The sequence below is a fragment of the Candidatus Methylomirabilota bacterium genome (assembly GCA_035315345.1).
In the GTDB taxonomy this organism is placed as follows: Bacteria; Methylomirabilota; Methylomirabilia; order Rokubacteriales; family CSP1-6; genus CAMLFJ01.
The window spans coordinates 1-46,375 of record DATFYA010000023.1 but is presented as its reverse complement, the minus strand read 5'-3'; the positions used below and the strand labels follow the sequence as shown (position 1 = coordinate 46,375).

General features: G+C 69.3%; 46 protein-coding genes and 3 tRNA genes. 12 read left to right on the top strand and 37 right to left on the bottom strand.

Annotated elements, in window-relative coordinates:
• Positions 1-464: 464 nt before the first annotated feature.
• Positions 465-800, bottom strand: a complete 336-nt coding sequence (locus tag VKN16_04135) for a hypothetical protein (protein ID HME93393.1) — start codon at positions 798-800, stop codon at positions 465-467.
• A 303-nt stretch (positions 801-1,103) separates the two neighbouring features.
• On the opposite strand from VKN16_04135, the gene VKN16_04130 reads away from it, so the two are divergent.
• The gene (locus VKN16_04130; protein HME93392.1) at positions 1,104-2,177 is read left to right on the top strand and encodes a trypsin-like peptidase domain-containing protein; all 1,074 of its coding nucleotides are present in this window, start codon (positions 1,104-1,106) and stop codon (positions 2,175-2,177) included.
• Between the two features lie 358 nt (positions 2,178-2,535).
• Here VKN16_04130 and VKN16_04125 read toward each other — a convergent pair whose 3' ends face one another.
• Positions 2,536-3,450 (bottom strand): hypothetical protein, encoded by a 915-nt coding sequence (locus tag VKN16_04125; protein ID HME93391.1) that lies wholly within the window; start codon positions 3,448-3,450, stop codon positions 2,536-2,538.
• Between the two features lie 1,090 nt (positions 3,451-4,540).
• Between VKN16_04125 and VKN16_04120 the strand changes: the two genes are divergently transcribed.
• Both VKN16_04120 and VKN16_04115 read left to right on the top strand, forming a co-directional pair.
• Complete coding sequence (locus VKN16_04120) at positions 4,541-5,143, top strand: DUF4239 domain-containing protein (protein ID HME93390.1); 603 nt, start codon at positions 4,541-4,543, stop codon at positions 5,141-5,143.
• A 725-nt stretch (positions 5,144-5,868) separates the two neighbouring features.
• A complete protein-coding gene (locus VKN16_04115; GenBank protein HME93389.1) occupies positions 5,869-6,468 on the top strand; it encodes a hypothetical protein in 600 nt (199 codons plus the stop codon).
• 509 nt (positions 6,469-6,977) lie between these two features.
• Here VKN16_04115 and VKN16_04110 read toward each other — a convergent pair.
• From VKN16_04110 to VKN16_04020, 19 genes are all read right to left on the bottom strand, one after another.
• Positions 6,978-7,053, bottom strand: a tRNA-Phe gene (locus VKN16_04110).
• Positions 7,054-7,129: 76 nt separating this feature from the next.
• The gene (locus tag VKN16_04105) at positions 7,130-7,456 is read right to left on the bottom strand and encodes a hypothetical protein (GenBank protein ID HME93388.1); all 327 of its coding nucleotides are present in this window, start codon (positions 7,454-7,456) and stop codon (positions 7,130-7,132) included.
• 4 nt (positions 7,457-7,460) lie between these two features.
• Entirely contained in the window at positions 7,461-8,795 is a 1,335-nt protein-coding gene (locus VKN16_04100) for an aminotransferase class III-fold pyridoxal phosphate-dependent enzyme (protein HME93387.1), read from the bottom strand.
• Positions 8,792-9,655, bottom strand: a complete 864-nt coding sequence (locus VKN16_04095; GenBank protein ID HME93386.1) for a DUF4392 domain-containing protein — start codon at positions 9,653-9,655, stop codon at positions 8,792-8,794. The genes VKN16_04100 and VKN16_04095 overlap by 4 nt, the downstream gene beginning before the upstream one ends.
• 35 nt (positions 9,656-9,690) lie before the next feature.
• The gene (locus tag VKN16_04090) at positions 9,691-10,194 is read right to left on the bottom strand and encodes a hypothetical protein (GenBank protein ID HME93385.1); all 504 of its coding nucleotides are present in this window, start codon (positions 10,192-10,194) and stop codon (positions 9,691-9,693) included.
• The gene (ggt, locus tag VKN16_04085; protein ID HME93384.1) at positions 10,194-11,789 is read right to left on the bottom strand and encodes a gamma-glutamyltransferase; all 1,596 of its coding nucleotides are present in this window, start codon (positions 11,787-11,789) and stop codon (positions 10,194-10,196) included. Before ggt ends, VKN16_04090 begins: the two co-directional genes overlap by 1 nt.
• Before the next feature lies 1 nt (position 11,790).
• Positions 11,791-12,729 carry an AIR synthase family protein gene (locus VKN16_04080; GenBank protein ID HME93383.1) on the bottom strand — a complete coding sequence of 313 codons (939 nt, stop codon included), beginning with the start codon at positions 12,727-12,729 and terminating at the stop codon, positions 11,791-11,793.
• 175 nt (positions 12,730-12,904) lie between these two features.
• A complete protein-coding gene (locus tag VKN16_04075) occupies positions 12,905-14,317 on the bottom strand; it encodes an NADH-quinone oxidoreductase subunit N (GenBank protein HME93382.1) in 1,413 nt (470 codons plus the stop codon).
• 11 nt (positions 14,318-14,328) lie between these two features.
• A complete protein-coding gene (locus VKN16_04070) occupies positions 14,329-15,879 on the bottom strand; it encodes an NADH-quinone oxidoreductase subunit M (protein HME93381.1) in 1,551 nt (516 codons plus the stop codon).
• 8 nt (positions 15,880-15,887) lie between these two features.
• Positions 15,888-17,723 carry an NADH-quinone oxidoreductase subunit L gene (gene nuoL, locus VKN16_04065; GenBank protein ID HME93380.1) on the bottom strand — a complete coding sequence of 612 codons (1,836 nt, stop codon included), beginning with the start codon at positions 17,721-17,723 and terminating at the stop codon, positions 15,888-15,890.
• A 6-nt stretch (positions 17,724-17,729) separates the two neighbouring features.
• Positions 17,730-18,029: an NADH-quinone oxidoreductase subunit NuoK gene (gene nuoK, locus VKN16_04060; GenBank protein HME93379.1), complete on the bottom strand. Its 300-nt coding sequence runs from the start codon at positions 18,027-18,029 to the stop codon at positions 17,730-17,732.
• 1 nt (position 18,030) lies between these two features.
• The gene (locus VKN16_04055) at positions 18,031-18,525 is read right to left on the bottom strand and encodes an NADH-quinone oxidoreductase subunit J (protein ID HME93378.1); all 495 of its coding nucleotides are present in this window, start codon (positions 18,523-18,525) and stop codon (positions 18,031-18,033) included.
• Positions 18,522-19,130 (bottom strand): NADH-quinone oxidoreductase subunit I, encoded by a 609-nt coding sequence (locus VKN16_04050; GenBank protein HME93377.1) that lies wholly within the window; start codon positions 19,128-19,130, stop codon positions 18,522-18,524. Before VKN16_04050 ends, VKN16_04055 begins: the two co-directional genes overlap by 4 nt.
• Positions 19,123-20,112, bottom strand: coding sequence for an NADH-quinone oxidoreductase subunit NuoH (nuoH, locus tag VKN16_04045; protein HME93376.1), 990 nt, complete (start codon positions 20,110-20,112; stop codon positions 19,123-19,125). Before nuoH ends, VKN16_04050 begins: the two co-directional genes overlap by 8 nt.
• Positions 20,113-20,214: 102 nt before the next feature.
• The gene (locus tag VKN16_04040; protein HME93375.1) at positions 20,215-21,375 is read right to left on the bottom strand and encodes an NADH-quinone oxidoreductase subunit D; all 1,161 of its coding nucleotides are present in this window, start codon (positions 21,373-21,375) and stop codon (positions 20,215-20,217) included.
• 166 nt (positions 21,376-21,541) lie between these two features.
• Entirely contained in the window at positions 21,542-22,177 is a 636-nt protein-coding gene (locus VKN16_04035; GenBank protein ID HME93374.1) for an NIPSNAP family protein, read from the bottom strand.
• A gap of 10 nt (positions 22,178-22,187) precedes the next feature.
• Entirely contained in the window at positions 22,188-22,640 is a 453-nt protein-coding gene (locus VKN16_04030; protein ID HME93373.1) for an NADH-quinone oxidoreductase subunit C, read from the bottom strand.
• Positions 22,641-22,644: 4 nt separating this feature from the next.
• Positions 22,645-23,283: an NADH-quinone oxidoreductase subunit B family protein gene (locus VKN16_04025; GenBank protein HME93372.1), complete on the bottom strand. Its 639-nt coding sequence runs from the start codon at positions 23,281-23,283 to the stop codon at positions 22,645-22,647.
• Positions 23,274-23,627, bottom strand: a complete 354-nt coding sequence (locus VKN16_04020; GenBank protein ID HME93371.1) for an NADH-quinone oxidoreductase subunit A — start codon at positions 23,625-23,627, stop codon at positions 23,274-23,276. Before VKN16_04020 ends, VKN16_04025 begins: the two co-directional genes overlap by 10 nt.
• Positions 23,628-23,958: 331 nt before the next feature.
• Here VKN16_04020 and VKN16_04015 point away from each other — a divergent pair, with 331 nt between their 5' ends.
• Positions 23,959-25,731 carry an EAL domain-containing protein gene (locus VKN16_04015; GenBank protein HME93370.1) on the top strand — a complete coding sequence of 591 codons (1,773 nt, stop codon included), beginning with the start codon at positions 23,959-23,961 and terminating at the stop codon, positions 25,729-25,731.
• A gap of 57 nt (positions 25,732-25,788) precedes the next feature.
• Here VKN16_04015 and VKN16_04010 read toward each other — a convergent pair whose 3' ends face one another.
• The gene (locus VKN16_04010) at positions 25,789-26,328 is read right to left on the bottom strand and encodes a thioesterase family protein (GenBank protein HME93369.1); all 540 of its coding nucleotides are present in this window, start codon (positions 26,326-26,328) and stop codon (positions 25,789-25,791) included.
• Between the two features lie 94 nt (positions 26,329-26,422).
• On the opposite strand from VKN16_04010, the gene VKN16_04005 reads away from it, so the two are divergent.
• Positions 26,423-27,424 carry a ParB N-terminal domain-containing protein gene (locus VKN16_04005; GenBank protein HME93368.1) on the top strand — a complete coding sequence of 334 codons (1,002 nt, stop codon included), beginning with the start codon at positions 26,423-26,425 and terminating at the stop codon, positions 27,422-27,424.
• Between the two features lie 46 nt (positions 27,425-27,470).
• Here the strand turns inward: VKN16_04005 and VKN16_04000 are convergent, their stop codons facing one another.
• The 10 genes from VKN16_04000 to VKN16_03955 all read right to left on the bottom strand — a co-directional run bounded on the left by VKN16_04000 (position 27,471) and on the right by VKN16_03955 (position 37,715).
• Positions 27,471-28,139, bottom strand: coding sequence for a dienelactone hydrolase family protein (locus VKN16_04000; GenBank protein ID HME93367.1), 669 nt, complete (start codon positions 28,137-28,139; stop codon positions 27,471-27,473).
• A gap of 40 nt (positions 28,140-28,179) precedes the next feature.
• Positions 28,180-29,037: a phosphoribosyltransferase family protein gene (locus VKN16_03995; protein ID HME93366.1), complete on the bottom strand. Its 858-nt coding sequence runs from the start codon at positions 29,035-29,037 to the stop codon at positions 28,180-28,182.
• A gap of 8 nt (positions 29,038-29,045) precedes the next feature.
• Positions 29,046-29,342: a peroxiredoxin gene (locus VKN16_03990; GenBank protein ID HME93365.1), complete on the bottom strand. Its 297-nt coding sequence runs from the start codon at positions 29,340-29,342 to the stop codon at positions 29,046-29,048.
• Between the two features lie 96 nt (positions 29,343-29,438).
• On the bottom strand, positions 29,439-30,341 hold the full coding sequence (locus VKN16_03985) for an NAD(P)-dependent oxidoreductase (GenBank protein ID HME93364.1): 903 nt from the start codon (positions 30,339-30,341) through the stop codon (positions 29,439-29,441).
• 26 nt (positions 30,342-30,367) lie between these two features.
• Positions 30,368-32,119: a hypothetical protein gene (locus VKN16_03980; GenBank protein ID HME93363.1), complete on the bottom strand. Its 1,752-nt coding sequence runs from the start codon at positions 32,117-32,119 to the stop codon at positions 30,368-30,370.
• Entirely contained in the window at positions 32,116-32,586 is a 471-nt protein-coding gene (locus tag VKN16_03975) for a hypothetical protein (GenBank protein HME93362.1), read from the bottom strand. The genes VKN16_03980 and VKN16_03975 overlap by 4 nt, the downstream gene beginning before the upstream one ends.
• On the bottom strand, positions 32,586-33,878 hold the full coding sequence (locus VKN16_03970; protein ID HME93361.1) for a tetratricopeptide repeat protein: 1,293 nt from the start codon (positions 33,876-33,878) through the stop codon (positions 32,586-32,588). The genes VKN16_03975 and VKN16_03970 overlap by 1 nt, the downstream gene beginning before the upstream one ends.
• A gap of 7 nt (positions 33,879-33,885) precedes the next feature.
• The gene (locus VKN16_03965) at positions 33,886-35,553 is read right to left on the bottom strand and encodes a hypothetical protein (protein HME93360.1); all 1,668 of its coding nucleotides are present in this window, start codon (positions 35,551-35,553) and stop codon (positions 33,886-33,888) included.
• Positions 35,554-35,628: 75 nt separating this feature from the next.
• Positions 35,629-36,657 (bottom strand): rod shape-determining protein, encoded by a 1,029-nt coding sequence (locus VKN16_03960; GenBank protein ID HME93359.1) that lies wholly within the window; start codon positions 36,655-36,657, stop codon positions 35,629-35,631.
• Positions 36,658-36,782: 125 nt separating this feature from the next.
• A complete protein-coding gene (locus tag VKN16_03955; GenBank protein ID HME93358.1) occupies positions 36,783-37,715 on the bottom strand; it encodes a mechanosensitive ion channel family protein in 933 nt (310 codons plus the stop codon).
• A 193-nt stretch (positions 37,716-37,908) separates the two neighbouring features.
• Here VKN16_03955 and trxA point away from each other — a divergent pair, with 193 nt between their 5' ends.
• Positions 37,909-38,253 carry a thioredoxin gene (gene trxA / locus VKN16_03950; GenBank protein ID HME93357.1) on the top strand — a complete coding sequence of 115 codons (345 nt, stop codon included), beginning with the start codon at positions 37,909-37,911 and terminating at the stop codon, positions 38,251-38,253.
• A gap of 34 nt (positions 38,254-38,287) precedes the next feature.
• The gene (locus tag VKN16_03945; protein ID HME93356.1) at positions 38,288-38,749 is read left to right on the top strand and encodes a MaoC family dehydratase; all 462 of its coding nucleotides are present in this window, start codon (positions 38,288-38,290) and stop codon (positions 38,747-38,749) included.
• On the opposite strand, the gene VKN16_03940 is transcribed toward VKN16_03945, so the two are convergent.
• The gene (locus VKN16_03940; protein ID HME93355.1) at positions 38,746-39,462 is read right to left on the bottom strand and encodes a hypothetical protein; all 717 of its coding nucleotides are present in this window, start codon (positions 39,460-39,462) and stop codon (positions 38,746-38,748) included. The two genes, VKN16_03945 and VKN16_03940, sit on opposite strands and share 4 nt — an antisense overlap.
• A gap of 129 nt (positions 39,463-39,591) precedes the next feature.
• On the opposite strand from VKN16_03940, the gene VKN16_03935 reads away from it, so the two are divergent.
• The 3 genes from VKN16_03935 to VKN16_03925 all read left to right on the top strand — a co-directional run bounded on the left by VKN16_03935 (position 39,592) and on the right by VKN16_03925 (position 42,203).
• Positions 39,592-40,992, top strand: coding sequence for a Mur ligase domain-containing protein (locus tag VKN16_03935; protein ID HME93354.1), 1,401 nt, complete (start codon positions 39,592-39,594; stop codon positions 40,990-40,992).
• 112 nt (positions 40,993-41,104) lie between these two features.
• On the top strand, positions 41,105-41,644 hold the full coding sequence (locus VKN16_03930) for a peroxiredoxin (protein ID HME93353.1): 540 nt from the start codon (positions 41,105-41,107) through the stop codon (positions 41,642-41,644).
• A gap of 1 nt (position 41,645) precedes the next feature.
• On the top strand, positions 41,646-42,203 hold the full coding sequence (locus VKN16_03925; protein ID HME93352.1) for a carboxymuconolactone decarboxylase family protein: 558 nt from the start codon (positions 41,646-41,648) through the stop codon (positions 42,201-42,203).
• Between the two features lie 22 nt (positions 42,204-42,225).
• Here the strand turns inward: VKN16_03925 and shc are convergent, their stop codons facing one another.
• From shc to VKN16_03910, 3 genes are all read right to left on the bottom strand, one after another.
• Positions 42,226-44,238, bottom strand: a complete 2,013-nt coding sequence (shc, locus tag VKN16_03920; protein HME93351.1) for a squalene--hopene cyclase — start codon at positions 44,236-44,238, stop codon at positions 42,226-42,228.
• A 40-nt stretch (positions 44,239-44,278) separates the two neighbouring features.
• The gene (locus VKN16_03915; protein ID HME93350.1) at positions 44,279-45,082 is read right to left on the bottom strand and encodes an SDR family oxidoreductase; all 804 of its coding nucleotides are present in this window, start codon (positions 45,080-45,082) and stop codon (positions 44,279-44,281) included.
• Positions 45,083-45,145: 63 nt separating this feature from the next.
• Positions 45,146-45,232 (bottom strand) — tRNA-Leu (locus VKN16_03910).
• A gap of 161 nt (positions 45,233-45,393) precedes the next feature.
• On the opposite strand from VKN16_03910, the gene tpx reads away from it, so the two are divergent.
• A complete protein-coding gene (gene tpx, locus VKN16_03905; protein HME93349.1) occupies positions 45,394-45,924 on the top strand; it encodes a thiol peroxidase in 531 nt (176 codons plus the stop codon).
• Between the two features lie 64 nt (positions 45,925-45,988).
• A tRNA-Ala gene (locus VKN16_03900) sits at positions 45,989-46,064 on the top strand.
• Between the two features lie 62 nt (positions 46,065-46,126).
• Here VKN16_03900 and VKN16_03895 read toward each other — a convergent pair.
• The coding region (locus VKN16_03895; protein ID HME93348.1) for a MoaD/ThiS family protein at positions 46,127-46,375 on the bottom strand (249 nt) is incomplete at its 5' end.

The following is a 46,375-nucleotide window of genomic DNA, read 5'->3' as shown; positions in this document are numbered from 1 at the left end:
CTTCGCGTGGTGTTTCTGGGTCGCATAAAGACGGGCGACGCCCAAAGCCACTGCTTCGTGATTGTTAACCTTTAGTCCCGATTCGCCCCATCTCCAAGGCCCTCGGCCTCACTATCCCGCCGTCGCTCCTGCAGTGGGCGGATCAGGTGATCGATCCATGAGAACGGCCGGTGAGTCAACGCAGTCTTCGGCCGTGGTCTCGGTCCCCAGATCGAGACGTGGTCGGGTTCAGTCGCGGCTACGGCCATCAGCCATCCATTCGGGTACACCGGAGCGGTGCATGATGTGGTGTTCGAACGTCGGCGGTCGTCTTGATCGCCGAGGGTGGGCGCCCCAATCAGTAAGTCGGTCATGGTAGACCATCAATCACCCCGAGAACGCCCGCACTGGAACGTAGGCCCCGGACGGGACCCGGAACAGGAGGCGTCCGATGTCTTACGCCGGGCTGCGGACACCCTCCTGTGTCACACGCACGGCCCGACCGCGTCGGCAGAACTTGTCATAGTCGATCTCATCGCGAAGCATGATGAGAGCAGCGTCCGCGGACGATCATGGCGCGGATCTTGATGCAGCGCCTGGGCCACACCCTGGTCGTGGGCGAGGCCGTCAAAGGCGTGGAACCAGAGCGCGTAGCCAGTGCTTTCGATGCCCACCGTGACGGGGCGGGGCAGCGCGACGTAGAACCACTCGACAGCATCGCCGGCGTGCGCGAGCTCTGCCTTGAGCATTTCTCCCGTTGCCGTGTCGAGGACCGCGACTTGTTGCTTCCGCGTGTGCAGGTCGCATCCCACCGATGTCATGAGCGTGGCCTCCTCTTGGCGGACGTTGTCATCATCGGGTCCGTTGACCCTACCAGCAACGCCAGGCCGTTCTCATGACATCAGTGAGCGAGCGGGAGCGAGCGAATCGGGAGGAGAAGGCAGGCTGAGTTGAACAGATCGGAACAGGATGAATCGTCCAAATTGGACTAAGGTCCAATGGCACGGCGTCGGGTCATGGGCCACACTTCGCCGAAGTCCGACCGGGAGGCTAGGCGTCGGGCTGGCAGGAACCTCGGCATCTCTACTCCAGTGCACGAACCAAGGGTCCACCCAGGGGGCGCCGTGAAGAAGGTGCACGCTGTGATACTCGCCGCCGCCATGTTGCCGGCCGTCGGCCAGGCGGTCGAGGCTCAGGCCCCGGGCCGGACCCAGGTGCCAGGCCAATCCCAGAGCCAAAGCCTGGACGACCTCTTCACCCGGGTCAGCCCGACCGTCGTCGTGGTGCGGGCCAAGGGGCGGGACGTTGGCGCTGAGGGGATCACCCACTTCAACGAGACAGGCTCCGGTGTCCTGATCTCCAACGACGGTGTACACGGCAGGGTGATGACGGCGGCCCACGTCGTCAACGGCATGGACGAGATCACCGTCGAGGGCATCGGCGGCGAGGTCGTGGGGGCGACCATCATCTCGGCCAATGCGGCTGCTGATGTCTCGCTCCTGCAGCTCGAGCGCGTGACCAAGGCCATGCGGGTGGCCCGGACGGGTGACTCCGACACCATGCGGGTCGGCCAGCAGGTCATGATCGTCGGCGCCCCCTACGGGCTCGCCTATTCGATGAGCGTGGGCTGGATCAGCGCCCGCTGGCCTCCCAACACCATCTTTCCGGACATGCCCCTGGCGGAGTTCCTTCAGACCACAGCCACGATCAACACGGGGAACTCCGGAGGCCCGGTGTTCAACATGGCGGGCGAGGTCATCGGCATCGTCAGCCAGAACATTTCAAAGTCCGGCGGCAGCGAGGGTCTGGGCTTCATCGTGACGATCAAGAGCGCGCAGAACCTCTTGGTCCCCCGGAAGGTGTTCTGGGGCGCCCTCCAAGGGGTGCTCCTGACGGGTCGCCTCGCGACGGTCTTCAACGTCCCGGCGCCCGCCGGGTTCCTGGTCAAGACGGTTGCCCAGGGCTCGGTGGCGTGGAACACGGGCCTGCAGGGGAGCGACGGGATCGTCACCATCGGGGGGAAGGAGGTCCCCGTCGGTGGCGATATCATCCTCTCGGTGGAGGACATCCCCGTGGTGTCCGAGGAGAACATCGAGAAGATCCGCAACACGTTGGCCGCCGTGACGCCGGGCGCCCCGTTCAAGATGAACGTGCTCCGCGCCGGCAAGGTGATCGAACTCACGGGCACGAGCCAGTAACGCACGTGACCTTCCCCGTCGACCCGCGTCGGCCGAAGGGGAAGAGACGGATGAGCGCCGCTGTCTACGCACCCGGGGAGCGCCAATCGTCACGGCGTGGGACTTCTCGCGATCGGTGGCGATGTGCTCCCTGACCAGCCGGTCCGCCTCCTCCCGGGTGTCGTCAAAGCCCAGTCATCGGGACGGCGGCACTCGACACGTCACGCGAACGCCATTGCGCGCCGAAGAGCTCGAAGAGCGCGATCCGGCCAGGCACCTCAGACCGCCGGCGCCGAGCACGGCTGCGACGCGCGGTCGACGGGGCTCCGCATCGGGCGACGTCCCGCCGCGACGATAGCACGCCACGCCGGAGGTGACGCTACGCGGAGAGCGCTTCCGCGGCCGCCTCGAGGCGGCGCTGTCCCTGCTCGGTCAGCTCGCCGACGATCTTGACGAAGGTCGGATGCCGCAGACCCGAGACGAGGAACGTCCATCGGTAAGCGCGCTGGATGTTCGTCCTGATCTCCGCGCGCTCGGGCTCCGTCAAGGTCCGGCGCGTCGCCTGCTGGAGGCTCTCGATGTCGAGATCCGCCTGCTGGGACAGGAGCCCGTCGACGGCGCCGCCGAGCTCGAGCAGCTCCTCGACGGCGTGCTCGCGCTGCGCGAGGCTGAGCGGCCCGCAGATCTCGTTGATCAGCAGCGAGTCGAGCTTGGCGTGCGTGGCCTCGTCGATCCAGTGGTACTTGATGAGATCGCGGAAGAGCCCGTCGAGCTGCTCGTCCGAGCGCACGTGCTCGACGTAGTGGAGCTGGGTGAACCACTCGATCATGCTCGTCAGCAAGAGCGAGCACAGCCGCGACTTGCCAAGCACGACCTTGGCCACCTCCTCCCGCCCCGGGATGACACCGCAGGCGATGCCGAAGCCCTTCTCGAACAGCGCCATCGAGCGCCGGAACATCTGCTGGTGCTTGGTCTCATCTTCCGCAAACCGGATCAGCGCGCGCAGCCGCGCCTCCTCGCCGTAGACGTCGCGCTGCGCCTCCTGCAGCGTCTGCGGGACGATGAACTCCTCGACGAAGGCGAAGATGTGGCAGTACGCGTTGCCGATGATCTGGTTCAGCGTGCGCTTCTCATCCTGGTTCAGACAGGTGATCTCATCGACACCCGACAGCCGGTTCGGCAGGAAGCGCTTCGAGTAGTCGAAGTCCCGGTTCCTCAGGACGTCCTCCTCCTTCCACGCGACCTTGAGGGAGTTGTGGAGGCACTCGTCGTACGAGTAGGTATGCGAGAGCATGGTCGTTGTCCTTTCTCGCCCCATTGGCGTGGCCCGCGTTCGTTGACTCCTCTCGTCGGCAAGCGCCGTGCCACACGTGTTTTCTGCGACAGGACAGGGATGCGGGAGCGCCCCCCGCACGATGACCTTGCAGGCCTCGGCGCGCCCGAGCCGCGCTCGATCGACTTCACGCGCAGTTAGTCAGCGCAAGGTGGGCTGGCGGCTGCGGCGTCGCCACGTGCAATCCGCGGTGGCACGGCGGCGTGCGGTAGCGTGGCTTCGTGCCTGGTGGACATTGGGTTGGCCGCGGTGCTCTTGCCGAGCCCAGGAGTGGCTGTGAAGTTCCGGGCCTTTGCCGTGTCTCGGGACCGGCACTCCAATGTAGCGGCCATGTAGCAAGTCAGCCCGTTGCCGCCAGCGAGTACATAGGACCAAGGTCCTATTGAACGCTCGCCGTGGGGGCCGAGGATATCCGGCAATGCGTTCTGTAGCGAACACCCGAGGCCGCCACAACTGAACCTCGCGGGGCGACAAGGAGGCGATCATGACACCGAGCCGGATCCGCGCAACGGAGCGCGGCGGGCTCGCACTGCGGCTTCCGGATGTGGCTCTTGTCCAGAGGACGGGACTCGCCGTTGTTGAGGCGATGAGCGCCGATCGCTGTGGCAGGAGCCTCCTGAGGCGACCGGCGTCCGAGGCTGGCAGATTACGTCACGGGAATGAAGCCCACGAGGGGGCGACCGCCGCCGGAGGGCGCGAGGGTGTTGAGCTCGGCTGTCCTCTGACGGCAAGGGCCGGCCGTTTCTGATCAAGGGAGCCCAGGCTCCTCTTGAACGACGACAAGGCCGGCAAGCCCGAGGCATTCCTCTGATGACAGGGCGCCGGCCGTTCACCTTCGAGCCATAGTCCGCGACTGGGACGGAGCGAGGCCGTAGCGATGCGTGAGACATTCTTGGCCAGCCTGTCCGCCCTGGGCCTCTTGGCGTCGATGCTCCTGTTTCTGGAGATCGGACGGAGGCTGGGGGCCCGATGGCTAGCGAGGCACCAGGAGGGGGGGCCGGCCGGATTCGGAGTCCTCGAAAGCGCCGTCTTCGGGTTGATGGGGCTCGTCGTGGCGTTCACCTTCTCCGGGGCGGCGTCCAGACTCGATACGCGGCGGCAGTTGATCGTTCAGGAGGCCAACGCTATCGCCACTGCATGGCGGCGCATCGACATGCTGCCGGAAACTGCACAACCGGCCCTGCGCGAGAGCTTCCGTCGGTATGTGGATGAGCGGCTGGCCGTGTACCGGAAGCTCCCCGACGTCGAGGCGGCCGTGGTGGAGTTGCACCGGGCCACGGCGCTGCAAGGGGACATCTGGGCACAAGCCGTGGCGGCACTGCGCACGGAGGACGGTCAGCACGCCATCATGTTGCTCCTGCCGCCGCTCAACGAGATGTTCAACATCGCCACGACCCGCACCATGGCCACCCGAATGCATCCGCCAACCATCATCTTCATCATGCTCGCGATCCTGCCGCTGACCGGTTCGCTGCTTGCAGGCTACAGCACGGCCACCGGGAAGAGGCGCAGCTGGACGCACATGCTCGGATTCGCGGTGATCATGGCCGGCACCGTGTTCGTCATCCTCGAGCTCGAGTTCCCGCGCCTTGGCTTTGTCGGATTCGACTCCATGGATCACGCGCTGGTGGAAGTGCGAGATAGCCTCAAGTGAGCGGGACGATGTCCATGAACGGGCCAGCCGAGACCTCTCCCGAGTCCCGCTGGCCTCCCGTGCTCACGCTTCTCGTGTGCTCGTCTTTTTCGAAATGTTGCCTCACCGTGTTCACGTGCTGCCGGTCTGGATCCTGGGTCTGCTGACCGCACCGGTGTTCTGGAGCGCAGTCCACGCGGAGCCGGTCGCCGACGGCGAGTCTTCGTCCTGGGTCGATAGGTGGCTCCAAGGACCCGGCATGACCGGAGACTGGTTCGGCACGAGAACCAGCCTCACCGCGCTGGGTGTCACGCCGTCGACGCTCGCCGGCCTTCCAGTGCTCAGCTTCGGCGTGTCCGGCAACTGGGCTTCCGGTCGCGATCCTCTCCAACAACATCGGCAACGTCTTCGACGTGGCACAGGCCTTCGACGGGACTGAGGTGAGGCTGTATACCCTCTTCCTCCGGCAGGTCCTGTTCGATCTCCGTCGAGCCCGAGACGCGCCATGATCGTGAGTCCCATGCTGGTGCAGGCAGTGAGCGAGGCGCCCAGGAAGACCATCGCGAGCGCGGCCCCGGGGCGTCTATGCCATCTGGGAGTGCGCAAGCGACGTGCCTAGTGGCCGTTACTCCAAACTCTTGACGACGCGACCTCCACGGCGCACGATCCCCGTGGGGGATCGGTCAGAGCAGGCTGTTCACTGGGTAGCCGACGGGTACGACACCCAGACAAATGGAGGGAACCAGATGACGACGAAATTCTCGTCGGTGTGGTGCGCATTCCTCGTCGCGGCGCTGATGGCCGCCGTCCCGATCGTCTACGCCCAGGCCCCCAGCGATTTCGCGAGCGAGCCCGACAAGAGCATGGCCAGTGCTCACGAGTCGTTCGTCAAGGGCGACATGAACAAGGCGTCCGAGCACATCCAGAAGGCGGCGTCCTGGGTGCGCAAGGAGGCAGACAAGGTCTCCAAGGACTCCAAGCAAGGTGTGATGAAGGCCGCTGACCAGCTGAGCAAGCTGAGCGGAGATGTCAAGAAGGGCACCGTGAAGTCTGGCGACCAGCTGAAGAAGACCTTCGCCCAGGTCGACCACTCGCTCGCCAAAGCCTGGCACGCGACCGCGCAGCAGACCCAGGAATCGGGCAAGGATGCGACCGCCGCGCTCAAGAAGGCCGGCGCCGGCGTGGAGGGTGCCGCCAAGTGGTCTGGCAACAAGTTGCAGGAGGGCACGCAGGCCTCCGTCGACGGTCTCAAGAAGGCCGGCAAGGTGAGCACCGACGAGGTCGGGAAGTTCTTCAAGGGCCTCGGGGACGGCATCGCAGATCTGGGACAGAAGCTGAGCAGCTGACCCTCTGTTCGTTCCGTCGGCCAGAGCAGGATTCAGGCGGTTAGCGGGGCCGTTTCGTCAGACGGCCTGAATCAGCAGCCAGCGAGTGAGCAAGTGGCCGCGCCGCTGGACCTCGCCCGAGCTGTACTCACGTGACAGGGCAGGGCCGACGCAGGGCACCGAGCGCAGGCGGGGCACGCGGCGGATCCTGGACGGCGAGGTGCTCGATCGTGGCGTCGGAGTACTCGAGCTGCCGGTTGGGGGGCGACGACGGGCGCACCAGTCTACGCTAAGCCACCCCGCTTTTTGAGCCCGCGAAGCATGCGGCAGCTGGCGAAGCCTCAGTCGCCGCGTCGTCCAGTTGGGCGGGAACGTCGAAATGTCGCTTCGCTTCCCACTCTTCCGGCTTGGTCAGTAATCAAAAGCCGAGCAACACCGCTCGCAGGAGGGCTAGTAGCTAAATCCGCCTCCAATGGAGTGGCTGCGAGAAACTATTCAGCGTGCAAGTCTCCCGCAATGCAGGAAACAAATGGTGGGCTGGGACGGGATTGAACCGCCGACACCAGGATTTTCAGTCCTGTGCTCTACCAACTGAGCTACCAGCCCACCACGAGTTTCCGAGGATAGCAGAACGAGGAGACCCCGTCCACGGACACGGGCCCTCGTCTTGCCCGATCCGGAGCTAGGGCTTGCCGTCCTCGAACTCGGCGCCGGTGTCCGATTCGAAGACGATGCGATCGTCGTCGTCGACGGTGAAGGCCTCGTGGAGGACGAAGGGCACGTCGTGCTGGACGAGGAAGCGGGTCAGACGGGCGACGGCCACCGGGTGCGAGTCGAGATGGAAGGACAGGGCGAGGTCGCCGATCTCGTCGATGGCGAAGAAGGCCCAGTTGCCCACCACGAGCGCCTCGCTCTCGGGCTCCCAGGTGACGCCGCCGTCGAACTCCTCCGAGCCCTGGGCGAGGTCGTGGAGCTCCTGGAGCTTGGCCCGGCGCTGCGTCTCGTCCACCGATCTACATGCCTTTGAAGACGCCGTCGGCGGCCATCTCGCGGAAGGCCTTCTCGTGGGCGGCGATGCTGCGCTCGATGTCGGCGTCGCTGTGCACCGCGGAGATCCAGCCGTGGTGGCTGGCGCAGTCCACCCCGTTGTTCAGCAGTGCGCAGCGCAGCAAGTGATAGAGATCGCCTCGGCGCGGTCGGTCGAAGCCGGCCAGCCCGGGCTTGCCCTCGAACGAGACGTGGAAGATCGACGCCTCGCCGAAGCAGGTGCCGGGGACGCCCGTGCGCTTCATCGCGTCGGACAGGCCCGAGCGCAGCTCGTCGCCCGCCTTGTTGGCGCGCGCGTGGAGCGATCCGTCGCTGACCAGCTCGAGGGTGGCGATGGCCGCGGCGGCCGAGACCGGGTTCGAGTTGAACGTGCCGTTCTGGGCCACGCGCTGGCTGCGGTCGAAGACGGGATCACCGCGGTGGGCCATCATCGACAGCAATTCCTTCTTGCCGACCACCGCGGCGCCGGGCAGGCCGCCGGCCACGATCTTGGCCAGGGTGGTCATGTCGGGCGTGACCCCGAAATAGGCCTGGGCCCCGCCGGGCGAATAGCGGAACCCGGTGATGACCTCGTCGAAGATCAACACCACGTTGTGCCGCGTGGTGAGGCTGCGCAGCTCCTGAAGGTAGCCCGGGATCGTCGGCGTGGTGCCGGACTGGCCGCCCGCCGGCTCCAGGATCACCGCGGCCACGTCACCGCGCTCCAGCATGGTCTCGACTGCCTTGATGTCGTTGGGCGGGCACACCAGGAGCTGATCGAGCACCGAGGTGGGCACGCCGGCCGACATGGGCACTTCGTACGGCGGATTCACCGCCGCGACCACCCCGTCGTGCCAGCCGTGGAAGTGGCCCTGGAACTTCACGACCTTGTTTCGCCCGGTGAAGGCGCGCGCGATCCGGAGGGCCAGATGCGTGGCCTCGGTGCCGGACATCGCGAAGCGCACCATCTCGGCGGAGGGAATCAGCTTGCCGATCAGCTCGGCCCAGCGCACCTCGAGCTCGTGACTGGCTCCGAGGTGAGTGCCGCGCGCGGCCTGATCCTGGATGGCCTTCACCACCGCCGGGTGGCAATGCCCGAGGAACAGCGCCCCGTGGCCCATCCAGTAGTCGATGTACTCGTGCCCGTCCACGTCCCACTTGTGCGACCCCAGCGCCCGGTCGACGTACACCGGAAACGGCTTCATGTGCCGGCCGTCGTGGGTGACCCCGCCCGGGATGATGGCCCGCGCGCGCTCGTAGAGCGCGGACGACCGGGGATGCATGGCCTTGTAGGTCTCGATCACGGACTGGGCAGCGCTCATTTGCTCGGGCCTCCGGTATGACGAGGTGATTCCAGCACTCGCAGCAGCTCAAGCATGCCGACATGGGCGGGCAAAGGCAAGCCGTCGACCGTGGGCTCGGGGCGAAGGGTGAGGCCGTCGACCGCGCCCGCGTCCACGCACGCCTGGACCATCGCCTGCTCCTCCTCGCCGGTGTGCAGTAGCGGACGGCCGGCCAGGCGGGCCAGCTCGGCCACGATGCCGTAGGCGCCCCAGTTGGACACGCCGGCGACCACCAGATGCTTCACCGGGACGACCGAGGCGATCTGCGGGAAGACGCCGCCGGCGCGCGCGACGCGACTGCGGACCGCGCCCATGCCGACCTCGTTGCCCCCGTCCCCGACTCCGATCGTGACCACCCGGCGGGGCGCGGCCAGGAACAATTCGTCGAGCGGGCCGTTCCACTCCGTCAGCGAGCGGCCGCGGGCGCTGCGGTAGTGTCCGTCACGGGCGCGGCCGGGCCGCTCGATCGCCACCAGGTGCGTGGGCTTCTGCTCGGCGAGGAGCCGCCGCGCGATCTCGCGCGCCGCGCCGGGGCCTTGGCGGTGCGGCACGTGAAAGGTCTCGACCGTCGCCGGCTCGCCCAGCACCTTCAACGCCGCCTGCAGCGGCGGGACCGCGACCGCGTCGGTGATGTAGCCCACCTGCGCGCCGAGCGTGCGCAGCGCGCGTCCGAGGCACGCGGTACCCGGCGGACCGTCCGTCTCGGGCAGTCCCGGGCCGACCGCGAAGCCGGTGGTGAGCAGCACGCGGCGGCTCTTCCGCAGCGCCTGGGCCGCCGCGGTGGCGCCTCCGCGCACGAAGAACGCGGCGATGCCCCGGCCGCCCGGATCCAGCGCCATCAACTGATCGATCATCGCGGTCCGGGCGGGCCAGGCTAGCGCTTCGGCGCGGCTGACGCAGGCGGCCGGTCGGGTTGAGGCGGCATGAAATTGAGGATGACCGCCTCCGTGTCCTCCTTGTTGAAGGTCACGATGAGCCCCGACTTGTAGAAGTAGGTTTCCTGGTCGTTCTGGCTGACCACGTTGTCGGGGACCCCGAACCCCTGCACGATCGTGTTCTTGCCGAAGACCATGGACTTGGGCTCGAGGCGGACGACCCGGACCACCGTCGGCTTGTAGCCCTGCGGGGTGAGCAGCCCGTACTCGATCGTCATCCGCTGGATACCGCCCGGCGCCTGCGCCCCCTCGTAGACCCACTGCGACGTATCGTAGCCCTCGACCTTCGACCGGGATTCCTTGGTGGGCGCTCCGTATCGGGCGCGCACGGCGTCGGCGATGGTCACCCCGGGCTCGATGCCGCCCCACTCCTCGGCCGGCGCCGACGGGGGCCACGCGATCGGCAGCGCGAGAAAGACGACCAGCGCGAGAATCGAGCGCATCAGAAGCCGATCGCCGCGCCGTCGCCCCGGGGATCGGCCCCGCCGCGCAGCGTCCCGTGGTCGAGCGTGATCCCGTGGGCGTGGCCCATGCGCATGAACCAGTCCGACACCGGCGTGATCTGGTGGCCCTTCCGGGTCAGCGCGTCGCGAACTGCTTCGGGCACGCGGCTCTCGATGCGCACCTGGTCGACGACGTCACCCGGATCGATGGGCCCGGCGACGAAGCGCGGCCGCTCGATGGCCTCCTGGATCTCCATGCCGAAGTCGAGCGCGTTGGTGAGCGACTGGGTGTGGAACATGGCCTGGCCGTCGCCGCCCATGTTCGAGTAGCCGAGCACCGGCTGATCGCCCCGCGTGACCATGCACGCGATCAGGGTGTGGAAGGGGCGCTTGCCGGGTCCGAAGCAGTTCGGATGCCCCGGATCGGTATTGAAGTAGGCCCCGCGGTTCTGCAGCACCACCCCGGTGCCGGGCGCCACCACCGCCGAGCCGAAGGACTTGTAGAGGCTCTGGATGACGCTCATCACGTTGCCCTGCCCGTCCGCCACCACGAAGCCGGTGGTGTCGCCGTCGATCTCGCCCCACTTGTGCCACTGCGCCTTCCCGGGATCGAAGGCCAGACGGCGCCGCTCCGCGTACGCCTTGCCGATGAGCGTCTCGACCGGCACGCGCTCGTGCAACGGATCGGCCACCCAGCGGTCGCGATCGGCGTAGGCCAGCTTGGTCATCTCGATCAGCAGGTGCAGGTGCTCGGGCGAGTGGAACTCGTAGCGGCCGAGGTCGAAGGCCTCCAGCAGATTCAGGGTGAGCAGCGCGGCCAGGCCCTGCGTGGGCGGCGGCGTCTCGTAGATGGTGTAGCCGCGATAGGTCGAGGAGATCGGCTCGCCCCACGCGCCCTCGTGGGTGGCCAGATCATCTGCGGTGAGAAAGCCCTCGGCCTGCATCCGCTGGGCGATCGAGCGCGCGACGCGTCCCTTGTAGAACAGCTCCGGCTCCTGCCCCAGCTCGGTCAGCGTGCGCGCCAGATCGGGCTGCCGATAGCAGTCGCCCGTCTTCGGGAAGCGGCCGTCGAGGGCGATCACGCGATGCCACTCCGGATCGTCCACCATCGGCGCCTTCTCGCGAATGGCCTGCGCGACCACGTCCGACAGCGGGAACCCCTCTCCCGCGTAGTGAATGGCCGGCTCGAGCAGGCTGGCGAGCGGCCGCGTGCCGAAGCGGTCGAGCAGCATGCGCCAGCCGCGGGTCGCCCCGGGCACCGAGACGGAGCCGGGGCCGATGTTGGGCACCGCCTTCAGCCCGCGCCGGTTCAGCTCGTCGAGGCTCGCGCGCGAGCCCGAGCATCCCGCGCCGCTCAGGTAGTGCACGCGCCGGGTGGCCGCCTCGTGGTAGAGGCAGAAGATGTCACCGCCCACGCCGCAGAAGTTCGGCTGGGTGACCGCGAGCACCGCGTTGGTGGCGATGGCGGCGTCCACCACGTTGCCGCCCGACTTCAGCACCTCTACCCCGGCCAGCGAGGCCAGCGGGTGACACGAGGCGACCATGCCGCGACGGCCCATCGGGGCCTGGCGGTGCGCGTAGCCGATCTGGGGCATCTTAGCTCTCCGCGAAGAGGCGAGTGATCTCGTCCTGGGGGAATGTGGGCATCGGGCGCGGGTGGCCGCCGGACGTGAGGCTCACGCCCTGCGAGGCCTCGGTCACACGCCCGATGGCCGTGCAGTCGACGCCGACGCTGCGGCAGGCCTCGGCCACGCGCTCGGCATCGGACGCGGCCACCGCGAGCAGCAGCGAGCCCGACGCGATGGTGCCGAGCGGATCGAGCCCGAACGCCTCGCAGAGCGCGCGGCCTTCGCGCAATACCGGGATGCGCTCGCGATCGACGCGCACGCCCACGTCGGCGGCCTGCGCCAGCTCCCAGCACGCGGTGGCCACGCCACCCTCGGTCGGGTCGTGCATGGCGTGGACCCGCGCGGCCGCGCAGGCTGCGCGCGCCTCGGGCACCACGCTGATGCCGGGCCGCCGCAGCAGGTCACGCGCACGCTTCACGACGTCGGCGGCGACCCCCCGCCGCTCCGCCTCGGCGGCCCGCTCGCGCGCGATGATCGCCGTGCCCTCGAGCGGCACGCCCTTGGTGAGCAGCAGCGTGTCGCCGGGCCGCGCCCCTCCCGTGGTGACCAGGCGGTCCTTCGCCACCTCACCCAGCATGCAGCCGGAGACGATCGGGCGCGGCAGGCCGGCCGTCACCTCGGTGTGACCGCCGATGAGCGACACGCCGAGCTCCGCGCACGCCTCCCCGATGTCGGCGAAGAGCCGCTCGACCGCAGCCTCGGTGGCCGCGCCCTCGGGCAGCAGCACGGTGGCCAGGAACCAGAGCGGGCACGCGCCCCGCACGGCCAGATCGTTGGCGTTGACGTGCAGCGCGTACCAGCCGGCCTCGTCGGTGGCGAAGGTGATGGGATCGGTGGTGGCCACCAGGTAGCGATCGCCCATGTCGAGCACCGCGGCATCCTCGCCCAGGCGCGGTCCGACGATCACGCGCGAATCCGCCGGCGCGTGCGCGCCGAGGAGGCGACCGAGCAGCTGCGGTGGGAGCTTCCCGACCGGTAGGGCCGGCATGGCCCCCGTAGTATAGCCCAACAAATTCGCGGTGATGCCGATCCACCGCTCCCTCACCCTGCCCTCTCCGCCGGGGGGGAGAGGGTCGCCAACGCTAGAAGAGCGGGGAGGCGGCGCGGAGGGCCGCGATGACCAGGGGCCTGGGGTAGATGCCGGCGAGCACGACGCCGAGCACGCACACGAAGATGCAGAAGGACAGGAGCGGCGCGACCGGGATGGGATCGCGGCGGTCGGGGGCGTCGATGTACATGCGCTTGGCCACCAGCAGGTAGTAGAAGAGCGCGACGACCGTCAGGACCGCGCCCAGCAGCACCAGCCAGTAGAGGCCCTGCTCCGCCGCGGCCCAGAAGACGTAGAGCTTGGCCCAGAAGCCGGCCACGAACGGGATGCCGCCGAGCGAGAGCAGGAACAGCAGCATGCTCAGCGCCAGGATGGGCGAGCGCTGGGCGAGGCCGCGGTACGCCGCGATGCCCTCGGAGCCCTCGGCCTGCGCCACCGCCTCCACCACCAGGAACGCGCCCATGTTCCCGAACAGGTACGCGACCAGGTAGAAGAGCATCATCGCCACGCCGTTGGCGGAGACGGCCGCGAAGCCCACCAGCATGTAGCCGATGTGGGCCACGCCCGAGTAGGCGAGCAGGCGCTTGATGTTCTGCTGCGGGATCGCCATCAGGTTGCCGCCGATGATCGTCACCGCGGCGAGCCCCGTCGCCGCGGGAACCCAGAAGAGCACGCGGTCACCCATGCCCTCGAGGTAGAGCCGGAAGATCACGATGAAGCCGGCCGCCTTCGGGGCCACCGAGAGCCAGGCCACGAACGGCGTGCTCGCGGCCTCGTAGGTGTCGGGCACCCACATGTGGAACGGGAACGCGGCGATCTTGAACCCGAGGCCGCCCAGAGCCAGCAGCATGCCCAGCAGGAGCATCGGATGGCCCGTGGTCATGGCCGTCGCCACGCCGCGGATGTCGGTCGTACCCGCGATGCCGTACAGGAACGAGAGGCCGTAGATCAGCACCGCGGACGAGACCGTGCCCACCAGGAAGAACTTCAGCGCCGCCTCCACCGCCTCGGGCTCGCGCTTGAGGAAGCCGGCCAGGTAGTAGAGCGGGATCGACATCAGCTCGAACGCCACGAAGAGCAGGACCAGGTCGCGGGCCGAGCCCAGGACCAGCATGCCGAGCAGGGAGGCGAGGATGGCCACATAGTACTCGGTGGCCCGCCGGGCGAAGGCGACCGCCCGCAACGGGAGCGAGGCGAGCACGCCGATCAGGGTCGCCACGATGAAGAGGCGCTTGGCGAACAGGGCCAGCTCGTCCTGCACGAAGGCGCCGTTGAAGATCTCGGCGCCGGCCTCGGCGCGCCAGGAGATCCCGAGCAGGATCACCAGGCCGATCGCGGTGAGCACCCCGACGCGCCGCTTGTCGCCCGCGGGCATGACCAGGCCGACCAGGAACACGATCAGCATGAGGACGGCGAGCCCGATCTCGATCCCGAGCGCGCTCCTCACGTCGAACCCGTTCACTGGAGCACCCAGAGGCGGTTCAGCAGCGGCATCGTGGCGGTATCCACGGGGGCCAGCGCCAGCGACGGCCACACCCCGAAGAGCACGATCACGAACACCAGGATCCAGAGCGCGGCCCACTCCGGGCCTCGCGCGTCCGGCAAGTTCTGGAAGTGCGGATCGGGCGAGGGCGGCCCCCAGAAGATCTGCTTGGTGACGCGCAGCACGTAGATCGCGGTGAGATAGGCGCCGCCCACCGCGGGGATCAGCCACCACGAGTACGACGACTGCCACGCCCCCAGGAACGTGAGGAGCTCGGCCACGAAGCCGGCGGTGGCGGGCAGGCCGAGCGACGACAGGCCCGCGATGGTGAACGCGGTCGCGATCCCCGGCATCATCCGCGCGAAGCCGCCCATCTTGAAGATCTCGCGCGAGTGGGCCTTCTCGTAGACCAGGCCGACCAGGGCGAAGAAGAGGCCGGTCATGATCCCGTGGGCGAACATCTGGTAGACCGATCCGTTGAGCCCCACCTCGGTGAGGGTGGCCGCGCCGAGCATCACCACGCCCATGTGCGAGACCGAGGAGTAGGCGATCACGTACTTGAGATCGGTCTGGGCCATGGCCGAGAACGCGCCGTAGACGATGTTGATGCACGCGATCGTGCCGACCAGCCAGGACCACTGCAGCGTCGCGTCGGGCAGCAGCCCCATGCCGAGGCGCACCACCCCGTAGGCCCCGAGCTTCATGAGCACGCCGGCGTGCAGCATGGAGACGGCGGTGGGCGCGGAGGCGTGGCCGTCGGGCGACCAGGTGTGCAGCGGCCAGATGCCGGCCAGGATGCCGAAGCCCACGTAGAAGGCCAGGAACACCCAGGACTGCAGCCGCGGATCGAACTGGCCCAGCTCCATCTCGAGGAACGAGAACGACGACGAGTCGTTCGCCACGTAGAGGGCGAGGATGCCGACCAGGATGAAGGCGGACCCGAAGAGCAGGTAGAGGGTCAGCTTCATCGCGGCGTATTCCTTGGTGCCGACGCCGGTGCGGCCGAAGGCCCAGCCGAAGATGCCCTGCGGGCGCACCTCGCCGCTCGAGCCCCAGATGCCGATGAGCAGGTACATCGGCAGCACCGCGATCTCGTAGAACAGGAAGAGCACGAACAGGTCGAGCGAGACGAAGACGCCGTAGACCCCGGTCACCAGCACCAGCAGCAGGGCGTAGAACTCCTGGCTGCGCACCTTCACGGTCCAGGAGGCCCAGGCCCCCGCGAAGATGATGATCGAGGTGAGCAGCAGCATGAGCAGGCTCATGCCGTCGATGCCGAGCTGGTAGTTGATGCCCAGCGGCGCCACCAGCGGCACGTCCTCGTAGAACTGGAAGCCGGCCGCCTCCCGGTCGTAGGCCACGTAGATCACCAGGGTGAGTATCAGCGACACCGCGGTCGAGGCCACCGCCAGCCAGCGCACCAGCAGCGCGTTGCGCCGGGCCAGGAACATGATCAGCAGGGCCCCGACGAAGGGCGACCAGGTGATGATGGACAGCACCGGGAAGCTGCTGAGGCCGAGAGGCATCGCCGCGCTCATCGGGGCCAGCGCATCCAGACCATCAGGAGCAGCACGCCGAGGGCGACGCCGTAGATGTAGTCCTGGGCCTGGCCGGTCTGGATGCGTCGCAGCCGGTCGCCCACGGTGAGCGTCCACGCGCTGAGCACGTTCACGATGCCGTCGACGATGTAGCGGTCCACCCAGCCGACGATCCGCGAGAGGCCCAGGATGCCCTGGCGGTAGACCAGCGCAAACGCGTCGTCCAGCCAGAAGCGCTCGTCCACGGCCTCGCCGATGACCGCGAAGCGCCGGGAGAGCCAGTCCGCGCTGATCAGGCGCCGCCCGTACACGAGCCAGGCCAGCACGATGCCGGCCACCGCCACCGCGATGGCCACCCCGGCCAGCCAGCCCGGCGGGGCCAGCTCCGGCTCGACATTCCAGACCCGCGGCAGCCCGATGCCGATGACCATGGCCAGCGCGGCCAGGATCCAGAGGGGCACGGCCATGACGGCGGGCGGGTCGTGGGCATGGTCGCCGTGGGCGGGGGCGCCGAAGAAGACGATGAACACCACCCGGAACATGTAGAAGGCGGTGAGGAACGCGGCCAGTACCAGCATCGCGAACGGGATGGTGAGGCCGCCCACGTAGGTCGAGCCCAGGATCTCCTCCTTGGAAAAGAAGCCCGCGAAGAAGGGAATGCCCGCGAGGGACAGCGTGCCGATCAGGAACACCGCCAGCGTCTGCGGCATGCGTCGTGCGAGCCCGCCCATCGCGAAGATGTCGTTGCTGCCGACCGCGTGGATGACCGCCCCCGCGGCGAGGAAGAGCAGCGCCTTGAACACGCCGTGGGTGAGCAGGTGCAGGAACCCGGCGCTCGCAAACCCGGCTCCGATCGCCGCCATCATGTAGCCCAGCTGCGAGACGGTCGAGTAGGCGAGCACGCGCTTGATGTCGCGCTGCCCGCACGCCAGCGTGGCCGCGAGCAGCGCGGTGAACGCCCCGTTCCAGCCGACCGCGGCGAGCACGTCGGGCGTCTGCTCGAAGAGGAACGCGGTGCGGAAGAGCAGGTACACGCCCGCGGTCACCATGGTGGCGGCGTGGATGAGGGCCGACACCGGCGTGGGGCCCTCCATCGCGTCGGGCAGCCAGATGTGGAACGGGAACTGGGCCGACTTGCCGGCCGCGCCCAGGTAGATGAAGAAGGTGACGAGGCCGAGGCCGGTCAGCACCTCGCTGCCCGCCTGGGCCATCTCGAAGAGCTCGGAGAAGTCGAAGGTGCCGGTCCGGCTCCACAGCATGACGATGCCGATCAGGAAGAAGACGTCGCCCGCCTTGGTGATCCAGAAGGCCTTCACCGCGGCCCGCGCCGCCTCCGGGCGCTGATACCAGTAGCCGATCAGCAGGTACGAGCAGAGCCCGACCAGCTCCCAGCAGATGAACAGCTGAACGAAGTTGGGAGCCAGCACCAGGCCCATCATCGAGAAGGCGAACAGGGACTGGTAGGCGTAGTAGCGTCCGAGCGAGGCCGGCGGCTCGTCGGAGAGATAGCCGACCGAGTAGACCTGGACCAGGAACGAGATGAGCGCCACCAGGATCAGCATCAGGGCGGAATCCGCGTCGGCGAGCACCCCCACCGAGGTGAGCACCGCATCCTCGACCGGGATCCAGTCCCAGAGCACCCGGCGCGCCATGTCCGGCACCGCGAGCCGCCACGACCAGACCGCGGCGAGCAGCGCGCCGACCGAGAACACGATGGACACCGCGGCGGCGGGCCGCCCGGAGCGTCGCAGCGGCACGGCCAGGCTCAGGATCAGGAACGCGATGCCGGGAGCCAGCCAGGCCCCGAGCGCGAAGGTGCCGGACGCGGCCATGCCGGGCTATCCCCTGAGGAGGTCCAGGTGGTCCGCCACCGCGGTGCGGCGGAGGCGGAAGATCAGGATGACGAGGGCGAGGCCGAGCGCCACCTCCACCACCGTGATGCTGATGGTGAACACGGTGAAGACCATGCCGGCGACGTCGGCCCGGAAGCGGGCGAAGGCCACCAGGTTGATGTTGACCGCGTTGAGCATCAGCTCGATGCCGAGCAGGATGCCGATGGTGTTGCGCCGGGTCATGACGCCGAACAGGCCGATGCAGAACAACATGGCCGAGAGCGTGAGATAGGCCTGCAGGGTCATCTCAGTCGTCCGGCCGCGCGAAGTACAGCGCCCCGAGCAGGCCGGCCAGCAAGAGCACGCCCAGCAGCTCGAACGGCAGCACGTACGTGGTGAGCAGGCTCTCCCCGATGGCGGCGGTGAGCTCCTCGGTCACCGCGGGCCGCGAGATGGTCAGCGGCGCCCGGCGGAAGACCACCAGCAGCGCCACCAGCAGCGCGCCCGAGATGATGAACCCGGTGAAGATCTGCCGGCTCGACTGGGTGATCCGATGCGCGACCAGCCGCTCCGTCACCACGATGGCGAATACCGCGATCGTCACCACGCCGCCTGCGTACAGCAGCAGCTGGACCGCGGCCAGGAACTCCGCGTCGAGCGACAGGAAGAGCCCGGACGTGGCGGTCAGCATCAGGGCCAGGTACAGCACCGAGTGGAAGAGATTCCGGGTCAGGACCACCGCCAGAGCCGAGGCCAGCAGCACCACCGCCAGCCCCCAGAAGGTTATCGGCTCGAGGATCACTCGGCGCCACCTCCGGACTTGGTGGCCGACGCCGTGCCCGCTTCCGCCGCCTTCGCGGGTCCGCCGGCCTTGGCCGGTTCCGCCTCGGGGCGCGGGGCCTTCGGCGGGGTCTGCATGTCGCGCAGCAGGTTGCCGGTCGCCCACGACGGCTCGAAGCGCAGGCCGATCTGGTGGAGCCGGTCCTTGTCCAGCAGGAGCTCGCGCCGGTCCGACGTGGACATGTCGAACGACTTCATCATGATGATCGCGTCGGTGGGGCACACCTGCACACACAGCTCGCAGAATTCGCACGCGTACAGCTCGAGGGTGAACGTCTTGGCGTAGTTGCGCTTCTCCGCCTTGAGCATCTCCACCTTGATGACCTGGGGCGGGCAGATGTACTCGCACAGCCGGCAACCGATGCAGTTCTCCTCGCCGGTCTCCTTGTCGTAGGTCAGGGCGAGCAGCCCGCGGTAGCGATCCGGGTACGCGCGGACCTGGTCCGGGTAGTGCACGGTGACCGGCCGGCGGATCAGATTGATCAGGGTGACCTTCATGGCCCGGGCGACCGCCCGCACCAGGTCGTAGAGATCGCCCCAGAAGCTGTCGCCGAGCCGTCTAGCCATTGCCGCTCGTCAGCACCACCTGGAGCGCCGTCGCCATCAGCAGCAGGAGGCTGGCGGGCAGCAGGAGCTTCCAGGAGATGGCCAGGATCTGATCGGCCCGGATGCGCACGAAGCTCCAGCGGATCCAGGTCACCAGGAGGAAGACGAACATGGCCTTGAGCAGGAACCAGAGCGCGCCCCACCACGGCGAGGTATCCGCCCACGGCCCGCCCCACGCGCCCAGGAACAGGAGCGCCCCCAGGAACGAGGTGCCGATGATGTGGGCGTACTCGCCGAGCTGGATCAGCGCGAACTTCATGCCCGAGTACTCGACGCGGAAACCGGCCACCAGCTCCGACTCCGCCTCCAGGATGTCGAACGGCACGCGGTTCTCCGCGGCCAGCGTGGCCACCACGTAGAACAGGAACGCGAGCGTCCCGAACGGAAACCACGCCACGTACCAGAGATCCCCCTGGGCCGTCGCGATGTCGGAGAGGCGGAGCGAGCCCGCGAAGAGGACCGGCACGAGCGCCACGAAGATGAAGGGCAGGTCGTAGGAGATGATCTGGTTGACCGCCCGCATCGCGGAGAGCAGCGCGTACTTGTTGTTGGACCCCCAGCCGCCCATGAAGAGGCCGACGATCTCCATCGCCGACACCGCCAGGAAGAAGAGGATCCCGATGTTGAGGTCGGCGATCCCCAGGCCGGGGGCGAAGGGCAGCGTGGCGAAGATGAACATGCACGGCACGAGGAACACGATCGGGGCGAGGTTGTAGACCGAGCGGTCGGCCAGCCGCGGGACCACGTCCTCCTTCATCATGAGCTTCACCGCGTCCGCGATCGGCTGCAGGAGACCGTGCGGACCCACCCGATAAGGACCGATGCGTGACTGCATGCGCGCGGCGAACTTGCGCTCCAGCAGCGTGACGTAGGTCACCATGCCGATGATCACGTTGAGAACGATGAACCCTACGACGAACGCGTTGAACACCTCCCCGATCATCTGGGCACCCGGCTGATCGGTGCCTCGACTGGGCCACTGTTGTATGCGGTGGCCTCGACATGGCCCCCGCACTCCTCCGGTCCGCGGACCAGGCGTCCCATGCTAGCGGTCGACCTCGCCGAAGACCGGGTCCACCGAGCCCATGATCGCCACCACGTCGGCGACCTTGCAGCCGATGAGGATGTGCGGCAGGATCGAGAGGTTCGAGAACGACGCCCCCCGCCATTTCATGCGGTAGGGCTTGGCGCTGCCGTCGGAGACCAGGTAGCAGCCCACCTCACCGCGGGCGCCTTCGACCCGCGCGTAGCCTTCACCCTTGGCCACCCGCACCTGCCCCACCGACTTGACGCCCGGTCGCGAGGACACGGGGCCCTCGGGCAGGCCGTCCAGCGCCTGCCGCACGATGTTGATCGACTCGCGGAACTCCACCATCCGCACCCGGTAGCGCGCGTAGCAGTCCCCGGCGGTCTCCACCGGCACCTTGAAGTCGAAATCCTCGTAGGAGGAGTAGGGCTCGAGCCGGCGAATGTCGTAGCTGACCCCGGAGCCCCGGATCAGCGGCCCGGAGACGCCGACGGTCTGGGCGAGGTTGCGCGAGATGACGCCCACCCCCTGGGTCCGGGCCAGGAAGAAGGCGTTGCGCTCGAGCATGTCCTCGTACTCGTCGAGGCGCCGCTCGATCAGGCCGATGGTCTCGCGGCACTTCTGGGCCCAGCCGGCGGGAATGTCGTAGCGCGTGCCGCCCACCTGGTGGAAGCCGTAGAGTAGCCGCGCGCCCACCAGGGCCTCGAACAGGTCGAGGACCCACTCGCGCTCGCGGATGCAGTAGAGGAAGACGGTGGCCCCGCCGCCGAGCGCCCCGCCCATGTCCAGGCACCAGGTACCGAGCCAGAGGCAATGCGAGGCGATGCGCTGCAGCTCGGCCATGATCACCCGCAGGTACTGGGCGCGCCGCGGCACCTCGACCTTGCCCACCATCTCGGCCGCGCGCACGTAGGCCAGCTCGCTGGTCATCGCGGCCACGTAGTCGGTCTTCGACGCGATCGAGGGGTACTGGGTGTAGGTCAGCGACTCGCCCAGCTTTTCGTGGCAGCGGTGCAGATAGCCGATCACCGCGTCCACCGCCACCACCGTTTCGCCCTCGAGGGTCAGGATCGCGCGGAACACGCCGTGGGCGGACGGGTGCTGCGGCCCCATGTTCATGGTGAGGCGCTCGCTGCCGCCGTAGCCCAGCTCGATGACTTTCCTGGCTTCCGGATCCATGTCAGCCTTCGGGCGACTCTCTCTTCTGCCTCTTTGTTCTGACGGTCGTCGCAGGCGACGACCAGTGTCGGTGTCAGGCCTCGGGCGACTCTCTCTTCCGCCTCGTTGTTCTGACGGTCGTCGCAAGCGACGACCTCTATAGAGTGGGCGCTTGCGCGCCGTTTTCTTAGCGCATCGGCGAGAACGGCGCGGGTTGCAGTACGATGGCCTGCATGGTGGCGAGCAGCGGTGTGGATTTGCCGAGGAACGTCTGCCACTCGGGCTCGTGCGCCATCTTGCCGCGGGCCGCCGCCCGGTCGTTCAGGTCGCGATAGACCCACAGGTGCACGACCTCGTTCAGCTGCGCGACCTCGGTCTGCCATACCCCGACCCGCCGGGTGAACTTCTCGCGAAAGGGCAGGATCTCCTTGAACAGACCCAGCCACTCGCCGAGCTTGCCCACGTGGGCGCGGTACCAGCGCAGCTCGTACACGTTGCCGGTGTCCGACGGCGGGGTCATCGGCACCACCGCCGAGAGGATCTTGTTCTCCTGCGTCAGCATCATCGGCCGGATCTTCGGGATGTACTCCCTGGTCCACGCCTCGTCCTTGGCGAGCGCCGCCCGCAGCCGCTCGCGCTCGTTGAGGTCCGGGTAGCTCCACAGGTGCACCAGCTGATTGAGGGTGCCGAACTCGGTGGACCAGTAGCCCTCCAGCTTGCCGTACTTGTCGCCGCGGATCTTGCGGCCGATCTCGCCGTTCAGCTTGAGGTACTCCGCCTGCTTGCCCGGCATCAAGGTGTACGTGCGCAGCTCGTAGATCATGGCGCCCTCCTCAGCGATACGGCGGGTGTGGCGTGTCCACCGCGTACGATTTCAGCAGCGGGTGGCCCTCCCAGTCCTGGGGCAGCAGGATGCGACGCAGATCGGAATGCCCGGCGAAGCGGATCCCGAACATGTCGTAGCACTCGCGCTCCATCCAGTCGGCGCCCGGGTAGAGCGGCTGCAGCGACGCGCACTCCGTCTGGCCGGGGCCCAGGCGCGTCTTCATCATGACCGCGAGCCCGACGTCGAGATTCTCGACGCGCGTCACCACTTCGAGGCCTTGCTCCTTCCAGTCCACCGCGCTCAGGAAGTTGAAGTAGAGGCAGCCCAGCGTGTCCCGGGCGAAAGTCGCGAGCTCGACCCACCGGTCGGCCGGCACGGATACGGCGAGAAGGGGCCCGTCGCCCTCGGCGGCCACGCCGAAGCGCTCCTGGATCCGGACCCGCGCCTGGTCGTGGCTCACGCGATCAGTCGACCTTCTCGGTGGGGGCGGCGCGCTTTCCCGTCTTGCGGAAGTACGTGATCTGCTCCTGCAGGAGCAGCAGCCCGTTCAGCAGAGACTCGGGGGGCGGCGGGCACCCCGGCACGTAGACGTCCACCGGGATCACTCGGTCCACGCCCTTCACCACGTGATAACCGTGGCGGAACGGGCCGCCCGAGTTGGCGCACGAGCCCATCGATACCGCCCACTTCGGATCCGGCATCTGGTCGTAGATACGCTTGAGCATCGGGGCCATCTTGATGGTGACGGTGCCGGAGACGATCATCAGATCCGAGTGCCGCGGCGAGGCCCAGGGCACCATGCCGAGCCGCTCCACGTCGAAGCGCGACGCGAACGTGGCCATCATCTCGATCGCGCAGCACGCGAGGCCGAAGGTCACCGGCCACACCGACGACTTCCGCGCCCAGTTGAGAAACGCGTCGGCCACGCTGGTGACCACGAAGCCGCCCGGGAACTGGTGGATGCCCTCGGCGACACTCTCGAACAAGGCCGAGTGCTTGTCGCCCTCCGGCCTCTCCTGCCGGTATTTCTCCCACTCCTGCAGGTCCTTGAATTCGGTCCAGACCGCCGGCGGGATCTGTGGGGTCGGCGCCTTTATTTCCATTCGAGTATCCCCTCCTTGTAGGCATACACCCAGCCCAGGGAGAGGATCGCGACGAACAGGCCCATGGTCGCCATGGCGGGCAGCCCGAGAGGGCGCAGGACGAGGGCCCACGGGAACAGGAACACGGCCAGCGCATCGAACACGATGAAGATCAGCGCGACCAGATAGAAGCCGACCGGGAACTGCACCCACGCCTCGCCGATCGGCTCGGCCCCACACTCGTAGTTCTCGATCTTGGACGCGTACGGCCGGGCCGGGCGGAGCACCTTGGCCATGCCCAGCGACACCACCGCGAACGCCACGATCAAACCCAGATAGATGATGACCGGCAGATACCCTGACAACACGGCCTCCCTGCCACTGTTCCTCGATCCGGATGCCTACAAACCCCGCGAAGTATAACACATGGGGCCTCGCGCGCCGATCTCCCGGAAACTCTCCACGTGTATAGCGGTAGGATTTCGCCCACCCGCGTCGACTCGTTGAATCCGTCAGGCGCGTATACGCAAAATTGACACCTAGACCCGGCGAACGTCCAATGAGAGAGTTTGAAGCCGCCGATCTCGTTGGGCTTTCACCCATGCAAATCGATGGCACCTCGGTTGCTTGCCAATTTTCGACCGTTCGGGGCATCTTCACGTCACGTAGGCAACCCATCACCACGATCGGAGCACCGTGGGCACCGAAGAGCTGAACCGGGAGCTGGCTTTCGCGGGTCAGAAGGTCAAGCAGAAGGTCATCTTCGCCCTCACCCTCGCCTCGGTCATCCCGCTGCTGATCCTGACCTATGCGTTCCAGGCGCCCGTTCGAAACATGCTCGGGCCGATCGGTCAGTACACCGAGACGTTCACGATGCCCGCCCTGCTCATCTTCACCGGCCTGCTCATGGCCGGCGGCGCCTTCGTGGTGTGGGACGTGGCCTCGGCGATCTCGCGCGCGGCCAACCTCGCCACCACCGCGAAGCTCTCGGACCTGCCCACGACGCCCACCCGCAAAGACGAGATCGGCACGCTGATGACCTCGTTCGCCAAGATGCTCGCCACCATCGAGCAGCAGACCGACGAGATCAACCAGTTCCCGAAGCGGCTCGACCAGCTGGCGCGTCAGGCCTTCCGCGATTCCCTGACCAGCATGCCGAACCGGGCGCTCTTCATGGATCGGCTCTCGCACGCCCTCACCCGCACCGAGCGGCGCGGCGAGCAGCTCGCGGTGCTGTTCCTCGATCTCGATCGCTTCAAGGTCGTCAACGACAGCCTCGGCCACAGCGTGGGCGACCAGCTACTGGTGGGAGTGAGCCAGCGGCTCGCCGCCTGTCTCCGTCCCGAGGACACCATCGCTCGGCTCGGCGGCGATGAGTTCGCGATCCTCCTGGAAGACGTGAAGGACGACCGGGGCCCGACGTCGGTGGCCGATCGCCTCACCGCCGAGCTGCAGCAGCCGTTCAAGGTCGAGGGACGCGAGGTCATCATCACGGTCAGCATCGGCATCGCGATGAGTACCGCCAAGCGCATGACCCCCGAGGACATCCTGCGTGACGCCGACCTGGCCATGTACCACGCCAAGGGCAAGGGCAAGGCCCGCTACGAAGTCTTCGACAAGAGCATGAACGCGCCGGCCCAGGAGCGGATGGACCTCGAGCTGGACCTGCGCAACGCGGTGACGCGCGGCGAGTTCACCCTGCACTACCAGCCGGTCGTCGACCTGCCGAGCGGGCGCATCACCGAGGTGGAGGCCCTGGTCCGCTGGAGGCACCCGCAGCGCGGCCTGCTCTTCCCCGCCGACTTCGTCGGCCTCTCCGAGGAGACCGGCCTCATCGTTCCCCTCGGCCGCTGGGTCCTCCACGAGGCCTGCCGGCAAACCCGCCAGTGGCAGCTCGCGTCCCCCGGCACCCCGCTCGCCATCAGCGTGAACATCTCGGCGCGCCAGCTGCAGCAGCCCGGTCTCGTGGAGGAGATCGCCGCGGTGCTGCGGGACACCCGCCTCGACCCGTCCACGCTCCGGCTCGAGATCACCGAGACGGTGGTCATGCACGACGCGCCCGCCACCCTGGCCAAGCTGGAGGCGCTGAAGGCCATCGGCGTGCAGCTGGCCATCGACGACTTCGGCACGGGCTACTCGTCGCTCGGCTATCTCAAGCGCTTCCCGGTCGACACGCTCAAGATCGACCGCTCGTTCGTGAAGGGCATCGGCGGCAACGTGGAGGACAGCGCGATCGTGCGGGCCGTGATCACGGTGGCCAAGAGCCTCAATCTCTCGGTGACCGCCGAGGGCATCGAGACCGCCGAGCAGCTCGAGCATCTGCGCGCCCTCGGTTGCGATCACGGTCAGGGCTACTTCTTCGCGAAGCCGCTCACCAGCGACCGCGTGCCGGCGCTTCTGCTCTCCACGTCGCCCTGGGGGGCGCGCTCGGATCCCACGGTCACCAACGGGCACGCGAGCCACAACTAGTCCGTCACCGCCCGCGTTCGCGGGCTTCTGGGGGCCGCTCGAGAATCTCGCCCGCCGCTAGCGCGTCGTGGGCCGCGCCGACAGTCCCATCACGCGGCCGACCTGCGGCGGCCGCGGCACCCGGTCGTGAGCGCGCTGGACGCCCGCCAGGCCCCGAAGGATCTCGGGAGCCATCGGGGCTCCGCGTCGCGTCTCCTGGCTCACGTGCAGCGACACCAGCTCGTTGGTCGCGGCCAGATAGCCCGAGTCGCGGTGATACATGGCGTGGATGTAGTGCATGCGCTTGGCGTCGAAGGCCAGCAGCTGGGTGGTGAACCGAAGCGGATCACCCTCGCGCACCTCCCGATGGTAGGTGACGTGCGCCTCCAGGCAGAACGTGGTCACCGCCCGCCCGGCTCGATGTCGCTCGTCCAGTCCGATGCGCCGCATCCACGCGTCGGTGGCCAGGTCGAACACGACCAGGTAGTAGCCCATGTTCATGTGCCGGTTGTTGTCGATCCACTCGGGACGCACCACGCACGTGAACTCCGATCCGATCACGTCCTGATCGCTGATCTCGTCCTCCCGGCCCCCCGATCTCCCCCGCCGTCGCAGCATAGCCACATCCGATCCGGGATCAAGGACCCATCACGTGTTGGGTATTCGGAAAAAATCTCCCCGCCTATGCTTGAAGTCCACGGAGGTCACGCCGATGACCAACTACGCCCCGCACGAGCTGGCGCTGGTGTTCCCGCCGATGACCGAGTCGGAGTTCGCCGCGTTCAAGGAAGACATCCGCGAGCACGGTCAGCACGAGCCGATCACCCTCTACGAGGGCAAGATCCTCGACGGTCTCCACCGCTATCGGGCCTGCCAGGAACTGGGCCGCGAGCCCCAGGTCGTTCGTTTCGGGGGGAATCCCCGCGCGGCGGCGCAGCTGGTCCTCGGCCGAAACTTCCATCGCCGCCATCTGACGACCTCGCAGCGGGCGATGGTGGCCGCGGAGATGTGCAAGCTGAGGCCGCGCGGTAATACGGGGAATTCCCCCTATTTGACCGCGGCCCAGGCCTCGACGCTCATGGGCGTCAGTGAAGACCTCGTGCGCGACGCCAAACGCTTGTTGAGGCACGGGGACGAGGACCTCCTCCAGGCCGTGCGCGCGGGAGTCCAGACCGTCTCCGCCGCCGTCCAGGAGAAGGACCGGAAGAAGAACAAGACGCACTTCACGTTCCTCGAGCAATTCGCGCAGCGCCTCGACCGGGCGCTCCAGGGCCACCGCGAGCGCGACGCCCAGGTCGTCTACGCGGCGAAGCCCCTGCTGCAGTACCTCCGCCTGCGCATCCACGACTACCTGGAGCCGCGAATCGCCGAGCCGCTCATCGCCAGCGACGGAACCGTGCTCTGGGATCCGGCCGAGCTCAAGGTGCCCGACTGGCTCTACACCGAACGCGGGGAGGAGGTGGCGACGGAGCGGCGAGCCCGCCTCGCCGTCCTCTTGCCGAGAGCGAGAGCCGCCGCGGGCGCGTTCCCGGGCAGGCGGTGCCCGGACTGCGGGCTGCCGCTGCTCTCCACCGTCACCGCCACCGAGTGCTCGTACTGCGCCGTCTGTCGGGGCAACGTGCTCTGGGAATGGTCCTGGATGCGGGAGCAGGTCGAGGTCGCATTCAGCAGCGCCCTCATGGGCCAGGCGCCGGCGTCCGCCCGGCGGGGGTAGCCGGAGCCACCCCCGCCGGGGCGCGCCACCGCAGGCGCGACGCGATCTAGAGCAGCGCCTGGAAGAACCCGAGCGTCCGCTGACGGGCGAGCGCCGCGCTCGCCTCGTGATAGCTGCCTCGCTCGTCGCAGGCGAAGCCATGGCCCGCCGGATAGATGTGCATCGGCACTTCCGGGTGGGCGGCGCGCACGCGGGCCCAGTGCTCGGCCGGAATCGCCTGATCGGTCTCGCCGAAGTGTAGCAGGACCGGACACCGCGGCGTCTCGGTCGCGGTCTCCGCGATCCCGCCGCCGTAGTAGCCGACCGCCGCGTTGACGCCGTCGATCCGGGTGCACGCGAGCCACGCCAGGGTGCCGCCCAGGCAATAGCCGACCACGCCCACGCCGCGGCCCTCCGCCTTGAGCGCCTCGACCGCCGCCTTCACGTCGCGCACCATGTCCGCGATGTCCACCTTGCCGCGGATCGAGCGGCCGCGCTCGATGTCGTCGGCGGTGTAGCCGAGGGTGATGCCCGGCTCCACCCGATCGAAGATCGCGGGCGCCAGCGCCACGTAACCATCGGCCGCGAAGCGATCGCAGACGTTCTGGATGTGGTGGTTGACGCCAAAGATCTCCTGGACGACCACCAGGCCGGCCTTGGGAGTGCCGCTCGGGGCGGCGCGATATGCGGAGAGGCGGTGACCGTCGTCTGCGGTGAGATTGATCATCTGACCCATCGATTCGCTCCTTGTCGTCCTGTCGGTTGGCAATTGCCCATCACAGCAGCGGCCGCGCCAGGACCACGAGCCGGGGCAAATCGGGCTCGGGCCCTTTCAGCAACACGGTGGCGGCCGCGGTCACGCGCGCGCCCGCGCGCTCCAGCAGCCGACAGGCCGCGCGAGCCGTGCCGCCGGTGGCGATCACGTCGTCCACCAGCAGCACCCGGCGGCCTTCCAGCAGCGGCCAGTCGAGCGGATCCAGCACCAGGGCCTGCGCGCCCGCGGTGGTCACGCTGCTCGCCTCTTCCACGAGGGGCTCGCGCGGCCGCCGCGGCATGTAGTTCTTCATCCCCTTCCGGAGCACCACGTACCGATCCTGACCGAAGCACTCCACCACCACCTGCACCATGCCCACCGCCTTCGACTCCGAGCACACCACCACGTCGAAGACCTCGTCGAGCGCGATGCCCTCGTCCATCAGCCGGCGGTAGAGCAGATCACCGCACGCCTGGTTCAGTCGTCCCTGGCCCAGCAGGTTGAACGAGGCGATGTAGCGCCGCGAGCCGTGGAGCTGGGTGATGGGCCGGTCGGTGGTCAGCGCCCCGGATCCGATGCGCAGCTCGCACCAGCCGATCACGTCGCCCGGCGTGGTCTGCCCGCCCGCCGCCGGCCTCGGCTCGGCCTGCTCCCAGCCTTCCGCCTCCGCGAGGGTGGACGCGAGCCATCGGGCCGCCGCGAAATCTCCGTCGTCGAGCGTGGTCAGGCACTCGATCCGGGCCTGGCGCAGCCGGACCCGCGCGTCGTCGTCGACGGCCGCCCGGGGCAGCACCGCGGCGGGCCGCGTGTCGTCCCGGCGGCCGAGTGCGGTCACCGCGGCGGCGGCGTCTTCGTAGGCCCCGATGACGACGGCAGCCACGATCCGCTCTACCGCTCGTCCACGGCCCGCCGGACGTCGGCCGCGTGCCCGTCCACCTTGACGTCGTCCCAGCGGCGCGCCACGTCGAGCACGCTGATGCCGAGCACCGCCGCCTTGCCCTTCTTGAAGTCGGGCAGCGCGTCGCGGAACGCGCACGCCTCCCGGGTGCAGCCGGGCGTGTCGTCCTCGGGAGAGAAGTAGAGGATGAGCGGCCGGCCCGCGTAGTCCCGCAGCCGGTGCACCGTGCCCTCCTGATCGGGCAGCGAGAACGCGGGCGCCCTGCCGCCGGGCTCGACGACTGCCATGGACTATCCTCCTGGGGTTCGGCCACGAGCCGGTTCCGCGACCACCGGCTCGGGCCGCGGGCCGGCGCCCATCCTACTCCGGGCCCGACGGGCGCGCTACTTGCCGGACAAGCGCCGGCCGATGCGCTTCTCCACCACGTGGGTCACCGCCGAGAAGTCCTCGCGGCCCCAGCCGCTGTCGAGCGCCTCGTCGTAGCTGCGCTTGGTCTCCTCCAGGATCGGCGACGGCACCTGGACCGAGCGGGCCAGGTCGAGGGCGAGCGTCACGTCCTTGCGCATCAGCTCGAGCATGAATGTCGGCGAGAACTCGCCCTCGAAGATCCGCTTGGCGCGGCGGTCGAAGTAGGTGCCGTAGGCCATGCCGCCGCCGTTGCGCACCACGTCGTAGAAGGTCATGGGATCGACCCCGGACTGCACGCAGACCGCGAGTGCCTCCGCCACCGCCACCGAGGTCACCGCGGCGAGCCCGTTGTGGATCAGCTTCACCCGGTTCGCCATGCTGGGGCCCCCGACGTACATGTGCATCTTCCCCATGATCTCCAGGTAGGGCGCGATGGTGGGCACGCGCGCGGCCTCGCCGCCGACGATGAAGAAGATCTGGCCCTCGACGGCCTGCGGCTGTGAGCCGAGCATCGGCGTGTCCATGTGATCGACACCCCGGCTCTTCAGCGCGGCGTGCAGGGCGATCGTCACGTCCGGGCTGACCGTGGAGCAGTCGCAGGTGACCAGCCCGGCCTTGGCGGCCGAGGCGACGCCGCGGTCACCCAGATAGACCTCGCGCACGATGGCGTCGTTGGGCAGGCAGGTGAACACCACCGCGCTCTCCGCCGCGACCTGCGCGACCGAGCGCGCGACCGTCGCGCCGGGCAGCCGCCCGGCGGCGGCCAGGGCCGCGGGGCTCGCGTCGTGCACCACGAGAAGGACGCCGCCCTTCGCCAGGTTCGTCGCCATCGGCAAGCCCATCGTACCCAGTCCGATGAATCCGATTCGGTCCGCCATGATCGCTCCTCGCGCAGCCGCGTCGGTCACGGGCGCGGCCCGTAGTGCGGCAGGGGCTGGCCGACCTCGCAGCAGCCGAGATCGGGCCCCGTGCCGGTGAACACATCGTTGAAGTTGGGCAGCCGAACGCCCGCGTCCACCGCCCGCGAGCGAGGATCGAGCCGCAGGTCGACCGACGCGCTCGGCTGGCGCAGCTCGGCGTTCCGCGGCGGCTCCACGCCGCCCGCGAAGTTGCCGCGCGAGGCGACGACCACCGCCCCGCCCGGCGGGTACGGGGCGCCCGGGCCCCCCGCGCCGCCGTAGCCGTCCCGGTCGAAGCTGCAGCGGATCATGACCCCGGTCGAGCGCAGCGCGGGGGGCTGCGTCCCGATGAACAGGTTGTTGCGCGTCACCACGTCGTTGACCGTCTCGCCGGCCGGGTCGATGAGCCAGGGAACGCCGCTGCGCACCGAGGTGTTGTGGAAGATCAGCACGCCCGACGTGTCGTTGTGCAGCTTGAAGGGGGAATAGAGCACGTTGTAGATCGCGTTCCGGAACACGTACATCGGTCCCCCCAGGCTCGGCTGCGCGCTGATACCCGAGAACGCGTTGGTGATGCGGTTGCGATAGATGCGGACGTTGGTGTCACCGTAGTCGCCCTCGATGCCGTCGTCGGTGGACGCGTCGATGTCGTTGTTGTTGATATCGCTCGCGGCCAGACGGCCGTGCCCGGTGCCGTGCACCCCGTCGCCCAGGTTGCTCATCCGGTTGTACGCGACCACGTGGCCGGCGCCGCTGATGAGGACGCCGTTGACGCCCTCGATGCCCCGGCTGCGTGGCCAGCTGGTGGGCCCCTGGATCACGTTGTCGGTGATGACGAACCCCCGCGACTCTTCGTAGCCGCCGTTGATCGCGGTGATGCCGGTCCCGGTCACCTCGAGCCGGCAGTGTCGGATCACGAAATGCGAGCCCTGGTGCCCCACGAAGAGATACTCCGCGTGACGCAGGGTGAGCCGCTCGAGCCAGACGTGGCGCACGTGATTCGCGCTGACCAGGCGCTCGCGCCCGCCCCCGTCCAGGATCGCGTCCCCGTCGCCCGCGCCCCGGTAGATGATGGGGCGCCCCGCGGTGCCGTGGTGATCGATGGGCCAGGTGCCTTCCGCGTAGACGCCCGCGTGCAGCAGGAAGAGATCGCCCGGCGCCGCCGTCGCCTGCGCGACGCGAAGCCCGCGAAACGGATCGTCCCGCGAGCCGGTGCCCGGGGCGACGTCGCCGGCGGCCGCGGGGACCACGTGTCGCACGCGCATGCCCGCGGGCTCGCGCGGCTCGGCGGTGGTCCGCATGGTGAGCGAACGCCGGACGCTGCCGCCGTCCGGATCCTGGAGCGTCAGCACGACCTCGTACTCGGTGTCCGGGGCCAGGTCGACGATGCTCCCCGCGAACAGCCAGCCGTCCGCGACGTGGCTCTCCGGAGGAACCGACTTCGGATCGGTGCGGAAGAGGGCCAGCGCCTCGCGCCACGCCGCCTCGCCGGCCGCCCGGTAGTGCACGCCGATCACCGCGTTGACGTTTGTGTCGCCGCGCACCGGCCACCGGACCCCGAGCGAGTGAAACGTCGCGGGCTCGGCCACCGGCTCGCCGGGCCGCGCCGCGTTGTCCGCGGGGGCGGAGACGCCGGCCGCCGCGGTCGCCGATGGAGTCACCGAGGTCGTGGTCTGGCCGCACGCGCCCGCCACGATCGTGACCAGCGCCAGCAATGGGGCGAGCCGCCGACGCGGGCCGCGCCCGCCGCCGGTCACGAGGGCCGCTCGCCGCCGCTCCGGACCGGATGACGGCGGCCGCTCATCACGAGCGCCGAGCCCTCGCCGACGTCCATCAGGAACGGGGCGATCTGCTGGACCGCGACGCGGCCGAAGCGCGCGCGAAAGGTCCCGCCGCGAATGCGGCAGAAGAGCAGGTCCCGCTCGGTTTCGAGAGTGGCGGGATCGAGCGGCTCGCGATAGTCCCCCTGAAAGCACAGTTCGACGGCCTGGAGCGCCGAGCCCTCCAGGGACAGCCGCAGCCGCTGCACCACGAACGGGGTGTCCGGCGCCGCGAACCAGTTCCGCTCGCCCTGGCACAGGACGAGGCAGCGGCCATCGTCGGTGCGGGTCATCGCGCGCAAGAAGAAGCGCAGCACGGCCGGATCCACGATCTCGGTCCCGTCGTGGAAGATCCGCCCGTCGCGGTCCACGACGTACCGGTACTCGCGCGCGGCCTCCGTCATCACACGCCGGCCACCGGTACCGACCGCGGCCGCGCCACGCTTCTCTCGAGCAGCGCCCGCGCCTCCCCGTGGCGGCCGGTGCGGAGATAGGCGGCCAGCAGCGTGTGCTCGAAGAGGTCGCGCTGCGCGGCGCTGCCTCCGACCCGTACGAGCTGATCCAGCACCGGCGCCAGCGCGGCGATCGTCGCGTCGTAGCGCGCGGCCGCGAACGCGCTCATGCCCTCGGCCACGATGGGCACCACCGACCCGGCGGGGACCCGGCCTTCCGCATCGGCGCGCCGCAACATGGACACCCACCGCGCCAGCCCGTCGTGATCACCCGCGGCGGCGAGGGCGGCCGCGCAGTGCACGTCGAGGAACGCGAGCCCGGTCGAGGGGAACGAGGCGCGCGCGTGCTCGGCCACCGCGTCCCAGGCCTCCCGCCGCGATGGCTCGCCCGCCAGCTCGCAGCGCCAGAGGAGCGACGTGGAATCCACGACGGTGGAGAATGGCGCGGCCTGCGATTGCCGCGGCCGGATGCTGCTCTCGAACAGCGCCATCGCGGCGGCCGGGCGGCCGCAGCCCAGCTCGAACAGGGCCAGATGCCACGAGATGTGGCAGTGAAGCGGCGCGGCCCGCGGATACTCCGGCAGCCACCGTGTCACGAAGCCCGCGCCGCTCGCGTCGTCGCCGCGCTCGTAGAGCACGTGGGCCCACGCGTGGGCGGCGTGGGCGTTCCGAGGGGCGAGCGCGAGCGCGCGCTCCAGCACCGGCGCCCCCGCGGCCCAGCCGAGCGCCTCGGTCCGCGCGAAGCCGTGGGCGCCGAGGAACCACCAGTCGTCTCCGTATGCGGTGGCGAGCCCGTCGAGGAGCGCGAGCATCTCCTCGTTGCGCTCCTGGCCACCGCTGAAGCCGATCAGCCCATAGACGCCGTTGGCCGCGGCCAGCGTCATCGCGTCGCGCGGGAACTCGGCGAGGTGCTCGCGAATGAGGGCGAGCGCGCGGGCACCCTGCCCCGCGACCGCGAGGCTCAGGGCCTCCACGTGCTGGCGCTCGCGGCGGTCGAGCATGGCCCCGCGCGCCTGTCCGAGCGCCGCCGCGGCTCTGGCGTCGGCGCCGCGGCCGGCCAGCTGCAGGCTGCGCGCCTGCCCGATGTGACCGAGCGCAAAATCCGGGTCGGCGGCGACGGCGCGCGCGAAGCACTCCTCGGCCCCGTCGTGCGCGGCCAGGAACCGGTCCACGCCGTCGACGTACGCCGTCACCGCCTCGGCGGATCCGGTGGAGAGCGCCAGACCGTAGCGATCGCGCGCCATCGCCGCTCTACAGACGCGAGGACGTCAGCGTCACGTCGGCGCGGGCCCAGGCGAGACGGAAGCGCGCCTCGACCGCGGCCGCGTCGGCGCTCTGGCCCTGGGCCCGCAGGCTCTGGGCCAGGCCGAAGAGCGACCAGCCGTTCTCGGGATTCCGTCGCAGGTCCTCGCGATAGACCGCCTCGGCCTCGGCGGCCCGGCGCGCCTGGAGTAGCGCGAACCCGAGCGACTGCCGGACCGGGTAGTACCACGGCGGCGGCTCGGTGAACCAGTGTTGATCCTGCAGCCGTACCGCCTCCGCGAGGTGGCCGACCGCGGCGCCGGGATCGCCGGTGCGGACCGCGATCTCACCGGCCAGCGTCTCCGCGGCGAGGGCCAGCATGTCCGCCGTCGTGAAGAAGCTGGCGATCGTGCGGTCCGCCGGCACGCCGCGCTGCACCGCACGCAACGCGGCCAGCTCCTGCTCGGCCTCGGCGCGCCGGCCGGTGGCGGCGTAGGCGAGACCGCGCGCGTAGCGCCACGTCCCGGTCACGTAGCGCATCGCCTCGGGCGGCGCGGGCTGCTTCAGGATCTCGTCCCATCGGGCGAACCGGGCCAGCGCGAGGAGCGGCGCGGCGGGCGCAGTCTCCGCGTCCGGCATCTCGAGGACCATGGCCGCCGGGACTTCCGCCGCGAACTCGCGCGCGGCCCGGACGCATTCGGCCCCGCGGCCTTCCATCGCGGCCGCGTGCCAGACGAAGTCGAGATTGTGCGGATAGTACATGCCGCGATAGATCGGACTCGGCTGGCTCTTCTTGAAGTAGGCGCGGTCGGCCGCCACCGCCCGCACGTTGGCGGAGCCCGCGTCCGCGTAACGGCCGATCCGGAAGTAGATGTGCGAGGGCATGTGGACCATGTGTCCGGCGCCCGGCATCAGGTTGAGGAGCCGATCCGCCGCGGCCTCCGCGCGATGCGGGTCCGGGCTGGCTTCCACCGCGTGGATGTAGAGATGGTTCGCCCCGGGATGCATCGGATCGATTGCCAGCACTCGCTCCAGCGTGACGACGATCTCCCGGGTCCCCGGCTGCGGCGCTCCCTCGCTCGTCCACAGGCTCCAGGGGCGGAGGTTCATCAAGGCATCCGCATACAGGGTGGCCGCGTCGAGGTCGTCGGGGAAGCGGCTCGCGACCTCCCGCATCGCGTCGGCGTACGCGCGGTCGAGCGCGGCGCGGTCGGCGGCCGGCGACGGCGAATGGCGCCGGGCCAGCGCCCCGATGATCGCGCGCTCGCGCTCGCTGGCGCCGGTCACCGCGAGACTCTGGGCCCGGGTGACCGCGGCCAGCGCCCCTTGCTCGCGCTCGGCGTCGGTCGGGCTGTTGTAGTTGGAGCCGTAGGTGAGCGCGAGGCCCCACGCGCACATCGCGCACTCCGGGTCCAGCCGGGCGGATTCACGGAACGCGGCCTGGGCTTCGTGGTGATTGAACCCGTACACGAGCCGCAACCCCTGGTCGAAGTAGGCCTGAGCCTGGGGCGACCGGGTGGTGATCGCGCGATGGTAGCCGCCGAGATCATCGAACAGCGGAGGCGTCGTGGAGGCCGGCGGACCGGCCGCGCCGTGGTGGTGCGAGGCCGGCGGGGCCGAGCATCCAAGCAGGAACAGGAAGATCGAGGCGAGCCGCGTGCCGCCGCGCGATGTCATGGGAGGCCCCCGGAGCACATGGATTGCCCCGAGCGTATTCCAGGCAGGGCCGGCCGGCAACCGCCGGCGGGCGCGTCAGGCGGGGATCGCGACGCGCTTGAGGATCGCGAGCTGGTCGAGCACCATCCCGGCGCCGCGGGCCACGCAGGTGAGCGGGTCCTCGGTCACGCGAATCGGGAGGCCGGTCTCCTGATGCAGGAGCGCGTCGAGCCCGCGCACGAGCGCGCCGCCGCCGGTGAGCACGATGCCGGTGTCGCTGATGTCGGCGGCCAGCTCGGGCGGGGTCTGCTCGAGGCAGGCCCGCACCGCTGCCACGATGTCGGCCACCGGCTCCCGCATCGCCTCGCGGACCTCGAGCGCCGTGATGACCACCGTCTTGGGCAGGCCGTCGAGCAGGTCGCGGCCCTGCACTTCCATCGGCTCGTTGTCGTCACCCTTCGGATAGGCGGACCCGAGACGGATCTTGGCGTCCTCGGCCCGGCGCTCGCCGATGAGCAGGTCGTAGGCCCGCCGCAGGTAGTGGATCACCGCCTGGTTCATCTCGTCGCCCGCGGTGCGCAACGACGCGGAGTACACGATCCCGCACAGCGACATCACCGCGACCTCGGTGGTACCGCCCCCGATGTCGACGATCATGCTGGCGCCCGGCTCCGACACCGGCAGGCCCGCCCCGAGCGCGGCCGCCATCGAGGCCTGGATGAGGTAGACCTCGCGCGCGCCGGCCTGGCGGGCGGCGTCGCGCACCGCGCGCCGCTCGACCTGGGTGATGCCCGACGGCGTGACGATGACCAGACGGGGCTGCACGAAGCTCCAGCTGCGGCGCGTCTTGTTGATGAAGTAGCGGAACATCTTCTGGGTGCGGTCGAAGTCGGCGATCACGCCGTGGCGCAGGGGCCGCACCACCTGGACCGTGCCGGGGGCTCGGCCGAGCATTTCCTTGGCCGCGTTGCCGACGGCCTGCACGGCCCCGCTCCCGTCGACGGCCACCACCGAGGGCTCGTCGAGCACGACGCCCTGGCTCCGCACGTAGAGCCGGGTGTTGGCGGTGCCCAGGTCGACCGCCAGATCGCTCGAGAACATCCGCCCAAGTCCGCCCAGGTTCATGCGTGCCGGCCTCCCGCCGCGGCACCGCAGAAGTTCAAGAAGCGGACCACGATTGCGACAAGATAAATCAACGGCTTTCACGGCACTCGGGCGGCCGGGGTGACGGTGACTGTCAGCGCGCCGGCTCAATGTGGCAGGGCGGCGGGCTGATCGGGCCCCACGCCATGCATCAGCAGGACGGGCAGCGGCTTGCCGGGCTCCACGACCTGCATGACGCGCGGGGGAATGTCGATGCCCTCCGCTGCGAACGCATGGACGAGGCGTCGCCGGTATTCTCGGCCCACCGTCCACTGCTGGATCGGCCGCGTCTTGAGACGCGCCTTGATCACGAGGCTGCCTTCCTTGAAGCCGTCCACCCCGAAGATCTCGATCGGCTCGAGGATCGACAGGGCGTGGACGGGGTCGGCGCGCAGCTCCTCGGCCACGCGCCGCATGACCGCGATCACGCGGTCCGGGTCCTCCTTGTAGCCGATCTCCACGTCCACCACGTAGCCGGACCAGCCCTTGGTCATGTTGGCGAGCGTGGTGACGCTGCCGTTGGGGAAGATGTGCACGGTGCCGGCCACGTCGCGCAGGACGATGGTGCGGAACGTGACCGTCTCGACCACCCCGCCGGTACCGTTGACCACCGCCACGTCGCCCACCCGCACCTGATCCTCGAGCACGAGGAAGAATCCGGCGATGACGTCGCGCACGACGTACTGCGCCCCGAAGCCGACGGCCAGTCCGACGATGCCGGCACCGGCCAGGATCGGCCGCACGTCGAGACCCAGCTGCGACAGCGCGATGACCGCGATCACGGACCACAGTGTCACCAGCGCGAGGGCCCGCAGCACACCGGTCAAGGTCGCCACGCGCGAGTGCGTCGCGCCGGGCAGGGCGCCGGTCCGCTCGCCCGCGCGAACGAGCACACCCTCCAGCTGGGTGACCAGCGTTCGCAGCACGCGGGCGGCGATGAGGCCGCCGATCAGCAGCAGGACCAGCCGGAAGACGGATTGCGCGGTGGATCCGGCCAGGGCGACGAGATAGGTCTGGGTGTCCGTCGGGAGGAATGTCATCGGTGGCCTCCGGGTGCGACGTGGGGTCAGGCGGAGCGCAGGATCAGTCGAACGCTTCCGCGATGCCGAGGGAGCGCGATGGCGATATGATCGAGCCGGATCGGGGGCATCGGCGGCCCGTCCATCTTAACCGGAAGCCGCCCTGCATCGGCCGGACCGCTTCACACATCCCAATGGGCGGGAGGAACGAGCGATGAGCAACGACACCCCCTGGCTCCTGCACCTCGACGAGAAGAGCTACGACGAGGCACTGGTGGCCACCGAAGGCGTCATGATGGTGGACTTCTGGGCGGAGTGGTGCGGCCCCTGCCGGGCCGTGGCCCCGGTGCTGGAGGATCTGGCGCGCTCCTCGAACGGCGCGGTGACCCTCGCGAAGGTCAACGTCGACGAGAACCCCGGGCTCGCCGCTCGCTACGGAATCCGCTCGATTCCGACCGTCCTCTTCGTGAAGGACGGCAAGGTCCGGGATCAGCTGGTCGGCGCGGTCCCGAAGCCGCACATCCAGAAGAAGCTGGACGCGGTCTCCGCTCAGCAGTAGGCCGCTGCGCGGCCACGCTGCGCCGAGCCGATCGATGAGCGACGCGCTCTACCTCGAGGACTTCACCCCCGGCCGCGAGTTCCTCACCGACGGGGTCACGATCACCGAGGCCCAGATCCTCGATTTCGCGCTCGCCTTCGATCCGCAGCCGTTCCATCTGGACGTGGAGGCGGCCAAGCAGTCGATCTTCGGCGGGCTCATCGCGAGCGGGTTCCACACGATGGCGCTCACCTTCCGGCTCTTCGCCCAGACCCGGGCGCTCGCCGCCTCTAGCCTGGGCTCACCCGGCGTGGACGAGCTGCGCTGGCTCCGGCCGGTGCGGCCGGGCGACACCCTGCGCGCCGTCGTCCGAGTCGCCGAGCAGCGGCCGTCGACGTCGAAGCCCGATCGGGGAATCGTGCGGCTGCAGTGGACCACGCTCAACCAGGCCGGTGAGTCGGTGCTCACCATGACGAGCATGCAGCTCGTCCGGCGACGGCCGGCGGCTTCCGCCTAGCAGTCCTCGCAGGACAGCACCGCCGAGGCGAGGGCGTGAAGCTCGCCCGTCTCGGAGAAGATCGCCGAGGCCCCCAGGAGGTTTCGCCCCTCGGCCGCGAACGGCCAGCCCATCACGACCCAGCGCGCCCCCACGTGCAGCGGGCGGATCAGGCTGGCGGTGAGCTGACGGAGCCTGACCTTGCGGCGGCCGAACGCCTCGAGCAGGGCGAAGCCGGTCGGGCAATCGAGCGCCGCCCAGACGAACTCGACGCGCACCGCTCCGTGCTTGTCGAACAAGCTGGGATCGGGCGCCCACGGCGCGGCCACCAGATGCCGACCCGGGATCGGCCCGGGAAAGATCGCCAGCCCATCGCCCCAGTCGCGCGCGGGGCCGCAGACGAAGCAGCCGGGGAAGGCGTGCTCGGTGAATCCGAGATAGCGCTCCGAGGCCCATTCGGCCTCGGCGTAGGAGACGGCCACCGGAGGCTCGAGCTGCAGCGGGGCCGGTGCGGCATGCGCGAGCGTCGCCACGCCGTCGGTCAGGACGATGCCGTCCGTGACGCGCTCGATCCCGAGCGCCTGGTCCAGCGGAACGGACACGTCCAGGCTGACCCGAGCCGGGCCGCTCAGGTGCTTGCCGAGCAGGCCGGCCACATAGCCGCCGCTCGCGATGTTGGGGGCACCGCAGAAACGGCCCTTCACGATGACCGCGGATGCTTCGGCTGTCTCCATGGTCCCCTCCCTGACGGCCCTTTCAAGGCAAGCGGGGTGCCATCGCCTGGCATGCAGAAGATCAAATAGTTGGACGGGCTTCTCGGGCGCTTCGCCCTGGCGGGTGGGCGAAAGTCCACCAGTCAATCAGTGGTCAATTCCCCCGGCGTTCCATGGGACGATTGGTCCGTGCGGTATCACTTTTCCGGGATCGCCGGCGTCGGGATGAACCCCCTGGCTCAGCTGATGCGGGCCCGGGGCCATGCGGTCCAGGGCTCCGACCGCTCCTTCGATCAGGGCAAGAACGCCGACGTGGCGCGCCACCTCCGCTCGCTCGGCATCGTGGTGAAGCCGCAGGACGGCTCGGCCGTCACCGCGGATCTGGACCGCTTCGTCTATTCGACCGCGGTCGAGGCCGATACGCCGGAGGCCCGGGCTGCCCGCGCCCTCGGGCTCGAGCGCGTCCCGCGCCCGGCCCTCCTGGCCGAGGTGGTGGACGCCGGGCGGCCCGGCGTCGCGATCGCCGGGACCAGCGGGAAGAGCACGATCACCGGCATGATCGGCTGGATCACGCGCGAGGCCGGCGTGTCCGCCACCATCCTGGGCGGGGCGGCCCTCGCTGGCGAGGGTGGCAACGGCTGCTTCCTGCCCGGTGCGGCCGACGGCCCGGTGGCCGCCGAGGCCTGCGAGTCGGACGGCACGCTCACCGGCTATCACGCCGCGATCGGCCTGATCCACAACATCAGCCGGGACCACGGCGAGGTCGATGCGCTGCGCCCGCAGTTCGAGGCCTTCGCCAAGCGCTCGGGCCGGCTGCTCGTCAACGCCGCATCGGCCGAGGCGGTCGAGCTGGGCCGCATGGTGGGGGCGCGCACCTACGGCGCCGACCCGGCCGCCGACGCCAGGCTGGAAGTGGACGGCGCCGGACCGCATCGGGCCCGTGGCCGTCTGCTTCTCGACGATGGCCCTCTCGTGCTCGACGTGCCGCAGCCGGGCCGGCACAACCTCGAGAACGCCGCGGCGGCCGCGCTGATCGCGCTCGAGCTGGGCGTCGCGCCGGCGACCGCGTCGGCGCTGCTCGCTCGCTTTCCGGGTGTGGCGCGCCGCTTCGAGGTGATCGGGGTCACCGCGAGCGGGATCCGCGTGGTCGACGACTACGCGCACAACGGCGAGAAGCTGCGGGCGGCCATCGTGGCCGCGCAATCCGGCGCCGAGCGCGTGCTGGCGGTCTTCCAGCCGCACGGCTTCGGCCCCGCGCGCTTCTTGAGGCCAGAGCTGCGCGAGATGATGCCTCGGATCCTCCGGCCCCAGGATCGCCTGTGCTACTCGGAGATCTTCTACGCCGGCGGGACCGTGGCCAGGGACGTGTCGAGCCGCATGCTGGGCGATGACCTCCCGGCGGCGCTCGGCTGCGGCTACGCCGCGGACCACGCCGCCGTGGTCGACTGGGTCCGCGGAGCGGCCCGACCGGGCGACACGGTGCTCCTCATGGGCGCCCGGGACCCCGACCTGCCAACGCTCGCCCGCACCGTCTTCGCCGCGCTGCGCTGAATCTCGTCCGCGATCTCCCGCGACCGGCTGCATCCATTAGGGTGCCCTAATCGTCTGAAGTAGGGAGCCCGAAATAGAGGCACCCACACAACACATACGAGGAGATCCATACATGCTGACCGTCGGAGACCGTCTGCCCGAGTTCGACCTGCAAGCCGCCGTGGGGCTGGAAAAGGGCCGCGAATTCACCCGGATCACCAGCAAGAGCTACCCGGGCCAGTGGCTGGTCCTGTTTTCCTGGCCCATGGACTTCACCTTCGTCTGCCCGACCGAGATCGCCGAGTTCGGCAAGCGGCACGACGACTTCCGCGAGCGCGACGCGCAGGTGCTCGGCATGAGCACGGACACGCACTTCGTCCACCTGGCATGGCGCCGCGACCATGCCGATCTCAAGAGCCTGCCCTTCCCGATGCTGGCCGACACCAAGCGCGATCTGTCCACCGCCCTCGGCATCCTGCACAAGGGCGAGGGCGTGCCGCTGCGGGCCACCTTCATCGTGGATCCGCAGGGTGTGATCCGTTGGGCCAGCGTGAACGACCTCTCGGTCGGCCGCAACGTGGACGAGGTGCTCCGCGTCCTCGACGCGCTCCAGACCGGCGAGCTGTGCCCGTGCAACTGGAAGGCGGGCGAGCCCACGCTGCAGGTGGCGTGACGTGGACGCGCTGGAGCAGCTTCGCGCCGCGATTCCCGATGCGGCGAAGGACATCCGCCTGAACCTGCAGGCGGTGTTGCGCGGGGGCTCGCTCTCCGAGCCTCAGCGCTGGGGCGTGGCGGCGGCCGCGGCGGTCGCCGCCCGCCACCCGCGGCTGCGGGAGGCGGTGCTGGCGGCCGCGAGCACGGCGGCCGGGGCCGCGGTGGTGGAGGACGCGCGCGCGGCCGCCTCGCTCATGGCGATGAACAACGTCTACTATCGCTTCCGCCACATGGTGGGCAAGCCGATCTACCGCGAGAAGCCGGCGGGGCTGCGCATGAATCGCCTGATGCAGCCCGCCACGAATCGCGTCGACTTCGAGCTGATGTCGCTCGCGGTCAGCGCGATCAACGGCTGCGAGACGTGCGTGCGCGCGCACGAGAAGACGGTCACCGACGGCGGGCTCACCGCCGATCAGGTGAACGACGCGGTGCGGATCGCCGCGACGATCTACGCGGCCGCGGTGGCGCTGGAGGCGGGTGAGACCGCCGCGACCGAGGCGCCGCTGATGCCGGTGTAGGCCGCGGGTTGTCGCGTCGCGCTCAGCGGAGCGGGCGCGACGGCTCCGATTCCTGGACCAGGCGCAGGGTGCGCGCCGCGTCCTCGATCGCCCGTCGCGCCTGGGCCAGCGCGAGCAGCGGGAAGTAGTTCCGGTAGAGGGTGTAACGGAGGTAGAAGACGTTCGGGAAGCCGGTGCCGGTGGCGAGCGTCTCGTCCCAGGTGCCGTCCGGCTTCTGCGTATCGACCAGGTAGCGCACCCCGCGCGCGAGCGCCTCGCCGTCCCCCTGGCCCGCGGCCACCAGGCCCAGCAGCGCCCACGCGGTCTGCGACGGCGTGCTCGGCGCGGGCACGAAGTGGCCCTCGTGGTAGCTGGCGCAGCTCTCGCCCCACCCGCCGTCCCCGTTCTGCACCGAGACGATCCACTTGCCCGCCTTCCACACCGCCTTCGACGCGCTCGGATCCTGGGCGGCCCGGAGCCCCCGCAGGGCCAGGAACGTGCCGTACAGGTAGTTCACGCCCCAGCGGCCGTACCAGCTGCCGTCGCGCTCCTGCGTCTCGAGCAGGAAGCCGACCCCGCGCTCGATCGGCCGGTCCGCCAGCCGGAAGCCGCGGCGGCAGAGACACTCGAGCACGCGCCCGGTGATGTCGGGACACGACGGATCGAGCATGGCGTTGTGATCGGCGAAGGGCACGCGATTGAGAAAGGCCCAGTTGTTGTCGGCGTCGAAGGCGGCCCAGCCGCCGTCGCCCGACTGCATACCTACGAGCCAGCTCACCGCGCGCCGCTCGCAGCGCGCCTGCGCCTCCGGATCGGAGGCGGTGGCGTGTTGTAACGCGAGCAGCACCATCGCGGTATCGTCGATGTCGGGGTAGTGCTCGTTGGCGAACTCGAACGCCCAGCCCGAGGGCTCGAGGTCGGGGCGCTTCATCGACCAGTCGCCCCGCCGGCGGATCTCACGGGCGAGGAACCAGTCGGCGGCCCGCCGCATCGCGACCGGCGCGACCGCGCCCATCTCGCCCAGCGCGAACATGGCGATCGCGGTGTCCCACACCGGCGAGACGCACGGCTGGAAGTAGAACTGATCCGTGGTCTCGGTGAGGAGGCCCTCGAACTGCCGGAGGCCCTGGATCAGATCGGGATGATCACGCGGATACCCGAGCGCGTCGAGCGCCATGATCAGGTACATCATCGACGGATAGATCGCGCCGAGGCCGTCGCTGTTGCGCGTCCGGTCGAGGATCCATTTCTCCGCCTCGCGGATCGCCGGCTTGCGGATCATCTCGGGCCCGCGGCTCTCCCACACCTTCAGCGCCACGTCCAGCTGCCGGAAGAGGGCGGAGAAGCGATCCCGCTTCGGCAGGCGAAAGCTCTTGCCCGGCAGCACCAGCTCCTCGAGGTCGAAGCCGGCCGGCACCGGACGGGTGTCGGTCTTGGCCTGGATGATCGAGAGCGGCATCACGATCGCGCGCGTCCACGACGACATCTCGTAGATGAGCCCGCCGGGCACCAGCACCAGCTCGACCGGAATCGTGGGCACGTGACGCTTGGGATAGAGCCCGAACAGGCTCAGGTTGATCCGGACGTAGCTGTTGGCCTCCTGGAGACCGCCAAGCCGGAGAATCGCCTCGCGCGCGCGGCGCAGCGGCTCGCTGTGCACGTCGAGCCCGGACAGCTTCAGGGCGAGGTAGGCCTTGATGGTGGCGTTGACGTCGGCGGGGCCGTCCGGATAGATGTCGAACCCGCCGTCGGGCAGCTGCCGGGCCAGGATGGCCTTCTGCGCGCGCTCGATCCGGTCCCACGACGGCGGCTTCCACACGCCCTCGTGCGGGGGATGCAACCAGAGCTGGAGCAGGACGTAGTCGGACTCGAGGGTGGTGTCGGCGAGCAGATCGCCGACCCAGTAGCCCTCCGGTTTCTGCATCGCGAGGAGCGCGGGCGCCGCGCGCGCGACCGCGGCCGCGGCGGCGTCGGCGAGCGCGGCGCGGCTCTCGGCCGCCGCCTCGGTCTGGTGGACGGCGCGGTCCCGCAGCGGCTCGAACCACGACGATGGCATGCCAGCCAGTCTACACGATGGACGACCGGAAGGACCCGCTCTAGGTCTCGCCCTCCAGACGGGTCATCGGTGACGTGATGGTGAGGCCGCCGTCGATCACGATGCACTGGCCCGTGACGAACGAGGCCGCGTCCGACACGAGATAGGCGACCAGGCCCGCCACGTCCTCCGGCGTGCCGTGCCGGCGCACCGGCGTGGCCGCGCGCAACCGCCCGGTGGCGCGCGCGTAGTCGAGGCCGAGCCCTTCGGTCACGTAGTAGGTCGACGAGTCGGTCGCGATGAAGCCGGGCGTGACCGCGTTCACCGTGATCCCGATCGGTCCCAGCTCGAGCGCGAGCCCGCGGACCAGTCCCTCCGCCGCCGCCTTCGCCGCGCCGAGGATGCTGTGGCCGGTCATGGCCTGGAAGCTGTCGACCCCGGAGACGAGCACCATCCGCCCGGCCCGGCCCTGCATGAGCGGAACGGTCGCCTGGGCCATTGCCACGAGCGAATCGACGGAGATCGCGAAGGTGCGGCGCACGTTGTGCGGCTTCTGGTCGAGCAGCGGCCGGAAGGCGGTGGCCGCCGCGTTCGCGACCAGGATGTCCACGCGTCCGAAGGCCTCCGCGATCCGCTCGAACGCCGGCCCGACCTGATCCGACTCGGCGAGATCGAGCCGTTCGGCGTGCGCGCGGCGGCCGAGCGCTGCGATCGCCGAGACCGCGTCGGCGGCGGCCGCCTCGTTGCGGCGATACGTGATCGCGCAGTCGGCACCGTCGCGCGCCAGCCGCAGGGCGATGCCGCGTCCGATGCCGCGCGAGCCGCCGGTGACCACCGCGACGCGCCCCTGCAGCGGCGGCGTCACGCGTGCGCTCTCGTCATGGCTCGCTCACCTTGGTCTGCGCCCCTCGGCGCGCCAGAGAAGAGGTGGTGCCGGAGGCGGGACTCGAACCCGCAGGCCCTTGCGGACACCGCATTTTGAGTGCGGCGCGTTTGCCAATTTCGCCACTCCGGCAATCCGGGACCTCATTCTAGCGTGTCGGCAGCCGCGACAGAAGTCGGCAAGATGCCCGATGTCTCGTCTTGCGGACGCTGTCCCCGCAGCGGCGCTTGGTGTAGGCTGGCGTGGGTAGTTCGTCAACTGGCTTTCCTCGTAACCTACCCCGGAGGTGTGTCATGGCGGATAGAGCAGGTGCGGTCAACTTCAAGGGCAATCCGATCACGCTGAGCGGTCCCGAGATCAAGCCCGGCGCCGACGCGCCCGACTTCACCGCGGTCGATAACAGTCTGCAGTCGGTGAAGCTCAGCCAGGCCAAGGGCAAGGTGATCGTGCTCACCGCGGTCCCGTCGCTCGACACGCCGGTCTGCGACACCGAGACCCGCCGCTTCAATCAGGAAGCGGGCCAGCTGGGGGCTAACGTGGAAGTGTGGACGGTCAGCATGGATTTGCCGTTCGCCCAGAAGCGCTGGTGCGGCGCGGCGGGGGCCACGTCGGTGAAGACGCTCTCGGACTTCCGCGACCGTTCCTTCGCCCAGAGCTACGGCGTCCTCGTGAAGGACGGGCCGCTGGCCGGGCTCACCGCGCGCGCTGTGTTCGTGGTGGGCAAGGACGGCAAGGTCAAGCACGTCGAGTACGTCAAGGAGATCACTACCGAGCCCAACTACGACGCCGCGCTGAGCGCCGCGAAGCAGGCGGCCAGCGGCTAGCACGACGCAAGTACACGTCAACCTTGACAAAAGTGTGACGTGTCGATAAGCTGAAACGCGCGGTGGGGCTGTAGCTCAGTTGGGAGAGCACAAGGCTGGCAGTCTTGGGGTCAGGGGTTCGAGCCCCCTCAGCTCCACCAATTCTTGACGCGGGGTTACGGAGCGATCCGTGACCCCGCGCGTGTTTCGGCACAGCGAGCTGCTAGCCGCCGGCCATCGCGCCCACCACCATGAACGGCTCGGCGCCCGTCGCGACCGCCTGGGGCAGCGGCGCATCGGGCGGATCGTGGGAGACGTCCTGCTCGCAGGCGAAGAATCGCACGAACGGCCGGCGCTTGCCGGTGACGTGGTCGCGAATCGTCCCGCGCAGCATCGGATAGGTCGCCTCGAGCGCGTCGAGCACCGCGCCCGCGGTGACCGGGCCCTCGACGGCCAGCTTCACCTCACCGGC

What these genes read in the sequence shown, in the direction of transcription:
- VKN16_04115 (HME93389.1), top strand. Translation starts at nt 5,869, where the DNA reads ATGACGACGAAATTCTCGTCGGTGTGGTGCGCATTCCTCGTCGCGGCG.
- VKN16_04125 (HME93391.1), bottom strand. Translation starts at nt 3,450, where the DNA reads ATGCTCTCGCATACCTACTCGTACGACGAGTGCCTCCACAACTCCCTC.
- VKN16_04040 (HME93375.1), bottom strand. Translation starts at nt 21,375, where the DNA reads ATGGATCCGGAAGCCAGGAAAGTCATCGAGCTGGGCTACGGCGGCAGC.
- trxA (HME93357.1), top strand. Translation starts at nt 37,909, where the DNA reads ATGAGCAACGACACCCCCTGGCTCCTGCACCTCGACGAGAAGAGCTAC.
- VKN16_03960 (HME93359.1), bottom strand. Translation starts at nt 36,657, where the DNA reads ATGAACCTGGGCGGACTTGGGCGGATGTTCTCGAGCGATCTGGCGGTC.
- VKN16_03990 (HME93365.1), bottom strand. Translation starts at nt 29,342, where the DNA reads ATGGCAGTCGTCGAGCCCGGCGGCAGGGCGCCCGCGTTCTCGCTGCCC.
- VKN16_04010 (HME93369.1), bottom strand. Translation starts at nt 26,328, where the DNA reads ATGCTGCGACGGCGGGGGAGATCGGGGGGCCGGGAGGACGAGATCAGC.
- VKN16_04095 (HME93386.1), bottom strand. Translation starts at nt 9,655, where the DNA reads ATGGCGCTGGATCCGGGCGGCCGGGGCATCGCCGCGTTCTTCGTGCGC.
- VKN16_04090 (HME93385.1), bottom strand. Translation starts at nt 10,194, where the DNA reads ATGCGCTCGATTCTCGCGCTGGTCGTCTTTCTCGCGCTGCCGATCGCG.
- VKN16_03985 (HME93364.1), bottom strand. Translation starts at nt 30,341, where the DNA reads ATGGCGGACCGAATCGGATTCATCGGACTGGGTACGATGGGCTTGCCG.
- nuoH (HME93376.1), bottom strand. Translation starts at nt 20,112, where the DNA reads ATGATCGGGGAGGTGTTCAACGCGTTCGTCGTAGGGTTCATCGTTCTC.
- VKN16_04050 (HME93377.1), bottom strand. Translation starts at nt 19,130, where the DNA reads ATGGCTAGACGGCTCGGCGACAGCTTCTGGGGCGATCTCTACGACCTG.
- VKN16_03975 (HME93362.1), bottom strand. Translation starts at nt 32,586, where the DNA reads ATGACGGAGGCCGCGCGCGAGTACCGGTACGTCGTGGACCGCGACGGG.
- nuoK (HME93379.1), bottom strand. Translation starts at nt 18,029, where the DNA reads ATGACCCTGCAGGCCTATCTCACGCTCTCGGCCATGTTGTTCTGCATC.
- shc (HME93351.1), bottom strand. Translation starts at nt 44,238, where the DNA reads ATGCCATCGTCGTGGTTCGAGCCGCTGCGGGACCGCGCCGTCCACCAG.
- VKN16_03940 (HME93355.1), bottom strand. Translation starts at nt 39,462, where the DNA reads ATGGAGACAGCCGAAGCATCCGCGGTCATCGTGAAGGGCCGTTTCTGC.
- ggt (HME93384.1), bottom strand. Translation starts at nt 11,789, where the DNA reads ATGCCCCAGATCGGCTACGCGCACCGCCAGGCCCCGATGGGCCGTCGC.
- VKN16_04100 (HME93387.1), bottom strand. Translation starts at nt 8,795, where the DNA reads ATGAGCGCTGCCCAGTCCGTGATCGAGACCTACAAGGCCATGCATCCC.
- VKN16_04025 (HME93372.1), bottom strand. Translation starts at nt 23,283, where the DNA reads ATGGAAATAAAGGCGCCGACCCCACAGATCCCGCCGGCGGTCTGGACC.
- VKN16_04005 (HME93368.1), top strand. Translation starts at nt 26,423, where the DNA reads ATGACCAACTACGCCCCGCACGAGCTGGCGCTGGTGTTCCCGCCGATG.
- VKN16_04070 (HME93381.1), bottom strand. Translation starts at nt 15,879, where the DNA reads ATGCCTCTCGGCCTCAGCAGCTTCCCGGTGCTGTCCATCATCACCTGG.
- VKN16_04035 (HME93374.1), bottom strand. Translation starts at nt 22,177, where the DNA reads ATGATCTACGAGCTGCGCACGTACACCTTGATGCCGGGCAAGCAGGCG.
- VKN16_03955 (HME93358.1), bottom strand. Translation starts at nt 37,715, where the DNA reads ATGACATTCCTCCCGACGGACACCCAGACCTATCTCGTCGCCCTGGCC.
- VKN16_03945 (HME93356.1), top strand. Translation starts at nt 38,288, where the DNA reads ATGAGCGACGCGCTCTACCTCGAGGACTTCACCCCCGGCCGCGAGTTC.
- VKN16_03930 (HME93353.1), top strand. Translation starts at nt 41,105, where the DNA reads ATGCTGACCGTCGGAGACCGTCTGCCCGAGTTCGACCTGCAAGCCGCC.
- VKN16_03965 (HME93360.1), bottom strand. Translation starts at nt 35,553, where the DNA reads ATGACATCGCGCGGCGGCACGCGGCTCGCCTCGATCTTCCTGTTCCTG.
- nuoL (HME93380.1), bottom strand. Translation starts at nt 17,723, where the DNA reads ATGGCCGCGTCCGGCACCTTCGCGCTCGGGGCCTGGCTGGCTCCCGGC.
- VKN16_03970 (HME93361.1), bottom strand. Translation starts at nt 33,878, where the DNA reads ATGGCGCGCGATCGCTACGGTCTGGCGCTCTCCACCGGATCCGCCGAG.
- VKN16_04135 (HME93393.1), bottom strand. Translation starts at nt 800, where the DNA reads ATGACATCGGTGGGATGCGACCTGCACACGCGGAAGCAACAAGTCGCG.
- VKN16_04000 (HME93367.1), bottom strand. Translation starts at nt 28,139, where the DNA reads ATGGGTCAGATGATCAATCTCACCGCAGACGACGGTCACCGCCTCTCC.
- tpx (HME93349.1), top strand. Translation starts at nt 45,394, where the DNA reads ATGGCGGATAGAGCAGGTGCGGTCAACTTCAAGGGCAATCCGATCACG.